59 protein-coding genes, 1 tRNA gene, 1 pseudogene and 1 other annotated feature are annotated in these 55,709 nt (G+C 42.1%); of the genes and pseudogenes, 46 read left to right on the top strand and 15 right to left on the bottom strand.

The window, feature by feature from the left end:
* Positions 1–91 precede the first annotated feature (91 nt).
* The 8 genes from CES82_RS10715 (at position 92) to CES82_RS10680 (ending at position 4,609) form a co-directional block, all read left to right on the top strand.
* Positions 92–577: an ECF transporter S component gene (locus CES82_RS10715; protein ID WP_225364899.1), complete on the top strand. Its 486-nt coding sequence runs from the start codon at positions 92–94 to the stop codon at positions 575–577.
* Between the two features lie 85 nt (positions 578–662).
* Positions 663–1,013, top strand: a complete 351-nt coding sequence (locus tag CES82_RS10710) for a hypothetical protein (protein WP_098826177.1) — start codon at positions 663–665, stop codon at positions 1,011–1,013.
* A gap of 165 nt (positions 1,014–1,178) precedes the next feature.
* Positions 1,179–2,156: a polyprenyl synthetase family protein gene (locus CES82_RS10705; RefSeq protein ID WP_098826175.1), complete on the top strand. Its 978-nt coding sequence runs from the start codon at positions 1,179–1,181 to the stop codon at positions 2,154–2,156.
* A gap of 226 nt (positions 2,157–2,382) precedes the next feature.
* Positions 2,383–2,715, top strand: coding sequence for a metal-sulfur cluster assembly factor (locus CES82_RS10700; RefSeq protein ID WP_098826173.1), 333 nt, complete (start codon positions 2,383–2,385; stop codon positions 2,713–2,715).
* A gap of 24 nt (positions 2,716–2,739) precedes the next feature.
* Positions 2,740–3,648 carry a helix-turn-helix domain-containing protein gene (locus CES82_RS10695; protein WP_098826171.1) on the top strand — a complete coding sequence of 303 codons (909 nt, stop codon included), beginning with the start codon at positions 2,740–2,742 and terminating at the stop codon, positions 3,646–3,648.
* Positions 3,649–3,760: 112 nt separating this feature from the next.
* Positions 3,761–3,976, top strand: coding sequence for a hypothetical protein (locus tag CES82_RS10690; RefSeq protein WP_098826170.1), 216 nt, complete (start codon positions 3,761–3,763; stop codon positions 3,974–3,976).
* Positions 3,957–4,352 carry a hypothetical protein gene (locus CES82_RS10685; protein WP_098826168.1) on the top strand — a complete coding sequence of 132 codons (396 nt, stop codon included), beginning with the start codon at positions 3,957–3,959 and terminating at the stop codon, positions 4,350–4,352. Before CES82_RS10690 ends, CES82_RS10685 begins: the two co-directional genes overlap by 20 nt.
* Positions 4,349–4,609, top strand: a complete 261-nt coding sequence (locus tag CES82_RS10680) for a hypothetical protein (RefSeq protein ID WP_143466305.1) — start codon at positions 4,349–4,351, stop codon at positions 4,607–4,609. Before CES82_RS10685 ends, CES82_RS10680 begins: the two co-directional genes overlap by 4 nt.
* 487 nt (positions 4,610–5,096) lie before the next feature.
* Here CES82_RS10680 and CES82_RS10675 read toward each other — a convergent pair whose 3' ends face one another.
* On the bottom strand, positions 5,097–5,333 hold the full coding sequence (locus CES82_RS10675) for a hypothetical protein (RefSeq protein WP_098826164.1): 237 nt from the start codon (positions 5,331–5,333) through the stop codon (positions 5,097–5,099).
* A gap of 238 nt (positions 5,334–5,571) precedes the next feature.
* On the opposite strand from CES82_RS10675, the gene asnB reads away from it, so the two are divergent.
* The 4 genes from asnB (at position 5,572) to CES82_RS10655 (ending at position 11,084) form a co-directional block, all read left to right on the top strand.
* Positions 5,572–7,476 carry an asparagine synthase (glutamine-hydrolyzing) gene (asnB, locus tag CES82_RS10670; protein WP_098826162.1) on the top strand — a complete coding sequence of 635 codons (1,905 nt, stop codon included), beginning with the start codon at positions 5,572–5,574 and terminating at the stop codon, positions 7,474–7,476.
* 100 nt (positions 7,477–7,576) lie between these two features.
* Entirely contained in the window at positions 7,577–9,112 is a 1,536-nt protein-coding gene (locus tag CES82_RS10665; protein WP_098826160.1) for a UDP-N-acetylmuramoyl-L-alanyl-D-glutamate--2,6-diaminopimelate ligase, read from the top strand.
* Between the two features lie 3 nt (positions 9,113–9,115).
* A complete protein-coding gene (locus CES82_RS10660) occupies positions 9,116–10,369 on the top strand; it encodes a carboxylate--amine ligase (RefSeq protein WP_098826158.1) in 1,254 nt (417 codons plus the stop codon).
* Positions 10,370–10,373: 4 nt separating this feature from the next.
* Positions 10,374–11,084, top strand: a complete 711-nt coding sequence (locus CES82_RS10655; protein ID WP_098826156.1) for an aspartate/glutamate racemase family protein — start codon at positions 10,374–10,376, stop codon at positions 11,082–11,084.
* A gap of 53 nt (positions 11,085–11,137) precedes the next feature.
* On the opposite strand, the gene CES82_RS10650 is transcribed toward CES82_RS10655, so the two are convergent.
* The gene (locus CES82_RS10650; RefSeq protein ID WP_098826155.1) at positions 11,138–11,485 is read right to left on the bottom strand and encodes a DUF1516 family protein; all 348 of its coding nucleotides are present in this window, start codon (positions 11,483–11,485) and stop codon (positions 11,138–11,140) included.
* A gap of 226 nt (positions 11,486–11,711) precedes the next feature.
* On the opposite strand from CES82_RS10650, the gene CES82_RS10645 reads away from it, so the two are divergent.
* Both CES82_RS10645 and CES82_RS10640 read left to right on the top strand, forming a co-directional pair.
* On the top strand, positions 11,712–11,927 hold the full coding sequence (locus tag CES82_RS10645) for a DUF2187 domain-containing protein (protein WP_098826153.1): 216 nt from the start codon (positions 11,712–11,714) through the stop codon (positions 11,925–11,927).
* 93 nt (positions 11,928–12,020) lie between these two features.
* Positions 12,021–12,091, top strand: a tRNA-Gly gene (locus CES82_RS10640).
* A 486-nt stretch (positions 12,092–12,577) separates the two neighbouring features.
* On the opposite strand, the gene CES82_RS10635 is transcribed toward CES82_RS10640, so the two are convergent.
* Genes CES82_RS10635 through CES82_RS10620 form a run of 4 tightly spaced genes read right to left on the bottom strand, consistent with a single transcriptional unit; the run spans position 12,578 to position 14,160 of the window.
* Positions 12,578–13,021 carry a hypothetical protein gene (locus CES82_RS10635; RefSeq protein ID WP_098826151.1) on the bottom strand — a complete coding sequence of 148 codons (444 nt, stop codon included), beginning with the start codon at positions 13,019–13,021 and terminating at the stop codon, positions 12,578–12,580.
* Entirely contained in the window at positions 13,014–13,517 is a 504-nt protein-coding gene (locus CES82_RS10630; RefSeq protein WP_098826150.1) for a hypothetical protein, read from the bottom strand. Before CES82_RS10630 ends, CES82_RS10635 begins: the two co-directional genes overlap by 8 nt.
* Before the next feature lies 1 nt (position 13,518).
* Positions 13,519–13,788, bottom strand: a complete 270-nt coding sequence (locus CES82_RS10625; RefSeq protein ID WP_098826148.1) for a hypothetical protein — start codon at positions 13,786–13,788, stop codon at positions 13,519–13,521.
* A 15-nt stretch (positions 13,789–13,803) separates the two neighbouring features.
* Positions 13,804–14,160, bottom strand: a complete 357-nt coding sequence (locus CES82_RS10620) for a phage regulatory CII family protein (protein ID WP_098826146.1) — start codon at positions 14,158–14,160, stop codon at positions 13,804–13,806.
* A 293-nt stretch (positions 14,161–14,453) separates the two neighbouring features.
* Between CES82_RS10620 and CES82_RS10615 the strand changes: the two genes are divergently transcribed.
* The 5 genes from CES82_RS10615 (at position 14,454) to CES82_RS10595 (ending at position 19,678) form a co-directional block, all read left to right on the top strand.
* The gene (locus tag CES82_RS10615; protein WP_098826144.1) at positions 14,454–15,584 is read left to right on the top strand and encodes a toxic anion resistance protein; all 1,131 of its coding nucleotides are present in this window, start codon (positions 14,454–14,456) and stop codon (positions 15,582–15,584) included.
* Between the two features lie 2 nt (positions 15,585–15,586).
* Positions 15,587–16,744, top strand: coding sequence for a hypothetical protein (locus CES82_RS10610; protein WP_098826142.1), 1,158 nt, complete (start codon positions 15,587–15,589; stop codon positions 16,742–16,744).
* Positions 16,741–17,283 (top strand): hypothetical protein, encoded by a 543-nt coding sequence (locus tag CES82_RS10605; protein WP_098826140.1) that lies wholly within the window; start codon positions 16,741–16,743, stop codon positions 17,281–17,283. Before CES82_RS10610 ends, CES82_RS10605 begins: the two co-directional genes overlap by 4 nt.
* 11 nt (positions 17,284–17,294) lie before the next feature.
* The gene (locus CES82_RS10600) at positions 17,295–18,107 is read left to right on the top strand and encodes a 5-bromo-4-chloroindolyl phosphate hydrolysis family protein (protein WP_098826138.1); all 813 of its coding nucleotides are present in this window, start codon (positions 17,295–17,297) and stop codon (positions 18,105–18,107) included.
* 359 nt (positions 18,108–18,466) lie between these two features.
* Positions 18,467–19,678: an MBG domain-containing protein gene (locus CES82_RS10595; RefSeq protein ID WP_098826136.1), complete on the top strand. Its 1,212-nt coding sequence runs from the start codon at positions 18,467–18,469 to the stop codon at positions 19,676–19,678.
* Positions 19,679–20,143: 465 nt separating this feature from the next.
* On the opposite strand, the gene CES82_RS10590 is transcribed toward CES82_RS10595, so the two are convergent.
* Positions 20,144–21,103 (bottom strand): hypothetical protein, encoded by a 960-nt coding sequence (locus tag CES82_RS10590; RefSeq protein ID WP_098826135.1) that lies wholly within the window; start codon positions 21,101–21,103, stop codon positions 20,144–20,146.
* 397 nt (positions 21,104–21,500) lie between these two features.
* Between CES82_RS10590 and CES82_RS10585 the strand changes: the two genes are divergently transcribed.
* Both CES82_RS10585 and CES82_RS10580 read left to right on the top strand, forming a co-directional pair.
* Entirely contained in the window at positions 21,501–21,908 is a 408-nt protein-coding gene (locus CES82_RS10585) for a hypothetical protein (protein WP_098826133.1), read from the top strand.
* A 153-nt stretch (positions 21,909–22,061) separates the two neighbouring features.
* Entirely contained in the window at positions 22,062–22,580 is a 519-nt protein-coding gene (locus CES82_RS10580) for a hypothetical protein (RefSeq protein WP_098826131.1), read from the top strand.
* 237 nt (positions 22,581–22,817) lie between these two features.
* Here CES82_RS10580 and CES82_RS10575 read toward each other — a convergent pair whose 3' ends face one another.
* Complete coding sequence (locus tag CES82_RS10575; protein ID WP_098826129.1) at positions 22,818–23,369, bottom strand: zinc metalloprotease; 552 nt, start codon at positions 23,367–23,369, stop codon at positions 22,818–22,820.
* Between the two features lie 115 nt (positions 23,370–23,484).
* Between CES82_RS10575 and CES82_RS10570 the strand changes: the two genes are divergently transcribed.
* The 4 genes from CES82_RS10570 to CES82_RS10555 all read left to right on the top strand — a co-directional run bounded on the left by CES82_RS10570 (position 23,485) and on the right by CES82_RS10555 (position 26,220).
* Positions 23,485–23,946, top strand: coding sequence for a hypothetical protein (locus CES82_RS10570; RefSeq protein ID WP_098826127.1), 462 nt, complete (start codon positions 23,485–23,487; stop codon positions 23,944–23,946).
* Positions 23,947–24,316: 370 nt separating this feature from the next.
* Positions 24,317–24,892, top strand: a complete 576-nt coding sequence (locus CES82_RS10565) for a hypothetical protein (RefSeq protein ID WP_098826125.1) — start codon at positions 24,317–24,319, stop codon at positions 24,890–24,892.
* 264 nt (positions 24,893–25,156) lie between these two features.
* The gene (locus CES82_RS10560; protein WP_098826123.1) at positions 25,157–25,450 is read left to right on the top strand and encodes a hypothetical protein; all 294 of its coding nucleotides are present in this window, start codon (positions 25,157–25,159) and stop codon (positions 25,448–25,450) included.
* Between the two features lie 557 nt (positions 25,451–26,007).
* Positions 26,008–26,220, top strand: a complete 213-nt coding sequence (locus tag CES82_RS10555) for an ASCH domain-containing protein (protein ID WP_098826122.1) — start codon at positions 26,008–26,010, stop codon at positions 26,218–26,220.
* 397 nt (positions 26,221–26,617) lie between these two features.
* On the opposite strand, the pseudogene CES82_RS10550 reads toward CES82_RS10555, so the two are convergent.
* The 4 genes and pseudogenes from CES82_RS10550 to CES82_RS10535 all read right to left on the bottom strand — a co-directional run.
* Positions 26,618–27,100 (bottom strand): annotated as a pseudogene (locus CES82_RS10550) (ROK family protein); the annotation flags it as partial.
* Positions 27,101–27,275: 175 nt separating this feature from the next.
* A complete protein-coding gene (locus tag CES82_RS10545; protein ID WP_098826118.1) occupies positions 27,276–28,127 on the bottom strand; it encodes an aldo/keto reductase in 852 nt (283 codons plus the stop codon).
* A 147-nt stretch (positions 28,128–28,274) separates the two neighbouring features.
* On the bottom strand, positions 28,275–29,243 hold the full coding sequence (locus tag CES82_RS10540) for a zinc-binding dehydrogenase (protein WP_098826117.1): 969 nt from the start codon (positions 29,241–29,243) through the stop codon (positions 28,275–28,277).
* A 107-nt stretch (positions 29,244–29,350) separates the two neighbouring features.
* Entirely contained in the window at positions 29,351–30,490 is a 1,140-nt protein-coding gene (locus CES82_RS10535) for an oxidoreductase (protein ID WP_098826115.1), read from the bottom strand.
* Positions 30,491–30,608: 118 nt separating this feature from the next.
* Between CES82_RS10535 and CES82_RS10530 the strand changes: the two genes are divergently transcribed.
* Both CES82_RS10530 and CES82_RS10525 read left to right on the top strand, forming a co-directional pair.
* Positions 30,609–31,190: a TetR/AcrR family transcriptional regulator gene (locus tag CES82_RS10530; protein WP_180245731.1), complete on the top strand. Its 582-nt coding sequence runs from the start codon at positions 30,609–30,611 to the stop codon at positions 31,188–31,190.
* A gap of 70 nt (positions 31,191–31,260) precedes the next feature.
* Complete coding sequence (locus CES82_RS10525; RefSeq protein ID WP_098826111.1) at positions 31,261–31,878, top strand: hypothetical protein; 618 nt, start codon at positions 31,261–31,263, stop codon at positions 31,876–31,878.
* A 274-nt stretch (positions 31,879–32,152) separates the two neighbouring features.
* Here the strand turns inward: CES82_RS10525 and CES82_RS10520 are convergent, their stop codons facing one another.
* Positions 32,153–32,350, bottom strand: a complete 198-nt coding sequence (locus CES82_RS10520; protein ID WP_098826109.1) for a hypothetical protein — start codon at positions 32,348–32,350, stop codon at positions 32,153–32,155.
* Positions 32,351–32,406: 56 nt separating this feature from the next.
* Positions 32,407–33,405: a LacI family DNA-binding transcriptional regulator gene (locus CES82_RS10515; protein WP_098826108.1), complete on the bottom strand. Its 999-nt coding sequence runs from the start codon at positions 33,403–33,405 to the stop codon at positions 32,407–32,409.
* A 182-nt stretch (positions 33,406–33,587) separates the two neighbouring features.
* On the opposite strand from CES82_RS10515, the gene CES82_RS10510 reads away from it, so the two are divergent.
* The 15 genes from CES82_RS10510 (at position 33,588) to CES82_RS12795 (ending at position 49,883) form a co-directional block, all read left to right on the top strand.
* A complete protein-coding gene (locus tag CES82_RS10510; RefSeq protein ID WP_098826106.1) occupies positions 33,588–34,679 on the top strand; it encodes a Gfo/Idh/MocA family protein in 1,092 nt (363 codons plus the stop codon).
* A gap of 6 nt (positions 34,680–34,685) precedes the next feature.
* Positions 34,686–35,669: an ABC transporter substrate-binding protein gene (locus tag CES82_RS10505; protein WP_098826105.1), complete on the top strand. Its 984-nt coding sequence runs from the start codon at positions 34,686–34,688 to the stop codon at positions 35,667–35,669.
* A gap of 15 nt (positions 35,670–35,684) precedes the next feature.
* Complete coding sequence (locus CES82_RS10500; RefSeq protein ID WP_098826103.1) at positions 35,685–37,163, top strand: sugar ABC transporter ATP-binding protein; 1,479 nt, start codon at positions 35,685–35,687, stop codon at positions 37,161–37,163.
* A gap of 12 nt (positions 37,164–37,175) precedes the next feature.
* On the top strand, positions 37,176–38,171 hold the full coding sequence (locus CES82_RS10495) for an ABC transporter permease (protein ID WP_098826101.1): 996 nt from the start codon (positions 37,176–37,178) through the stop codon (positions 38,169–38,171).
* Positions 38,172–38,182: 11 nt separating this feature from the next.
* Positions 38,183–39,094, top strand: a complete 912-nt coding sequence (locus CES82_RS10490) for a sugar phosphate isomerase/epimerase family protein (RefSeq protein ID WP_098826100.1) — start codon at positions 38,183–38,185, stop codon at positions 39,092–39,094.
* Positions 39,095–39,494: 400 nt separating this feature from the next.
* Positions 39,495–39,751 (top strand) — a binding site (T-box leader).
* 71 nt (positions 39,752–39,822) lie between these two features.
* Entirely contained in the window at positions 39,823–40,278 is a 456-nt protein-coding gene (gene msrC, locus CES82_RS10485) for a free L-methionine (R)-S-oxide reductase MsrC (protein WP_098826098.1), read from the top strand.
* Between the two features lie 32 nt (positions 40,279–40,310).
* The gene (locus CES82_RS10480) at positions 40,311–41,471 is read left to right on the top strand and encodes an aminotransferase class I/II-fold pyridoxal phosphate-dependent enzyme (protein WP_098826096.1); all 1,161 of its coding nucleotides are present in this window, start codon (positions 40,311–40,313) and stop codon (positions 41,469–41,471) included.
* Positions 41,472–41,489: 18 nt separating this feature from the next.
* Positions 41,490–42,539 carry a methionine ABC transporter ATP-binding protein gene (locus CES82_RS10475; protein ID WP_225364898.1) on the top strand — a complete coding sequence of 350 codons (1,050 nt, stop codon included), beginning with the start codon at positions 41,490–41,492 and terminating at the stop codon, positions 42,537–42,539.
* Complete coding sequence (locus CES82_RS10470; RefSeq protein ID WP_225364897.1) at positions 42,532–43,203, top strand: methionine ABC transporter permease; 672 nt, start codon at positions 42,532–42,534, stop codon at positions 43,201–43,203. The genes CES82_RS10475 and CES82_RS10470 overlap by 8 nt, the downstream gene beginning before the upstream one ends.
* A gap of 26 nt (positions 43,204–43,229) precedes the next feature.
* Complete coding sequence (locus CES82_RS10465) at positions 43,230–44,090, top strand: MetQ/NlpA family ABC transporter substrate-binding protein (protein WP_098826093.1); 861 nt, start codon at positions 43,230–43,232, stop codon at positions 44,088–44,090.
* Positions 44,091–44,114: 24 nt separating this feature from the next.
* Entirely contained in the window at positions 44,115–45,206 is a 1,092-nt protein-coding gene (locus CES82_RS10460) for an iron-containing alcohol dehydrogenase family protein (RefSeq protein ID WP_098826091.1), read from the top strand.
* A gap of 203 nt (positions 45,207–45,409) precedes the next feature.
* Positions 45,410–46,240: an NAD(+) diphosphatase gene (nudC, locus tag CES82_RS10455; RefSeq protein WP_098826090.1), complete on the top strand. Its 831-nt coding sequence runs from the start codon at positions 45,410–45,412 to the stop codon at positions 46,238–46,240.
* Positions 46,241–46,690: 450 nt separating this feature from the next.
* Positions 46,691–48,343 carry a peptide ABC transporter substrate-binding protein gene (locus CES82_RS10450; RefSeq protein WP_098826088.1) on the top strand — a complete coding sequence of 551 codons (1,653 nt, stop codon included), beginning with the start codon at positions 46,691–46,693 and terminating at the stop codon, positions 48,341–48,343.
* 19 nt (positions 48,344–48,362) lie between these two features.
* The gene (locus CES82_RS10445) at positions 48,363–49,538 is read left to right on the top strand and encodes a mandelate racemase/muconate lactonizing enzyme family protein (protein WP_098826086.1); all 1,176 of its coding nucleotides are present in this window, start codon (positions 48,363–48,365) and stop codon (positions 49,536–49,538) included.
* Positions 49,539–49,751: 213 nt separating this feature from the next.
* Positions 49,752–49,883: a hypothetical protein gene (locus CES82_RS12795; protein ID WP_263850133.1), complete on the top strand. Its 132-nt coding sequence runs from the start codon at positions 49,752–49,754 to the stop codon at positions 49,881–49,883.
* 81 nt (positions 49,884–49,964) lie between these two features.
* Here the strand turns inward: CES82_RS12795 and CES82_RS10440 are convergent, their stop codons facing one another.
* Positions 49,965–51,308, bottom strand: coding sequence for an MFS transporter (locus CES82_RS10440; RefSeq protein ID WP_098826084.1), 1,344 nt, complete (start codon positions 51,306–51,308; stop codon positions 49,965–49,967).
* Between the two features lie 202 nt (positions 51,309–51,510).
* On the opposite strand from CES82_RS10440, the gene CES82_RS10435 reads away from it, so the two are divergent.
* From CES82_RS10435 to CES82_RS10420, 4 genes are all read left to right on the top strand, one after another.
* Entirely contained in the window at positions 51,511–52,905 is a 1,395-nt protein-coding gene (locus CES82_RS10435) for an AcpB/EbpR/MafR family transcriptional regulator (protein ID WP_098826082.1), read from the top strand.
* Between the two features lie 196 nt (positions 52,906–53,101).
* A complete protein-coding gene (locus CES82_RS10430; protein ID WP_098826080.1) occupies positions 53,102–53,857 on the top strand; it encodes an isocitrate lyase/phosphoenolpyruvate mutase family protein in 756 nt (251 codons plus the stop codon).
* Positions 53,858–53,862: 5 nt separating this feature from the next.
* Complete coding sequence (locus CES82_RS10425; protein WP_098826078.1) at positions 53,863–54,756, top strand: isocitrate lyase/PEP mutase family protein; 894 nt, start codon at positions 53,863–53,865, stop codon at positions 54,754–54,756.
* A gap of 169 nt (positions 54,757–54,925) precedes the next feature.
* A complete protein-coding gene (locus CES82_RS10420; protein ID WP_098826076.1) occupies positions 54,926–55,579 on the top strand; it encodes an ArsR/SmtB family transcription factor in 654 nt (217 codons plus the stop codon).
* Positions 55,580–55,709: the final 130 nt, after the last annotated feature.

Below are 55,709 nucleotides of genomic sequence, written 5' to 3'. Positions count from 1 at the left end.
CCGCGGCCTTAGTTCCACTATCACTTTATCAAAAAAGTGATGTAATCATCTCCGTCGAGATTGATTACATCACTAATGTTAGTAAGTTTTTGTGGGGACAGATTACTTGTACAACGTGCTTTCCATGGCTGTTGGGCCGTTTGCTAACGAAATTTTATTTGGCCTTTGGATCATGGCAGGACCACTAGCTATTTATTTAACCCGAATTCCTGGGGCGGCGGTTGTCGGTGAAGTGTTGGGCGCTGCGGCTGAAGTTATTTTTGGTGGTACTTTTGGCATTGCAGCGTTGCTTTCCGGAATCGTTCAAGGTGTGGGTTCTGAGATTGGCTTTGCCGCTTGGCGCTACAAAAACTGGAGTTGGGCAAGCTTATTGACCTCTTCCGTGACCACCACTATCGTTGCCTTCACGTATGAAGTCTTTAAATTGGGGTATATTCACTACTCAATCTGGATGATTATTGCACTGTTTACCGTTCGGCTGATTTCGGTGATCTTTTTTGGAACGGTATTAGTTCACAGTGTGTTTACGCTGCTGAATCGCGCTCATGCACTGCGCCACCTAGGGTCAGAAAAATAACAGGTGCAATGACTTGCTTCAAACCTTCAAATTGAGTATTTTGTTGGCGTAGTCGTGTCGAAGTCACAAACTTTGGAGGTTTAAAATGCTTAAAATCGAGGATTCTATTGATCGTTTGGCTTGGAATACGGAACATCATTTTCTGCACATTCAGGCTCAGCATGAGTTTATGCGCGCTTGGGCAATTCAGTTTGAGTTAGGATATACGGATTTACGTGTGATTCAGATTGCTCTGCAGCTGTCAAAACCAGCGCAATCTGAATTATTATCGCAATTAACGGCAGCTTATCAGCAAGTGTATCAATACGAGTACGCCTTTGTTGCAGGTGGCCTTGACGGGTTTAATCAGCAGCTCGGTAATCAAATTGCGGATTACGAACAAGCCACAAAACAATTGCTCAATATTTTAGACCAGATCAAGTCGCTTTCAGATTAAGCGTCTACCTAAAAGTCCGTTTAGTTTTTACTGAGCGGTCTTTTTTTAGCTGCCTAATGATGCATGAGTTCACAATCATGTGGTAACATGGTTAAAACACCATGATGGCACATCGAGGGGACCATCAGGTGGATGGGTAATTTTAAGTAGGGGGAGTGGCAGCACATGGTTCACAAACTTTGGCATCAGTTTCCGAGGATAGAAAAACGGTTAGAGAAGCTTCAACCATACTTATTGGAAGCAGTACAACTGCCAAATCAACCGATTCATCACCAAATATTAGCGTTACTGCAGTCGGGTGGCAAACTATTAAGGCCGGGTTTCTTTTACCTCTTTAGTGAGTTTGGCCAGCAAAACGATGACGACGTGTTGCGTGCTGGTGCCGCTGCATTAGAGTTACTGCACGTGGCGACATTGATTCATGATGATGTCATCGACCAATCACCATTGCGTCGTGGTGTCACAACAATACATACGCTTTACGGTTCTCGAAACGCCATTTACGCTGGGGACTACCTGTTTACGGTTTACTTTAAAGAAGTTTTGAAAACGACCCATGATATGGCCGAACTGCAGTTAAACATCACAAGTATGCGCAATATTCTTATCGGTGAACTTGAACAGATGAAACTCAATTATAAGCGCAACGTCACGGAAGCGGATTATTTTCGCGAAATTACCGGTAAAACGGCTCAATTGTTCTGGTTAAGCTGTCGGCAAGGCGCGGTACTGAGTCATAGCGATGATCGAGTGGTTGATTTAGCGGGTGAAATCGGCATGACGATTGGCAAAGCCTACCAAATTTTAGATGACATCTTAGATTATGATGGTCAATCGCAGAAGACGAAAAAACCGGTGCTAGAGGATCTAAAAGCGGGCGTTTATTCCCTGCCGTTAATTTTAGCTATGGCGGATGCTAAGAGTGCTTTCAAGCCATATTTGGCTAAAAAAGAGCGGATGACCTCAGCTGATTTGCAGACCGTTCAGCAGCTGGTAGCCGAGAATCAGGGTGTTGAAAAAGCGCAGAAGGAAGCTACTGAACTGACTCAGCAAGCACTAGCCTTAATTGATCAGTTGCCTGAGTATCAAGTCAAGTCTGATTTAAAAACGCTTACTGCCATGTTGTTAAAACGGGATGAATAGTTTGCTGGTAACTGTTTGAATGATGATGACGTTCAGTGCTGTTTTTAGTCAGCTTGTTAAGCAGGTGAGCACTACGGATATCACGATTTTTCACGCGAAATGCGTCTTATTTGGTCATAATTATGGTATGATTTAAGACAGAAGAGTGAATGATCAAGGTGTCGATATTCTAGGAATCACAAGCAAGACAGGGCACTTTGCATGATCACGAGGAGGTAGTGCACGTATGTCTGAAGAAGTTGAAAAACAATTTTCGCCAGTTGAAAACAAAGTTATGGCAGCGTTGGAAGATGTTATTGACCCAGAATTAGGGATCGATATGGTTAACTTGGGTCTGATTTATGACATTAAAGTGGATGATAAAGGCAACTGTGTGATTACGATGACCTTGACTACCATGGGTTGCCCACTGGGTAATTTATTAGCAGATTCGATTACTGAAGCGGTTACCTCAGTTGATGGTGTTGAAACCTGTGATATAAATCTTGTTTGGGAACCAGCATGGAGTATTGATCGGATGAGCCGGTTTGCAAAGGTTGCGTTAGGAATTCACGGTTAGTCAATAAGAATAGGGTTGATTTCAATGGATATCGCAAAATTTGTTCAGCGACGCAAATCGCTGCATATTTCTCAGGTCAGGATGTGCGAGGGCATCTGTACGCAATCAACGCTGAGTAAGTTTGAATGTGGCGGTCATGTACCTTCACTGAAAATCTTATCGAAACTTTGCGCCAGAATCGGCCTCACCATTGATGACTTGAACGAATCGAATAAAGTTAGTGCTAACCAGCTCAAGGAGGATTTAGATTCGCTTGAGCGGGAATTGGTGATGGAAAATTACCAGAAGGTTTTAAAGGGTCTTTCAGCAATTGATGAAAAACAGCTAGATTCCATGCTGTTAAAAATGCAGTTCTACTATTTACGGGGGCTGATGGGGGCGTTGATCAATCAACCGCCTGAAGAAGTTTTGTATGATTTTTCGCAAATTTTAAACGATTTGGATGAGTCACATGAAACCATTTTTACACAGTTAGTTTATGTGGGATCTGGCGTGATGTATAACCGGCTGCAACAAGCAGACCGTGCTAATTTCTACTTTAAAAAGGTCCATTCGTTTATTCGCAACGTCTTAAAGGATGAACAGCTTTACTTCAATCGAGTTGGCGATAATTACTTACGATTGCTGACCATGATTTTCTTCACGGCTAGCTACTACAATTCTGTTGGTCAGTTAAAGGCGAGTCAAAAGTTGGTTGATAAGGGCGTGGAGATGTGTTCAGAACATCATGTCACTTATTTTCTGCCTAGATTGAAGTTTTTAGCAGCTAAGAATGCGATTGAAGAAAAAGAAGATCAAGCAGTCGTTGACCGTTTGATTAACGAGGTGTTGGCTTTTGCCCGAATCAACGACAATCAAGTCATTGAGGTTAAAGCAGCTGCCTTGAATACCCGGTATGAAAAGGGTGAATCGTTGGCGGATTTAACACCATAAATAAAACGCATGTTACAGCAACTATGCTGCAGCATGCGTTTTAGTATAATCACTTGCGATTCAACAAGAACAAGACTATTCTCAATTTAAATCGAATTTGGAGGAAAAGAAAATGGAATTAACGCCTACTGATTATAATATTTTAGATGCAATTGCCTCAGGTAAAGTTGAACCTGGTACTAGTCCGAGACACTTTGTGGACTATTGCGATAACGTGATTGGTGGTAATCCGCAGCCACTTATTGATGCAGGTTACATTGACGCAGATCCCTATATCAGTGGTTTAACGGAGAAGGGAAAACAGGCACTTGCCGATCGACAAAAGTAAGATTGATTTTAGCAATTACGCAGATGCTAAGCGAGCTATCTTAATCCAGCTTCAGCAGTGGCGTTGGCGAATTAGCAACGTTGAAGAAGCAGTTCGAAAGCGGAGTGACTTTGACGCAGTGATTGAAGTTAACCATCAGTTACGGCTTGCCATTCGGGATAGCTATCAGGCCAATCAAAGACTTTCCAGGCGTGAACCGATGGCTGCTCAACGGTTGCACCGGCGGTATTTACAAGTGCTTTTAGATTTATCGAGTCAAATTGTTTCAATTCCGTCAAAATCCATGGCATATGATGATTTAATTGGGTTCAAAGACCATCTATTGCAGGCGATTGACTATATTGACGATACATTACCGAAAAAGGAGAATGATTGAAGATGCAGTTGCTGATTGGCGATGTTGCAGAATTACGTATCCGAGCACGAAAAGCGGAAATTAAACTGTTTTTTGACAGTATTGGTTATCAGCTTTCGGCCAGTGGCGAGGAATTACTCTCACTATCAAGTGAGTATGCGCAACTCAGCGTTAAGCCACCGGTGACGTTTGTGCGTTATGATCAGGATCATTTTCTAAGTGTTCGGTCAGATGGCAGAGATATGTCGTTGCCGTATGCGAAGAAACCTGGGAAGTAGTTGGTGTAGAGCTGGATTGAGGGTCCGGTGAGTAGGGAGCTGCATGTAACTATAAAAAACGGTAGAATCCCCAAGACCGGGGGCACCTTTTCTAGGCACCTATGCCTTATCGGGCTCCAGTGAGCAGAGAGCTGCATGTAACAACAAAATGGCAGACCCCCCAAACCCCGGGGCTTCCGCCATTTTATCGTTACACTCCGCTCTCTAGGCGCTCACTTCCACACTTAGACATTATCGGGCTCCAGTGAGCAGAGAGCTGCATGTAACGATAAAATGGCAGACCCCCCAAACCCCGGGGCTTCCGCCATTTTATCGTTACACTCCGCTCTCTAGGCGCTCACTTCCACACTTAGACATTATCGGGCTCCAGTGAGCAGAGAGCTGCATGTAACTATAAAACGGCAGAACCCCCCAAGACCAGGGGGCTTCCACCGTTTCACAGTTACACTCCGCTCTCTAAGCGCTCACTTCCACACCTAGATTGCACCTAGAACTTTTTCGACACCTTATACGGTTTTGAATTCCCCAACTCATTATCATGGGAAATTTCGTTATCTGACAGGAAAATGTCAAACTGCTTTTCGCTTTCCATACCCTTAACAACCAGGACGTGACCAGCCTGAACGTGATTCTGGCGATAGATCTGGGCACTCCTTACTGCTTCATCGTAGTCGTGGAAGTTGGCAATTGAATCACCAGGGTTAAAAAATATAAGATTATCCATTAAAATCACTCCATTCCTGATTCACTTATATTATACCGCAAACGCTTTCAGGAGACGAGTTTAAAGAAAACGTTATAAGCCACGATGTTTCCTAGTATTACAGCGGTTTTTTTGATAAAATGAACATTGTTTTGAATTACGTCTTGTGACATCTTTTAGTGATCGTTCAAGTCGTGAGGCCGGCGTACGTGATGCGTCGCATGAAACGGTAAATAAATGCTAAAAAGGGGATTACAACATGTGTGGATTTGTTGGTTATGTTAACCAAACAGATGTGCCTAGCGATACGATCGTGAAGATGGCCAATCGTATTCGTCATCGTGGACCTGATGATGAAGCTTACTTTAATGATGATAAGGTCTCGATGGGCTTCCGTCGTTTATCAATTATTGATCTTGCGCATGGTAAACAACCCATGTATAACCAGGATCAAACTAAAGTTTTGACTTTTAACGGTGAAATTTATAACTACCAAGATATTCGTAAAGATTTACAGAAGTTAGGTTACGAATTTCGAACAGACGTTGACTCAGAAGTTTTGATTCACGGCTACGATGCCTGGGGTCCGGATTTGCTTCAGCATTTGCGCGGAATGTTTGCTTTCGTTATTTACGATTCTAAAACCGGTGAAGTCTTTGGTGCCCGTGATCACTTTGGTATCAAGCCATTGTACTATTACGATGATGGCAAGACTTTCCTCTGGGCTTCAGAAATCAAAGCATTCTTGGAACACCCAAACTTCAAAAAAGAACTTAATGAAGATCTATTAGCCATTCATTTGAGCTTTGAATTTATTCCTTCAAAGGATACGATGTTTAAGAACGTCTTCAAATTAATGCCTGGCCACTACTTCATTCATAAAGCAGATGGTCACACTGAAACTCACGAATACTATAAGTTCAGTTATGACAATATCGATGAGAATCAAACCATCGAAGAAGACGCTAAGAAGATCCGTAAGATCGTTGATGATTCCGTTGATGCCCACATGATCGCTGACGTTGAAGTCGGTAGTTTCTTATCAAGCGGGATCGATTCCAGCTACGTACTTAACGAAGCCGCAAAACTCAAGCCAATTCAATCCTTCTCCTTAGGGTTTAATAACTCTAAGTACAGTGAGTTGAGCTGGTCAACTGAATTTGCTAAGGAAATTCATCAGGACAACACACCATTAACCATGACGGGTGATGACTACTTCGATATTTTACCAACCATTATGTACTACATGGATGAACCGTTATCTAACCCTTCAGCTATGCAGCTGTATTATCTGTCAAAGGGAACTCGCGAACACGTGAAAGTGGCCTTGTCTGGTGAAGGTGCCGATGAATTCTTCGGCGGTTACAACACCTATTTGGAAGCAAAGCCGTTTGAACGTTATCAAAAAGCTGTACCACGCTTTGTTCGTAAGGGCTTGGCCAAAGCCGTTGTTAACTTGCCAAGATTCCATGGCCGTCGGTTCTTAGTTCGTGGTGCACAGCCATTGAGTGAACGTTATTACCGGGTGAACTACGTCTTCGATTATCATGATCGTGAAAAGATTTTGAAGAACCCTGATTTGAATCGTGATGCTGGTGAATACACTAAGCATATCTTTGATGATGTTAAAGACAAAGATGAAATGACTCAAATGCAGTATTTTGACATCAACACTTGGCTACCATACGATATTTTGCACAAAGCTGATCGGATGAGTATGTGCAATTCACTGGAAGTTCGGACACCGCTAGTTGACAAGGAAGTTGCTAAGTTTGCGGCTACCATGCCAATCAAGACACGGATTCGCGGTACTGAAACCAAGGTTTCTCTGCGGACGGCTGCGTTAGCTGAATTACCAGAACGGGTTGCTAAGAAGGAAAAGATGGGCTTCCCATCTCCAATCGCCACCTGGATCAAGCAAGATAAGTACCGTAAGCGGATTGAAGAAGCCTTTACTTCAGACGTTGCTAAGAAGTTCTTCAACACGGATGCATTACTTGAGATTCTCCAAGAACACATTAACGGTAAGTCATCAATGCAAAAGATCTTTACGATCTACACCTTTATTCTTTGGTATGAAGTCTACTTCCCAGAGAATACTTCAGCAGATACGATTAGCAAGGTTCGTCGTACGGATATCGATAAGATTCCAGTGGCTAACTAAACTGCATTTTTCCATATGAAACCGGCTGAAATGTCGGTTTCTTTTTGGATAGAACGGTGAAATAATAGAATTAGGACTCAATTAATTGGAGATGAAACGCGTGTCACTTGATATAACCCAAGTGGTGACTTTATTAGATGAACATGATTTATTAAAAACGGTCACAATGACTGATTCACAGCAGCAGTTTCAACACGTGAACTATAATTCACAAACGGTTAAGCCCGATACGTTGTTCTTCTGTAAGGGGAATTTTAAACCCGCTTATTTACTAGGTGCTAAAGAAGCAGGGGCCACGGCTTACGTTTCTGAGACTCGCTACGATGAGGGGCAAGGATTGACTAGCATTATCGTGACTGATATTCAAAAAGCCATGTCATTACTAGGTGCTGCGTTTTACGGCTATCCTCAAAATGACCTCTTTATCATTGCTTTCACAGGGACCAAAGGGAAGACCACTTCAGCTTACTTTACTTACGGTATCGAACGGACGCATACCCATGATCGAGTAGCACTGTTTTCAACCATTGATCGTATCGTAGGCAATGCACCTGAAGACCGGTTCAAGTCGGACTTAACGACGCCTGAATCATTGGATTTATTCCACGATATGCGGCATGCCGTGGATAATGGCATGACACACTTAGTCATGGAAGTGTCCTCACAAGCGTACAAGAAGAACCGGGTGTACGGATTAAAATACAACGTTGGTATTTTTCTCAACATTTCACCGGATCACATTGGTGAAAATGAACATCCAACCTTTGCGGACTATTTGCACTGCAAGGAACAGCTGCTAGTTAATGCCGAAACCTGCATTATTAATGCGGAAACGGCGCATTTAGCGGATGTGTACTACGCTGCTAAAACTACGACGCAACCGGAAAATATTTACTTGTACGCAAGAGAGGGTGCCAAGCTGGAAATGCCATTGGACCTTGATGTGACGTTCAAGAACACCAGTGAAACGTTGCATCAGAGTAAATTTCAAGTGACTGCGGTATCCGAAAAAGCGAAACAGTTCGCTATTGACGGTAGTTATGAACTACACGTACCGGGTGACTTCAACGAGAGTAACGCCGCCAGTTCAATCATTGCCAGTGCGTTGTCTGGCGCAAGTTATGACGATGCTAAGACCGCATTGACGGATGTCCACGTTCCTGGACGAATGGAAATGGTGACCAGCAAGGATCACGGCACCATTTATATTGACTATGCACATAATTACGGTAGTTTAAAGGCGTTGTTGAGCTTCTTGAAGGTTCAAACTGGTGCCGGTCGAGTCATCGTTGTCATTGGGAGCACTGGAAATAAGGGCGTTTCCCGTCGCGAAGGCTTTGGTAAAGCACTGAGTGAAGAAGCCGATGTGGCGATTTTGACGACGGATGATCCCGCTTATGAAGATCCGAAGAAAATTGCTGAGGAAATCGATGCTCATATCGATCATCAGCAAGTCAAAGTGCAGTACGTCATGGATCGCAAAACTGCGATTGAAACGGCTATCAAAATGAGTACGAAAGATGATATCGTGGTGCTTGCTGGTAAGGGTGAAGATGCCTTCCAGAAAGTGAATGGTGTCAACACGCCATACCCAACCGATGTCACGATTGCTAAAAACGCTGTGGAGGAACTTTAGATTATGCAAGAAACACCAGAATTTACCCCAGTTTTATTGGGAAGCGACTTTAATGTATACGGCATGGCACGTTCGTTTTATGAACTCTACCATCAACCAGTGAAGGCTATCGCGTCCATCCAATTAGCCCCCACTCGATTCACCAAAATTGTTGATTTGGAACTGATCCCAGGCTTCTCTGAGGATCCAGTCTGGATCGACTCAATGCGTAAGATCAAGGAACGCTATCGTGACCATAAAGAACCAGTGATCCTGATTGGCTGTGGTGACGGTTATGCTGAGCTAATTGCTAAACATAAGGACGAGTTATCCGACGTGTTTGTTTGCCCGTATATCGACTATGATTTATTGAAGCAATTAAATAATAAGGAACGTTTCTACAAAATTTGTGACAAATACAATTTGCCATATCCTAAGACGCGGACGATTTCTAAGGAAGAACATGATAGCCAGACGGTTGTTGAACAGCCCTTTGACTACCCGGTTGCCTTGAAGCCAACTAATAGTGTGGAATGGCTGGACGTGCATTTTGAAGGTCGGAAGAAAGCCTTCCGGATCCAGTCTCGCGAAGAGTTTGACAAGGTATTGGACGCTGCATATGCTAACGGGTATAAGTCAGATTTTATTCTCCAAGACTTCATTCCTGGCGATGACAGTAACATGCGGGTACTGAATGCTTACGTGGATCAGAATCACCACGTTAAGATGATGTGTCTGGGTCATCCGTTGTTGGAAGATCCAGCACCTTCCGCAATTGGTAACTACGTGGCAATTTTGCCGGAGTATAACGAGGCCATTTACAAAACAATCAAAGATTTCTTGGAAAAAATCGACTTTACCGGTTATGCCAACTTTGATATGAAGTATGATGTACGTGATGATACGTTCAAATTATTCGAAATTAACCTCCGACAGGGACGCAGTAGCTTCTTTGTGACGCTCAATGGCTATAATTTAGCTGACTGGGTGGTTAAAGATTACGTTAAGCAGGATTTGGTTGATCAACCAACTGTTTATGGTAATCAGGACGAAAGTAAGCACGCGCTTTGGTTGGGAGTACCAGCTAAAGTCTTCAAAAAATACGCCCGTGAGAATGCCGATAAGGACCGGGCACTGGAATTGATCCGAGCCGGCCGTTATGGGACCACTTATCAGTATTCACACGATATGAACCTGAAACGCTGGACATTGATTCAATGGATGAATCATAATTACTCGAAGAATTTTGACCGTTATTTTGCTGAAAACAAAGGGTGATTTTATGGAACACTTCTTTACAATCATTGGTGGCATGGGAACAGAAGCCACTGAAACTTACATTCATCAGTTAAACGAGCGGACGCCAGCTAATAAGGATCAGGATTATCTCAACTATATTCTGGTCAATCATGCAACAGTGCCAGACCGTACAAGCTATATTAAAGATCATAGCCAGCCGAATCCAGCGATACCACTGGTGAACGATATTAAGATTCAAAGCCAGTTAAAGCCCGATTTCTTTGCCTTACCATGTAATACGGCACACTATTTCTATGATGAGATGCAGGCCGCTACCGATATTCCAATTCTGCATATGCCTCGCGAAGCAGTGAAGGAGATCGGTAAGAAGTATCCTGAAGCGCGGCGAATCGGTTTAATTGCTACTGAAGGTACCATATACGACCATATTTATGATCATGAAATTATGGATGCAGGCTATGAGTTTTTAGCTCCTAGCCAGTCTGTTCAAGACCAGACCAACAAGCTGATTTATGACTGTATTAAAGACAATAACGTTGTGGATCGTCAGCTGTATCATGGTTTAGTCCAACAAATGTTTGATGAAACTAACTGTGACGCATTGGTTCTGGGCTGTACTGAACTTTCTTTGGCGCAGGACCGTGAACCAGTGACGGATAAGCCGATGATCGATAGTCAGTCAATCTTGGTTGATCGGTCGTTGGAGTTGGCGTTGAAAGCACAAAAGGGATAGTAAATAAAAAGATTAGCTAGCGTCCATTTGGAGGCTGGCTAATCTTTTTGATTTTAAATGGAATGTAGTGTTGTCATAATGCCCACTGCAGCCGTGAGTAAAATTAGCAAGGTAATGACAATACTCCAAGCAATGGAGAGACTGTGTTCTTGTTTGCGACCAAAAGCAATTTCAATAATTAAAACGACGATGATTGCCAGTGCGCCCTTTAGCGAAACCAAGAGAGGTGCGTGGTGGAAAGTTCGAATCATGAGTACAACGGTTGCACACGCCATGATGAGATAAACTAAGCGGTCGATGATGAGCCACTGAGCAATCTTTTTCTCAGATGTTCGGTTTAAACCGATGATGGTTACTGGGATAAGTAATATTAAACTGATGAAGTAGATGGTCAGCCACATACAAGTCACATCCTAGAATAAAATATATTACATATTAGTAGTAGTTATCGTTAGTTACTGTTATCTTAAGTCTACCACGAAGGCGTTATGAAACTCATTTTCAATTTGAAAATCTTAAGGAAGATTAAGTTTACGGAAAGTTTCAGTATTATGAAAATAAGCCTTGTATTCACTGGCTAAATTTGTTATCATCTTTTTCATCATGCGAAGTGGAGGGGATAACCCAATGGCAGAACATCAAGTTGGCGACTATGTAAAGGGTAAGAAATTTGGCTCTTTTGAACATGACTTTGAAGGGGAAATCGAGAAAATTTATGAAAACTCGGTATTAATTCACATTTTAAGTTATAACAAGAGTGATCGTATTTTGGTTGGTGAACTTAACAACCGCGCTATTGTGCGTAAAGAAGACGCTGAACCGGCAAAAGCAAAAGCCGAATAATGAAAATAACGGTAAACTATTTCAGAAAAGCTGATTTTTATGCAATTTCATGCTGACAGATTAAGCTGAATATGATAATATAGTTACTGTTATGCGGGTGTAGTTTAGTGGTAAAATCCAAGCTTCCCAAGCTTGAGTCGCGGGTCCGATTCCCGTCACCCGCTTAAGAGAACAACGCGGTGCAGAGCTGATCCGAAAGGGTTGGCTCTTTTTTTATCAGTTGGGTTATTTGAGCGAATTAGAATGGATTTAAAACGATACGGACAACATTACGGGCAGCATCGACCAAGATAAACAAAGTTGGTGAGTAAATACTACGAAAAAATTTTATAAATTAGTAAATTGGAGTTATGTGCTGTTCACATGATAAATCGTTTTAAAAAGTCGAATTCCAAGTATTTAACGGATTTTAATCAGCAAGTTACAAAAATACCACGGCTCATGTTATAACTGAGTCGTGGTAACAGTCGAATGATACCTATAGATTATCGTTAAACAACTAAAGAACCGTCGTTAACTGTCCAAGGCTATTCTGGGCGGTTTTTTAGTATCGTTAGAAATTTCCAAATAGTGCAGCACTAAATTTTGTATGGGAAAATAAACAATAATCATTGAATCTGATACGTTCTGAATTAATATATCACTTTCGTCTACATGAAAATGATAGGCATTACGAATATGAAGGTAACGATTGTAACGAAGCCTTCTAGGGCTTGCTGAAATTTTGTTGTAGCTGGATGCAATGCAGCTTTTCGGATGGCCTGATATTGCCGTTGATACTGATCATCTTGATTAATCGGTAGAAAAGTATGAATAATTCTCACTATACGTCGGTGATTTATCCATTTAAGAACAAAAATCAAGATTATACCGGTGAGTATAAGTGGACCTGTGAGTGCAAAATCATTGCGGATGACTTGGTTTAGATGAATTATCCATCCTTGAGTTACGGCTACGGCAGTGATGGTGTAAAGATACAGCAAGTATTCTACGATTCTTAAATGCTGATACTTTGAGTAAGGTTTAATCAAAGCACGAGTTAAATTGAATAAGCTAGAAAATTGTGTTTTCATTGGGAATTTGATTTTATTCATCCTCATCATCCTCAGAGTCCATTTCGACATTTTGCCCCCAGTCAACTTCGGGAGTGTCAACTGACCCATACTTTTTAGCTTGATCATCAATGGTATTCCAAAACTCTGATGAATCATCATGTTGATTTTCAGCATCGACTTCAGCAATCATTTCGTCTAAATCAACTGCTTTATCATTCTTTCGTGAGTCTAACAAGCGCCACATTGCAACTGAATCGTTACTGGCATTGAGTTTTTCTTTACCAATAGATTTCATAGTATCCCATTCGCGGTCCTCGTCGGTGATACTGTCACGAAAACCGGACCAATTGGATTCATCCCAAAAATGATTGTCGGCCTTTAATGAGTTTGCAGAATCTTCCTCATCATCCCCAAACAACCATGCGTTGATTTCTTCTTGAGTGTCCAACGTTTTAGGGGACATTGCCTCTGACAAGCGAGCAATTTCCTTCATATTCTTTTTATACTGCTTTTTACGCTGTCGTTTATTTGCCATTTCAGTCATCGCTTTCTAAGTCAGCCATCAATTCATCAACCGAATCATATGTTTTTAATGTTGAATGTGGCGATTTCACATCATGAATCGCTTCGTTTACAGCTTGTTGTGTACGCCAATTGAGAATACCTTCATTTTCAACCTGCTCAGCAAGCCATCGGTCAGCTTCTTCCTGTGTCTTAAGATCTTTAGGGCGTCGATCCCAGATCTGACGAACCATTTTATCAGCCCACTTGTTATAATTCTTTTTCCGCTGTCGTTTATTTGGCATCTTATACACCTCACATCACAATTTATCCCAATCAAGATCATCAATATTTTCAAAATCAGCATCGGTGGAATTTTGCTCAAGCTTTTCAATTTTAGCCAGTTCCGCTGGCGTCAAATGGTGTTCAAGAAAATTAGAATCTAGTTTTCTTAACAACTGTGCTGACACACCGATTAAGGACTGAACTTGTTTTAACTGATCCATGGTCAAATAGTTTTCACGTCTCAACACCTTATTCATTTCCTCGTGATCCATTTGCAGCATGTCCGCCAACCAGTCAGCACTCAGATGCCGATAAGCTAGCGTTTCTTTAATGGTGTCGGCGGCAGAAGTCATGGAATAATTTCGGATTTTGTTTTTCCGGTTTAATGCCATGGTAGCAGTTCCTTTCGGGAAATTTAATAGTATTGGCAATCTTAACTAGAATATGTGAATGCTGGTGTTGCCAATACCTCTTTCAAGGATATTATAGCAAGCTTACGGATAAATATGTTAAGGCAGCGTTGCAATTATTGATTTGCTTGCGATTTACTTCACAGCACACCTACATATTTCTATTTCTCCAAGGAATTTTGCGCCCAATTACAAATTACGTTATACTATCAAAAACACAAGTTAAGTCATTTTTGGGGTATTAACTTTTGCTAACATACTTTGGAGGAATCAAAATGAAAGATGTCACAAGTATTGATAAAAGCGTTGTGCCAGTTAGTCAAACCAATGAGACGACACCAGTTGCACTAGCGACTTCGATTAAGGAAAAACTGAGTCCTGAGGAACTGACGGAAGCCGCTAATATGGCGGCTACGATTAGCGAAGACAAACAATCGTCCATCTTGGATTACGGTAAAACTCAGCAAGAGGGCCTGTCGAGTTTTTCGAACACGGTACTGGTGAAGGTTCAAAATAATGAGTTAGGCGAAATTGGGGATAGTCTGCGGAAATTAGTAACGAGTTTAAATGAAACCAATCCTGACAAACTCAGTCAGTCGGACGCTTCGCTATTTGCGAAACTATTTTCAAAGGTGAAGGCCTCCATTTTTGAAATGACCGCTAAGTATCAAGAAGTCAGCGTTCAGATTGATCGATCAGCCCAGCAGTTGAGTAAGCAAGAGGCTAAGTTGCTACAGGATAATGATTTACTGGACGACATGTATCAGCAGAATCTTAAATTTTATCAATCACTCAACCTACTTATCGTGGGCGCGTCGATGAAACATGATGAAATTAATAAACAAATTCAGCAGCTTCAAAGTACTGCTACTGACCAAATGGCGGCCCAGCAAGTTCAAGACTTAGCCGCCACCCAAGATCGGTTGGAAAAACGGATGATGGATCTCATGTTGACCCGTGAAATCACAATCCAACAAGCGCCGCAAATCCGGTTGATCCAAAACAGCAATACGGTGCTGGCTGAAAAGATTCAGTCGTCGATTACTACGGCCATTCCACTATGGAAAAATCAAGTGGTGATTGCGTTAGCGTTGCTCAATCAAAAAGACGCCTTGGCTGCTCAAAACGCGGTGGCTGAAACTACTAATGATTTATTGAAAAAGAACAGCAAACTGTTATCGCAATCCGCAGTTGAGGTGGCCAAGGCCAGTCAACGTGGGGTTGTAGATATTGATACGCTAAAACAGACCCAGGATGATTTGATCAATACGATCACCGAAACCCTGAAGATTCAACAAGAGGGCAGCGTTAAGCGGAAAGAAGTTGAAAGCCAGCTTCAAACCATGGAGTCGGATTTAAAAACCAAGTTAGTTGAAACCGTCAAGCAGCAGCCAAAGGCGGAATAACTATGCAAAACACATTAAAATTCAGAGCACAATCGATTCTCAGCGCGTTAATTCGGGCTTGCTGGGTGATTGTCGGGATCATGATTATCGGCACTGTGATTATCAAACTTGCTGCTAAGCATAGTTACAGTTCTGCTCAGCCGCTGATCATGGTGGGTGTTTTTTGGTTTGCCACTTGTATTCTTCTGGCCGCCATCGCGTTCAGTTATCATAGTTTGCGAAGCCAGGATTATCAACTGATCGAGATTAATCAGAATCAAACCGGCATCTGGTTGACCCGCTACTATTTTCGGACGGAACAAGTCTACGTGCCATTTGACTGGCTTAAAATCGTTAAGAATGGCAGCAACGTTCACTTAGACTGGCAACGGGCCCTGCGATTTGACCGGAAAAAGCGGCCTCATTTACAATCGCGCAGCGGGATTACTTTAAACAGAGAGTGGTTTGATGCCACCCAACTGAATAATTTTCTAGTTACGGTTGATTACCTGAAAAATGGTGCCGTGGGCGCTCAACCGCAAATGGCAATCGCTAAACAGCCAAGAAAAAAGGTCCGGAAACAGCAATTGCGAATGCAACTGTTCATGATGGGTGCCGTACTGCTGGTTGGTAATGCGGTGGCGTTTGGGTCTACGAATGTGAAACCCCGCCACATCTCGGGAAATGATTCACATCAAAAGGTGACGTTAAAGAATAATACGACTTATCGCAGCCGGAACCTGGAGTTTAAGGTTCATCATGCTTATGTTGCGGAGACTGACGAGGGCGATCCGGTACTCATCGTCAATCTGAGTGTACAACCCAGACATTCGGATACTAGCTTAAGTGCCGATGCCTTTGAGGTGTACCGCAAGTGGAGCGATAAAACCGAAGCGGATAGTGATGATTACTCAGAAGCACGCGATTTTATCGGTACCAAGATCAAAGTCGGCGGGGTGAATAAACCGGTGATGAATATCCTTGATACCAACGGCTGGTACGGTGATGAGTATTCAGAGGGGGTTCGTAAACCGTTCAATATTGTGGTGAAGCGACCCAAGTCCGCCAGCTTTGATTTTCTCTATCAGGGTTTCTATTATCAATACAACGTACCGGCTAAAGACGACGATACGTCGATTGTTTTCCACGTCAAAACGAAGGACTTGGAGGTATTGAAATGAAACAATTAGTGATTATCCTCAGTCTAATCGTGACTTTTATGTTCACTTCAGTTACGGCTCAAGCTCAGCGTTCATACCAGTTCACTGGGCAGCCACTGACATTAAAATCTTCGGGGACGCACTTAACCATTACTGGCTATGAACTGTTGAAAAGCCCACAGCCGGCTTATGATTCGGCCGACACGAACGAACTGGAACAATATCTCATAATCCACGCCACCGTTTCGCTGACGTCTTCCATCGACGGCGGCCATGACATTAGCACCGACGAATATGAGCTGTTCAGCGGACCTAACAGTGAGGATATCTTGAGCAAAAGTGATCATATCGGCAAATTGTTGAAGGCGGATCACCATCTGCTCACCATGGACAGTAATAACGTTAACGTTAAAAACGGCCATTCCAGAAAAGTGGATCTTGGCTTTACCGTCTACCCAGATAACGTGTATATCTTAGATGCTGATATTGGGTATAGCGGCCACGACAAGTATGTTCAACTCAATCAAATCAAGTCAAGCAACGGTGTGACAGCCGAATAGGAGGGCGTAAAATGGAGTTATTACTTCAGTATCGAACACGATGGCTCGGCGCCTTGATTACGCTGGCGACCTTTGCCATGCTCTTGGTCTTTCATCAGAGTGCCAATAGCGTGATTGGGTTGTATCTGTTATTAGCCGTACCGCTGCAATTTTGTTTCAGCACCCGCTGGTTATGGGGCGTTGTCATACCAGCAATGATTTTAGCCCTGATGACCTTGGTGATGATGTTTCAAACGGAAACGGGTTTTACCGACTTATACACCGTGGCCTATGGGCTAATGCCTTTATTGATACTCATCACTGTTCTGGTGAACGTGGGGATGAACGTCTGGCATCGCGTCAAGCTTCGTCAATATGCTAAACAAGTCAACGAGAGCGGCATGACCGAGTCCTTGTTCATTAGCGATCAGGAACTAACCAAAAGCGGTTTGGATAGTTCTGAGCGGACCTTTTTCAAACGGGAAGTCCGTAACGCCTACCACCAGTTGGAATATCTTCGCCAGATTAGGCGTGAAGTTGTCAAATATATTCCCAGTTATGACAACGACTTACGGCTCATCGAACAGACTTTTCAGGAATTACTCAGTGCACCGCGGCAGTTACTGAATATTTCAGATTTTATGTACAATGACTTGCCGGATTATGTTGCTTTGGCGCAGGGACTGGTTCGCATCAATAATAATATCGTCACGGGTGAAGACACGCAGGAAGTTATCGAAAAAGCGCAGGCCAAGCTGAGCAAGCTGTCAGCCAAGTTGCAGCAAGATTACGTTATCGTCACCACCCACGAAGTTGACGAATTAAACAACCGTGCGGAGGAATAGGATCAAAAAGTGCTGACATCATATTCATACATGATAGGTATGCTCCGAAGTGAAGTATTCAAACATCATTCGTCAATTAGCAAACGAACAATTAATGACTAAACTAAGCTTTTAATCGTTTGTAGATACAAAATCCCGTAGATTCGACTGTATTCCAGTGGATCTACGGGATTTTTGTGTATCGACGTTCGTCACGATATGTATCCTTAGTTTCATTTTTTTGCGAAATCGATAAAATAACAGAATTATTTCGATGTCTGAATATAGATATACATTTATGACTTTCTTAAGATTATGAGTAGAAGTAGATATAGTGATTAAATATTGAAACAGAGAAAAATTACAGGGGGGAGTACATTTTGCAAAGATATCGTTATGAACAACTTAAATCCGATCCGATTACCAAAACACGTTTGTTCAGTGCCAAAATTCGGTGGACGATTCGGGGGCTTTCGACGGTTGCCGTGTTATTTGGTATCCACGAAGCTGAAATGGCGAATGGTGTTGATTTCTTTGATGATACGCCAACGGTAGCTAGGGCTGCCACGGTAGATAACGGGGCAACGGCTACTAACGTTAATGTGACGACTAGCAGTAGTACAACAACTACCGGTGATCAATCACAAGCACCGGATAGTGCATCAACCACTGCCGCGTCAACCAAAACACCCAGCGCTACCACGACCACACCAACGGATAGCAGCTTAAAGACTGAGGACAACAACCAGTCTGGTGCTGCACCTGCATCGTCTGATCCAAGTACAGGTACGCCAGCAACTCAGCAAGCCGCTGCCACAACACCAGCCACTGATCCAACAAATAGTGATAGCACTAACACCGCAGCCACTCCAACTGAGTCGGTTGTGATTAAGGCAGCTGTGCAGAGCACTGAGAAGACTTATGATGGTACAACCAACTTTAATGGTGGTTATCCAGGGGTGAAATTTTCAGTATCGGGCACCGACAAGTTTGGCCGACCCACATTGACTGCGGATGACTTCGACTGGTCGAACGTTAAACCGGATGCCAGTACAACACCGTATTCAGTAACGCTGAATCAAGAGGGTATTTCGGCCGTGCTGGCAGCCAATCCAGGTGCCATCTTTACAAAAGATGATGTTACGGCTGGTACTGCAACCATTAACAAGGCTGACGTGGTCTTAACCGCAGACAACAAAACCAAGACAGTGGGTGCACCAGATCCAACCTTAACTGCCAGCCCAGACAAGCTTTTTCCGAATGGGGATAAATTAAATTACACGCTGAAGCGCGAACCTGGTGAAACGGCTGGTAATTACGCCATTACGCTTTCGCTTGGCGACAATCCAAATTACAATATTACCACTAAAGACGGCACGCTCACCATTCAAGCTGACGGCACCAATTCTGGCGACACTAAAGCCACCATTAGCGCTGTGGTTGGAACGACTTCGAAGACCTATGATGGCACGAGTAATTTTAATGGTGGCTATCCAGTCCTCAGTTTCAAGATCGACGGTGCCTCTACTATGAATCAGGCCAACTTCTCAAGCTTTTTCCTAAATTCTTTTGAACACACGAAAAATTTATAGCATACCCCATATACAAGGTTACAGGGCATATTGTGAAAAAATACCATGTGATTTGAAGATTATTCCCGTCTTTTTTTGAATTTAGGAAAAACTAAGAACGTTTTAATAAATAATAATTTTCAAAAATGTTAAGCGAGGTTGTGAAAGGAATATTCAGTTAAAAATTATCATGACTATTCTTCTGATATGTGAGGTTAAAGCTTAATATTTGTGGCTTTTTCCGTTTATAGACTGATTTAAATGAGATTGTTGCGAGAGACTAGCCAATGTAGTTTTACTATGCCATATTTTACATGATAGCTTTTAAAATAGGGTTGTGATTAAAAACACTAATAATAGCAATTAAAACGACTTATCGAGGAAATCAAAGTGATTTCACGATAAGTCGTTTTCCAATTTTCGAAAAATATTGGATCGATGAAACTTCAATACCTTATTTGGAATTAAAGCAGTTATTTAACTTAACTAATACTCTGTCAATGATGTATTAGTTTTCTTTATCCCAGATGTTTTTGCCTCATCCAATTGTGCTTTTGCTTTTGAATTTTGAGTTTTTGTAATTAAGAAGGTATCTTCTTGTGAATCGTCATTTTCGCTATATAAATAGTAACCAATGTACTTATCACCTAAAATTGAGATTGGAGCGCCCATAATACCGTTTAAATCCATTTTGTTAATACGACCTGTTGTATCAGCTTTGTGTGTTAATTTAGTGAGGTCCTTTTGATCATTGTTATCTGCCACCGGGAACGTGAATGTGTAACCTTGCCAACCGAGTAGTTCAGCCGTTACTGATTTATCATTGTCATCAGTATTAACGTAGGCAACAATAGGTGAAGTTTTTGGTGCGATATAAGGATATTTTTTTTGTGAAATTTGATTAACAAATGTTGTATATTGATTAACTTGCTTCTGGGCGTCTCGGATGCTCTCAGGAGAGCCTGCATCAGATAATGATCCAAATTTAGCTGCGTCTTTTTCTGCGTCAGATAGTTTATCCCAATCCTTTTTTGAAGATTGCTGTTCTTTTAAATTTTTCTTTGCAGTAATTAGTTGTTCTTTAAGTAGTGATTTTTGACTGGCAATCACAGGTTTAAGTCCTTTTTTATCAAGTGTTTTGGCTAATTTAATAAGTTGATCATTATTTTTACCCTTGATTTGTTGAAAAGTGATATTTGTCATACTGTAATCAGTCACTTTACCGTTTTTGGTGACTAAAACATCGTTAATTGCAGAGTCTTTATGAATTTCACCATCATCTAGTTCACCCTTAAACCATACTTGTGGTTGCTTATTCTTAGAAGTTTTCATAAAAGCAACCGAATTCGCTTTCTCAGCATCTTCCGGATCGTGTCCACAACCAGCAAGTCCAGTCAAGCCAATGCCCAAAACGAAAATAGCTAATAGCGTTTCTTTTTTCCTCATAGTTTTCACTCCTCGTTATTGCCTAGAACATTAACCTCCGTTAAATTCCCCCTGTAAGAATTATTATAGCTAACATTAACGGCAAAAATACTGAACAATTTAAGCGATACTGTCAATTGTGGCATTATAATTCGTATTTTTTGGTTTCAATAAATATCAAAGATGGTCAGAGTATTTAAGTCTGGACAATCTTATTACTTCACTCAATACATAGATTGTTTTCTTTGCCCAAAATCATCTGTTATTGTATTTTAAAAAACTCCAAGTGAAATTATATGAATTTCATTGGGAAGCTTGAGTTTAAGAAGTCCATAATATCGTCACCGGTTCTTCTAGTAAGACCGATGCGCAAAACAATGATATAATTTTCTTATCAAATACTAAGGAGGTAATTATATTGCTTAATAGAGTGGTTAAGGGAACGGTGAGTCTTGTTACTGGGTTAACTATCTTAGGGGGAAGCGGTGCTATTTCCGCAAATGCTGCTAGTTGGCACAAGGGCACACCTACGTCACTTCAAGGTAAATGGCGAACTAACTGGCAACATGTGGGTCACGGGAAAAAACGAGTATTAACTAAAATCACAAAAAAGAATGTTACGTCAATTGAGCAGGCATACCACGGTCCTAGTGATATGACCAGGCCTACAGCTACGAGCGCTAAATATAAGTATTTAGGTCACCATACTTATCAAATTACAGGAAAATTGCTTTCTACAACTTATACGTTTAAGGCTAAATGGTATAGTCACAATAAAATTAAAATTTCCGATCGTTATGAAACACATTATTGGTACCGATACTAAGTTGCCTTTTTCTAGAAGGTGTTCCTAATTTACCTTTGTTACGGGATGGAAATCTTTGATTGGTTCAATTAGGAATTTATTTTGCGTTTAATAAGCGTATAAACGGGTATAATCAGAATTGAATGTTCAATAATTTGTTTGGGAGATGTTGAAATGAGTCTTTTGGGGAAAAGAATATTAGCATATGGCACTGTAATAGTTGCCTCGGTTGCCTTATTTTTGGGCTTTAGTCAGACTAAAGCAGACGCTGCTAGTACGGTCAGTTCTGTACCCACTGCGTTCAGAGGTACTTGGTACGAGAATGATGGTTATAGTAAGCAAAAATATAAGATTAGCGCTAAACACATGACTTTTTATTGGTACAGTCATGGAAAATATAAGAGTGAAGGTACGTACAGCCTCGTTAAGAAATTAGGTAATGCTAAGCATAAGTTTATTTTTCAGAAACATAAGAATGGGTGGTATACCTATTCGCTTAGCTTGGCTAATGGTGCAGCGCCTATGAAGAAAACGACGGTTAAGATTGGTGGGAAGAAGTATACTGCTATTTTAACTAATGGTGGTGGACAAGTCGGCTATATGCCAAAACATCAAAAGTATGATTTGATGCTACATCATGCTACAAACCATCATTATCAGCAGATGGCGTCGACAAGTGGATCGAGAAGTTAATTAAATGATAGTGAAAGGGATTGAGTAAAAACGCAATCTCTTTTTCTTTAGCGGTAACAGGGGTAGGACTTTTAGGTATCTATTTTTCTGGATAATTGAATTATGGGTACCTTTTTGATTGTGGTTAGATTGATGACTAACATAATAGTATTAGCAGGTATCCATTTCTAACAAATAGATACCCGATTCAGAATATAAAAAAGCCCAATACCGAAGTATTGAGCCGATTGTTAATCATTATTTATAGAGATTTACGAGGTTGTTTAAATCAGATTTAGTAACGCCACTCATTCCCATATCACCTGCATATTCATACATTACGCTATGCTTGTTGCTTGTGTAATCTAAGCCTAATGCGTTTCCCATCCCACTTTCAGCAACTTTAGTTCTATCAGATAATCCAAGTCCCAAAAATTTCATGGCATTTCTATTTAGAGCGACATATGCTGCATTTATTTCGTGATTTGCATTTATCGTTCTGGGTTGAACAAAGATGGTGCCATATTTATCGTTATCAAGAGAACGAGTAGTTAGGGTTAATTCTGGTTTGTCAGAAGCGGCAACTGATTTGAATTTGACAACACCGTTTTTGCTCCAAGCCTTAACGGCGTTCTTCCACATACCGTTATAGTATTTTGACGTGCTGTTAATATGGTATGTAACCGTTGTTCCTGCGAATTTCCAAGAAGAAGCATTTGCAGTAGTTGGATTAGCAACGAATGCACCGGCACCTAGAGTACCAGCAACAGCGAGTGACATAAATAAGTTGCGCAATAAGTGTTTTTTCATGATAAAGATTCCCCTCTATAGTTAAATTGTGTGTCTAATTAATTATGAATTAACTATATCACAAATATTTAACTGTGATATAATCAAATTATTATTATATAAAGAGGCGAATCTGATGAAGAAAATCAGAATGTATGCGTTAGCTCTCATTATTGCTTTAATGGCTTTTGGTGCATTTAATACGAATGCTCAAGCTAAGACTAAGTGGACCAAGTACACCCCAACAGCCTTACGTGGAGACTGGATTGCAAAAAAGAATTCTACCGGGAAGTTTTCCGATGGTTCTAAATCTACCTATCAGCAAGATGCTTTTATTGACAAGAAGGATTTTGCTACAGGAGTTGTCCTAGATTACAATCCCAAAGTTTTAACCAAAGCGTACTATCATCATGCCAAAGGTTCAAAGTATTACTACGTTAAAGGATCAGGCTATGGCGTAACCGTTTATAATAAAGTTGAGTTAAGTGGCAAGAAGTTGCGTTTTTGCACGTATTTAACGCTTAACAAAAAAGGACACACAACCAAAGCACCATTTGGTTTCATTAAGAACTATTCAAATTGGTTGTATAAACAATAACATCAATAATCAAGATCACCTTAGTACACAATGAACCCAACTACGATAAAGTTGATAAGGCGACTTCGGGGTATCATCCCGAAGCAGTAGGCCCCTCTTAAGGAGGGACCTTTTTTTGTCTCACAAAAGTCCGTTGTTCCACATATACCTTAGAAGACAGTATTCTCCCTTAAATTGCGTTTCGATTTGCGGGTATTCATTTTATACAAATAGCTACCTGAGAGAAGATTACTTAAAGATATACTTTCGCTAAACGAAAGGGTGAAATGGTATATATACTTTAGAAAATATCACATTATTTATAGAATTTATAGCCTTATAAGTATATAATTAATTCGATTAAAAATTTTACATATAGGTGGGGGATTCTATGAAACTCAAACATTTAATTGCTATGATGATACTGTCCACAGGTATTACCGTTGGTGGAGTTGCTGTATCACAGACATCTGCAGTTACAGCTTCTGCAAAGACTACTTGGACAAAAGGATTTCCAAAGGTACTTCATAATACTAAATGGAAGAGCCATGCAATTCGAGGAATCCATAACGCTAAAAAAGGCGAAAAATGGTATGAAGCAATGTCTTTCTGGAACAGTGAAATGAGTGGTTACCAGTTCCTTAAAAACAACGCAAAATACGATAAAGAAAACTATTTCCATCATGGCTATTATCATCATACGTCTGGTAGTGCGTATTATTATTTAAAGGGTGACTATCATCTTGATGGTTTCTTCACAAGTACAGGTAATGGTAACCCGCTAAATGTGCTTACAGTAGAATATTATCGAGTTACGGTTGGAAAAAATAAGATTAAAGTAACACCTCAATACTCTTATGGTTATCCCAGTGATCCTAAGTCGCCAAGTGATCACTATAAAACACAGAAATATTCTAGTGACCAGATGGAAATGCAAAAAACTGGATGGCTCTATAAGGTTAAATAAAAATTGAATATCATAATTTACCCGTGAATCCGTTATGATAACAAATCGGATTGTAGGCATCGTCTTGAAGTGGTAGATTCTTTTCTTTAGAGGGGGCCTTTTTTGTCTATAAAAAGTTCTGTTATTTCTAACACTGTCCCGTGCTTAACCAAAATCTAATATAAGTGACGTTTATGCACGGTCCAGACAGCTACCCTAATTTGTTATTGGTAGTAGCCGATGCTGTTGTCACTAACCCCATAAACAGAGAACGGAGCCCGTAAAATGAACGAGATTGATTACAACGCTACCAGCTGGCAAGAAGACGACAAGATGATCAAGTACCTGCTTGATCATAACTACGACTATGAGGACTTAACCATACATGAGTTACGTGAGCTGGGGGAAGGCCCCTGGGGGTCTTGGAAAGTAGAAGATGTACTATACGGTGTACTTGAAACGGCAAAGGAATTAAAGCGAATTAAGCCGGCCAATCCGCTCGACTATGGCGCTATTTATCCCTGGGTAGCATCTCGCCAAGCTCCACTGATGAGTAATGGTCGAAGAATGCTACTATGACGTGTACCCCCAAAGTTGGAAACAACTTTGGGGGTACACGTCACAACCTCGTTTGTATGCTCTGATATAAATGATGTTACTGATTAAATAATAGCCTATAAAACCCGCTATTTGTGGCAACCGTAATTTTAAATTAATTGACTAAAGGTTGAATTTGTACAGTAAAGCCCCGGCGTGCCGGGGCTTTACTGTACAAAAATAGACATGAATCACTCCATATTTGTATACTATAAGCGACCAAGCTAAATATACGAAAGAATTTTATGCCCGTGTCTACTATAACAATATAGTTCCACTAATATTCACTGTTCTTTTCGTCACTTTTCTAAATTAGCCCATTTCTATCAGACTTCGAACCGATGCCCAATAATCGTTGTGATGACTTCTTGAACCGTCCAATTTATAAGCGCTTTTGGTTAAATTAAAAAGTGATAGAAAATATACTAACATTAGGGACGTAAGTTTTTTCAAACAAATAATCACGCGAAAACATTGATATACCGCAGACTTTATGGCATGATGACGATATAAATTTTGTGATGAAATGAGGTGAGAATATGAAAGCGCTATCACTGAGGCCAGACTATGCTTGGAACGTACTTGCAGGTGACAAAACCATCGAGTATCGCAGTTGGCTGACGAAGTATCGCGGTGACTTGTTAATCTGTGCCACGGCCCATAAGATACCTGAAACCATACCTGGCCACGCCATTGTGGTGGTACGACTTAAGGACGTTAACAAGTTGGATGATCATCAGTATGCTTGGTAGCTTGATCGGCTACGTACTATTGAACCGTTTCCAGTAAAAGGACAGCAGCGACTTTTCAATGTGGATGATTCATTAATTAAATATCATCCCGAAGTTGATGATGAAAACAATCCCAGTGATGAGGCAGTTGACGCGTTCGTTGACCAGTATCTTGTGCCACTGATGTATGATTAGACAATCATAATTACGACTACAGGAAAAAGGCCATCAGGCAAGAAATCAAATTTGATTTCTCGATAAGTCTTTTTTTAAAGCTGTGATTAATGACTGAAGTCACAGCCTTAATAGATAGAAATAATGATTCATTTTAATTAACGATTAACAGCAGTAAATAAATTACGCGTTGGAATCATTATTCATATTCAGTTATTTTGTAATTTAAAGCCATGATAAAACTTTAGCTTTGTAATCTTTTAATAGCCAGAGCAAAGTTGCCAATGGTTGCAGAACCATTATTCTTGATGGAAGGTAGTGTAATGTATTTTTCTAGTGGTGGAACTTGAACATAATCATTAAGTAATCTTGTAAATTCAATTCGAATCTTATCTAAAAAATCAGTGTTCAACACACTACCACCAAGTACAATTTTTCCTGGGCGGATGGTTAAGGTAGTTTGAACAAGAGCCTGTGCAACATAGTAGGCCATGATGTTCCATACTGGATTAGAATGTGGAACTCTCTCGCCACGCTGATTCAGCCTAGCCTCAAATGTCGGACCAGAAACAAGACCTTCTAGACAATCTGAATGATATGGGCATATTCCAGAAAACGATTTGTCATCGGGGTGTCGTTTAACAGAAACGTGGCCCATTTCCGGATGACCGATATCTCCGATAAACTGTCCATTGTATATAATACCAGCACCAACACCAGTACCAACGATCTTTTCTCAGTTAGACGATTGCCGAGTTACTAGGTGAGATGCGGCAGTGCTTTAAACATGCTCTACCGCAATTGGCCGGGTTTCGGTCAATCGCTTTTTTTGGATGATTTGCGTCGCGCGGCAAATGGACACAAGAACTCGCAATTACAAACGCTAATTGCGAGTTAGTGGCTTATTGTTGATGACGGCCTAATTGATCTAAGGTTTTAAAGTCTGCTTGGCTCAATTCGATGTTTTGTGCTGCAATGTTGTCAACGACGTGCTTGGTTGAGCTGGTACCTGGAATCGGTAAGATCACATCAGAGCGCTTAAGCAACCAAGCCAAAGCAATCTGGGCAGGACTGGCCTCGTAGCGCTTAGCGATGGCTTGTAATTGCTCGCCTTGGGCCAGTTTCCCGGTGTCCAACGGAGTCCAAGGAATGAAAGCTAAGTGGTTGGCCTCGGCATAGTTCAACACGGCCTCGTCTTTGCGGTCGACCAGGTTATAGCGATTTTGAACCGAAACAATCGGGGCAATTTTCTGGGCTTCTTGAATTTGGGCAACCGATACTTGGCTCAGCCCAATATGGCGGATCTTGCCTTCTTGTTGCATTTTAGCCAGTTCACCGATTTGATCTGCCAGCGGGTAGTTGGGGTCGATGCGGTGCAGCTGCAACAAGTCAATGTGATCCAAGCCTAATGTCATCAAGTTTAATTCAACTTGTTGGCGCAAGTAGGCTGGGGCACCGAGCGGGATCCATTGGTTAGGGCCTTGGCGAGTGAAGCCGACTTTGGTAGCGACCATCACTTGGCTGTTGGGGCGCTGCTTGAGCGCTTCACGGAGATAAAGGTTGGCATACAGTGGCCCATAAGCATCGGCGGTGTCGATGAAATTCACGCCATGGTCAATGGCGGTTTCAATGACAGCAGCGGCGTTGTCCGGGTCTGCAGAAGGACCCCAGACGTCTTTGCCTGGCAATTGCATCGTGCCATAGCCGAGCCGGTTGACAATTAATGTTTGATCGAAACTGAATGTTTTTTGCATCGTGTAGATTCCTTTCTTTGGTGATGATATTATGCGCGTTCACAAACAAAAATACTAATGTGTGACAGCTGTGGCTTTATCCAATGCATTTTTAACGGCACTCTTCAGTGTCCGACTAGAAGCAGAGGCACGTGTAATGGTAGCACATCATAAGTGTTTTTCGTAATTAACGACCAATCGGCCTTCAACTTTTCCTGCCTTTAACAGTTCAAGACCTTCCCCAATTTGATCAAAGGAAATCTCTTGCAACTTTGGTTTAACTTTTCCTTGCCCCAGATATTTTAATACATTTTCATTATCTTCTTTGGTGCTACCCATAGAACCTACGTATTCGGCCCCTGAAAGCATCAGAAGCATTGGATTAAATGTAAACGGAACTTTACCCAGGCCAACTTGTACAACTCGTCCCCCCGGTGCCACTGCTTGAAGAGCACTACTTGTTGTGGTGCCAAAACCAGCATAGTCCACGATAACTTGAGGCTTAAACTGTGCCAACTCTTTAGCATCACTCACTGCGGCTTTAACTCCTAACTCAGAAACTGCATTATTTCTTACATCATCTTTAGGCTCCGCTGCGTAAACGTCAGCACCTGATAGTACAGCAAAGCGAGCACCTTGAGATCCTAAACCTCCGAGACCGATAATGCCGACTTTCATCCCAGCTTTAACTTTTCCTCGATCGATAACCGCATGATAGGCTGTGGAACCGGCATCGGTTGAGACAGCGGCTTGTTCGAAAGAAACCCCTTGTGGCATTTTAATAAAACCGGAATCGTCGGCAAAACCAATACAATAAGGAGCATATCCACCATCAATAGCAAAGCCTGGTGTGTCAATTAGGCCATTTAAGTTGAGAACCACGTGGTCTCCGACTTTAATATCGGCTTTGGGAGATTTCCCAACCTTATCGACAATTCCAGCAATTTCGTGACCTAAAGTGACGGGAACCTGCTTTACAATATCATCGAATCCATGATTAACTGTGGTTACATCACTACCACACATACCAGCAGCCATCACCTTTAATCTAAATTCTCCAGGACCTGGTTCAGGTACTGGTACATTATCTTTGAGTCCAAATTCACCAGTTTCTTTATTATATCTCCATGCTTTCATAGTATTACCTCCTACGAATCTAGAATTTGATATTTAAATCATAAAGTAAGTACGGTCTAGTCAAATAGATTATTAAAACTCCTATTATCAGCAAATCTAAGCTTAACTCAATCAGTCAAACCCGGAAGCGGAATTGATTCCCGTAAACCACCAGGTGTCGTATAATCTTTCACCAAGGCTTTTGGTAAATGAACCTGTTTTATCCGCTCTTCAGACATGGTGGTAATGATTTCGTTAGCATGCCCGGACTTCAGTTTATCTGTAAATTCAGGGTCAATTAACGCTTCACGCGCCATATAAACGCCATCGGCAACAGTCAATGCATCTTCAACGTCTGCAGGTGTCTGGATCTGTGAGCCGATATATAGCGGTACACTATCCGGCATGATAGCGTGGAATAACTGTGCGTAAGTCTGGTCATAACCGTTCGCCTTGGATTTATAACTATATGTTGACCCAGTGAGTGAAATATTCAAGTAGTCGATTCCTTCGTTTAGCACTAACTTAGTCTGTTTCAGCATGTCATCGACAGTGAAGCCAACGTTTTCACCGTGAATTTCATCTGGTGAAATACGCCATCCGATGATAAAGTCTGGTTTATCTGAGGCAGCGATAACGCGATGAGTTTCCTTCAGTATGGCAAGTGGCAGTGCGCACCGCTTTTCAAAACTGCCGCCCCATTGATCAGTACGGTGGTTGGAAAAGGCAGAGAAGAACTGCTGTACCAGATCATGATTGCAGTTGTGAATTTCAACACCGTCAAAGCCGGCGTCAATTGCGCGCTGTGTAGCTTTACCCCAATCGGTAATTAATTGGTTCACATCGTCGTTCGTCATTTCTTCAATTGGATAGTTGATCCAAGGAAAGTCCATCTTTGTCGGTACAAGCACGGGGATTCCCTGTTGTGCTGGTATAGCAGCTTCACGACCAGCGTGGCCAATCTGTAGGATGGCTTTGGCACCGCGTGATTTCATCGCTGCTGCTAACTTGCTTAAGCCTTTAATGTCTGAATCTCTTGCTGCGCTATATTGGCCAGGCAGTCCCAAACCATTGGCCTGCGGATAAGCGCCAGCAGTGACAATCATGCCACCGAAACCGGCTCGAGTCTTCATGAAATCAACTTCCTCTTGGGTCACTTGACCATCAGCGGTAGCCCCTAAATCACACATTGCAGACATCATTAAACGATTGGCGACTTGTACGCCATTACCTAATTTTAAAGGTGAAAGTGCTTTTGATGTATTCATAACTATTGCTCCTTTTTATAGGTATAAATTCACAATATCAGAAAAATGTAAGCGTTATAATAAAATGCCACAAATTCAACAATCTTGTGGCATAATTAAGGTGAGAGGAAGCGATAAGATGACCACCGAAGAAAAGGTTCAAAAGGCTTTTTTAAGTTTAATGCGACAGACATCTTATACAGATATCACGGTGACCGCGTTGGCTGAAAAAGCTGGGATTAACCGAAGGACGTTTTACCGGCACTACTCGTCCATTGCTTCAGTGCTGACGGAATTCGAATGTAATACAGTCAAAACTTACTGCGAGATGCTAACGGGACGGCCGTTTTCGACTAGGAGATTTATTGAAGCAATTAACCAGAACATCAGAAATTATTATGACTTTTTTGATGACTTGGCGACTAACCAAAAACATAATTTTTTCATTGAACACTTCATTGATATTATCGCGTATGTCTTCGATGCAGCCCTGAAACGTCCAGTTGAAATGTCACCGGGAGTGTTCAACATGCACATCCGTTTTGTGGCTGGCGGGATTATGCGTGTGTACTTGGACTGGTTGCATGATAGTCAACCAGTGTCGATGGAAGTACTAACCGCCCAGCTCGATAAAATGGTTACTGCAGAATTCGCTGGAATGAAGTTGAAAAAGTCAGCTGAAAAAGGGGAAACGAGCGAGCAATACGTAGCAATGGGATAAAAGTACGCAAATATTGCGTAGTAAGTACAGCCTAGGCTTATTAAGGGTTAAGAAGGGGAGAGTATAGGGTATGAAAAAATATAGTGGGGTTTTAATGTTAGTTGCTACTGCTTTGTTATTGGTTTTAAGCGGGTGTACAGGGTCAGGTTCAAGTGCAGCTAAGCCAGGACCAAATTCGACCAGTTCATCAGTAATCGAAAAGTCTCAGGAAAAACTAAGAGTATCTTCCAGTGCTAATACACCAATGAAACTTTTTAAACAGGCGGATGAGGATGAGATTGAATGGGCAGGGAAGACAAAGCCTGGAAAAGAGATTTATCCTAAATCTATTGTTAAAAATCCCAGAAAATATAATGGGACAGCCTGGAGTTGGCAAGGTACTGTGATGCAGGCTGACTCAATGGATAACACCAATAAATGGACGTACATTTGGTTGCAGGGTGGCATCGGCAAACAGCCTCAAAATGTCGTTTTACTAAAGGTCGATGCGCCTAGTAGTGTTAAGTTACATGCTGACTTAAACGTGAATCCAAATGACTATTTAAGTGCCTCAGGTATCATAGACGGCCAAAAAAAATTCAGCTATTCTTCAGTTCAGTACAAACCGGATGATAAAAAAATTTACGATAAAGTGTATTCCGTTCCTGTCTTACTGGTAAAAACGTATAAATGGGAGTCAGGGGAATAGAATTAAGATATCAAAATTGTGTGCGAAGTTTTGGCACGTAATTAGGCTATTTTTACGTATAGAGCCAAAGTACAGTGATAACTTTTTATGGCTCAAAATTAATTGAAATACTTGCCAATGTAGACTTATGGCACAGCCCTGTTTTTGTGTGTCCAAATTGCCAATATCACAAATTCATGCCGTGTCTGTGACATCTCATAGTTAATCAACATGTAAAAAAGCTCACCTCAATGAACTGACTCAATTGAGGTGAGCTAACTAGTTTCATGACATCTTATTCATCTTCCATATCCTCTAACCACGGATTCTCCCGATCTGGTTTCCAGTAATAGCTGGTGACTTCAGCATCGTATTCAGCGGCCACTTGATTAGCAATCTTACGGCTCTTAATAATGCGGGCCTGTTCAATATCTTCGGTGAATTGGCCGTCACGATTCAGGTATTGGTCATTTTTGAAAATTAAATTAATCATGCTGTCGAACTCCTTTATTAGCAAAAAACTTTAGTTCATTTTACCACCCAAACGCCCTACGTACTCTCTCTAACCAGCAGCGACGCCTCCAACACCTCGTGCCGTTCCGGTGCGTTCTTACGGGCAATCTTTTCCTGCAGAATCTCACAAGCTTCATGACCAATTTCGTAGGCGGGTTGCTTAATGGTGGTGAGTTTGGGGGAGACTACCGTTGCTAAGAAGGTGTTATCAAAGCCCATAACTGAAAGGTCATCGGGCACCTGACGGCCTAGGTGTCGGGCAGCTTCTAAGGCTGCTATGGCGAAAATGTCCGAGGCAGCAAAAATAGCGTCAACTTCGGTTCGAGTGCGGAGCAGGTCGGTGACTTTAGAGAGTGCCAAGTTGTAGCGGATGCTGTTGATGTGCAGGATCAAGTCCGTATCAGTGGGTAATTGCGCTCGACGTAACGCTTGTTTGTAGCCGGCTTCTCGTTGGCGAGCGTATTTGTGATTCGTGGTGGCGTTGATCAACGCAATGTGACGGCGCCCAATTCTTGTGAGGTAGTCGGTGGCCTTTTGTGCCGCAATGTTGTCATCAATGCCAACGTAGGACATCTCGGTACCTTCCAGATATTCAGAGCACATCACTAGTGGAATCTCATGGTTGAGTTGGTAGGCGGTTTGATTATCAGGGAGAGCGGCTAGAGCGATGACGCCGCAGTAGTTCGCGTCCTTCAGCATATTCAAATAGTAATCAATATCAGTGTCAGTTTCCTTGACCATTAGTAAAGCCACGTTGAGATCATGGGTGGTGGCAGCGTTTCGAATTCCCTCTAACACCGATGAATTGAAGGGGTTGGATAAATTGGGAATTAGAATCGCAATGGTCGTACTCTTAGGAGGCGGACAGGCGTTAGTAGTGTGATAGCCCAATTCCGCTACCAACGCATCGATTGTTCGTTGTGCCACTGGGCTGACGTTACCACGATGGTTGATTGCCCGCGAGACCGTGGCAATTGAATAACCGGAGGCTGTAGCGATGTCTGATAATGAGGCTGGTTTTCGTTTACGACTCATGGCGATCCCTTCTTTCTCATTTGTCACTCATTATAGCACGCATTTTCTTAAAAATGAGTGATATATAACGTCATACTGTAAATATTACAGTATATTTTGCAAAAATTACGTTGACTATCACGTGTAATAATCGTATTCTTTGCTTGTAAGCGATTACACATTGTTTTGGAAGGAGGAACGGCATGGATGTTGCGGTCATTGGGACTGGCTTCATTGGTAAGCAACACATCGAGGCGATTCGGCGAGTTCCGGGGGCGCACTTGGTTGCGGTGTGTGAGCCTAATGAAGCAGTTGCCAAACAACTCAGTCAAGCAATGGAGATTCCCCGGTACTACACAACAGTTGAGGACATGTTAGCACAGGAGCCGAACTTGCAAGTTGTTCACAACTGTACACCAAGTAGTTTCCACTTTGCTATCAATCAGCAACTAATTTCGGCTGGTGTGAACGTCTACTGTGAAAAGCCGTTTACCAGCAACGCTGAACAGTCAGCGATTTTAGTGCAACAACTGGCAGAAAGCGGACTCAAAGGAGGCGTTAACTTCAATTACCGGCATAATCTGATGGTGGAAGAGATGCGCGAACGGGTTGCTGATGGTTCGATTGGGCGGCCTTGGTTCGTCAATACTGAATACCTGCAAGACTGGTTATTGAAACAAACTGACTACGACTGGCGGGTGGACGCCGAGATTGGCGGCCCAACCCGTGCAATTGCCGACATTGGTTCTCACTGTTTTGATACGTTGCAGTACATTCTGGGCCAGCACATCGTCAGTGTAGAGGTTAAGCGACTCCAGGAATATGCCACTCGGTTTCGGAATGGTCAGGAAGTGCCGGTGTCAAATGAAGATGCCGCTATCATCTTCGTGACCTTTGAAGACGGACTTTCCGGCTTGATTCGGGTGTCGCAGGTGAGTGCTGGCAAGAAAAATGACCTTCACGTGCTGGTTGAAGGTCAAAAACAGGCGCTGGAATGGTATCAGGAACGACCAGATCGGTTATGGATCGGTCATCGAGATCAGGGTAATGAAGGACTATACGCTGCCAGTCAGTATTTACATGGTCAGGCCGCAGCAGATGCGGAACTCCCAAACGGCCACGCGGTGGGGTGGAAGGATGCCTTTACTGCTGGTATTCAGGCCTTTTATGATGACGTGAACGGCAGGCCTAGTGCCGGGTACGTTGATTTTGCAGAAGCAGATTACTTAATGCGGCTGGTTGACGCTTGTGTCGTCAGCGATGCCCAACAAAAACCAATTCAACTTCAGGGGTGAACAGAAATGAAAAAAGGATTACTCGTTAAGATTCTTGGTATTACCGCACTTGCAGCCACGATGATCGGTCTGGCCGGGTGTAGCAGTTCGTCATCGGAGAAAAAATCCAGTGACTCATCAACCACCACTAGCAGCAAGACCCTCGCCGTGGTGATTCCTAGTTCCGACCACGGTTGGGAAGCCGGCGTGAACTACTACGCGCAACAAGAAGTTAAGAAATTAGGACTGAAAAAATATAAAATTGTTACTTCATCTTCCGTTAATGAGCAGGCTTCACAAATCGACGATATGATCTCGCAAAAAGTGGGTGCTATCGTCCTCCAGCCACAAACTGACGAAGTGTCCGTTGCGGCGAAGAAGATTGTTAATGCCAAGATTCCACTAGTCGTCTTTGACCGGAAAGTGGATGCCAAGTACACCGGCTACGTTGCGGGTTCCAACCCCCAAATTGGGCAATTATCAGCTAAAAAAATTGGTGATGAGCTGAATGGAAAGGGTACCGTTGCAGTATTAAACGTGCCTAGTTCTGGTTCTGTGAGTGCTGAACGGACTGCTGGCTTTAAGAAAGTTATGAAAGCCAGCTACCCAGACATTAAGTTGGTTAATATGACAGCTGACGACTTTACGCAGGAAAAAGGCTTGAAAGCAGCAACCGATATGCTGCAATCCAACAAGCAAGTTGACGGCATCTTCTCAATCGATGATGAATCGTCAATCGGAATCTTACAAGCCGTGAATGATGCTAAGCGGACTGACATTAAGATCATCTCTGGTGCCGGTGGGGACCAAGCCTACTTCAAACAAATCAAAGCGGGCGGCGACATTACTAAGTTTACGGCAACTTACTCACCAGCTATGATTGGCGATGCCATCAAGCTGGCAAACCAGGCGATGAACGGCAAAGACATCAAGAAGGATACCATCATTGCCCCAACCATCGTTACGAAGGATAACGTTTCTAAATTCTTGGATGCTAAATCGCCATACTAAAGGTCGGTGATACGGATGACTGATGTCGTTAAGATGCGTCAAATTGAAAAAGCCTTCGGGGCCAATGTCGTGTTAAAGAAAGTCGATTTTACCTTGGCGACTGGGTCGATTCATGCCCTGCTAGGTGAGAACGGAACGGGTAAAACGACTCTGATGAACATTCTCACCGGCGTGTATACCAAGGATCATGGTGACATTGAGATTAATGGCGCACCCGCGACACCGGCCAGCCAGCAGCAAATTGCCTTTATCCATCAGGAACTCTCGTTGGTCAATGATTTGAGTGTGTATGAGAACTTGTATTTAGGCCACGAACTCAAGCATTATGGGTTATTGCGTCGACGGGAAATGATTGAGACGGCTCAAGCGTTTGTAGATCAGATTGGCATCAAGCTAGACGTGACCACTATGGTAGGTGACCTGAATCCATCATATAAGCAGATTACCGAAATCGTACGGGCACTGATGCGTGACGCCAAGGTGATCATTATGGACGAGCCCACCACCTCGTTAACGGATGTCGAGATCAATGATGTGTTTAAAATGATGCGCACGTTGCGGGATCAGGGGGTCAGCCTGATTTTCATCTCGCATAAGCTCAATGAAGTCCTGGAAATTTGTGACACCTATACGATTATGAGAGATGGGGTCGTTGTGAGCTCGGGTCCAGTGACGCCAGAACTCACAGAGGTCCAGTTAAGTAATCAAATGGTAGGCAAGGAACTGGCTAATAGTGAGATTTATCAGCCCCGACCGCTGGGAAAGCCAGTTTTGACGTTGAAAGGGCTAACGAAGACGCGTGAATTTCAAAACGTTGATCTTGTGGTTCATGCCGGTGAGATTATTGGTGTGACCGGTTTACTGGGTGATGGTCGAAGTGAGCTTTTCAGTGCTGTTGTGGGTGCAACCGCTTTTGATGCGGGACAGGTATTGGTCAATGAGCGACCAGTTCGCATCAGAACCACCGCGGATATCAAACGGTACGGTATCGCTTATTTGCCGAAGAACCGCAAAGAAAACGGCATCGTGCCGGATCTTAATATTGAAGAAAACATGGCGTTACCGATACTGGGGCGGCTATCTCGCGGTGGGCTGATCCAGCGTGGCCAGCTCACGGCTACCGTGCAGCGTTACGTGAAGCAGATCAACATTAAAGTGGCGGACGTTAAGGATGTGATTGGTTCGTTATCTGGTGGCAATCAGCAAAAGGTTCTGTTGGCAAAGGCCCTCTGTACGAACCCCAAAGTGGTGATTTTAGACAATCCCACCCAGGGGGTTGACGTGGGCGCCAAAGCCGAGATTTACCATCAAATTATGGATCTTGCTAAAACGGGAATCAGTTTCGTGATCCTCACCAGTGAGATCGGTGAGATTCAACAACTTTGTGACCGCGTTTACGTCATGACTCATGGCGAGATTCGGGCGGAACTTCCCCACGACGCCATTAACGAACGCGACATTATGCTGGTAGCAACTGGCGGACAATTAGATTAGGAAGGTGAGTTTATGACAAATACGCAGGAAACTTCAGCATCTGAACACAAGCATCGCAGTCTGAAGGGATTGATCGCGGACTATAGCGCCATTTTCGCCTTCCTGATCCTGTTCATCGTGGCCGTGCTCCTGAAAGGGTCGATCTTCTTAAGTGTCAGCAACATCATGAACATCTTAATGAATAACTCGATCATCGGGATCATCGCTTTGGGTATGACCTTAGTCATCATTACGGCAGGTATCGACTTGGCCGTTGGTTCTCAGATGGCCGCCACTGGCCTAATTGCCATGACGATTTTAAATGCTACTCAGAGCATCTTTTTAGCCATCGTCGCTGCTGTTTTCGCTGGACTAGTGTTCGGTGCCATCACTGGCGGTCTGATTTCAAAGTTTGGGGTGCCAGCCTTCATCGTAACGTTGGGGACCATGCAGATCTACCGGTCAGTTTCTGAATACTACTTTGATGGTGGTGGCATATTGGCAACCGGTCGATCGGCTAGTGCCTTTACGGCGATTGCCAACACCAAGCTATTCGGTATCATTCCAATGCCGATGATTTACTGGTTTGCGCTTTGCATTCTCATTAGTGTGATTGCGCGACGGACAGCGTTTGGACGTCACGTTTACGCCATTGGTAGTAACGAGCGTGCTAGCTTTCTGTCCACAATTAACGTGAACCGGGTCTTGTTAGCGGTGTACGCGTTATCAGGTGTACTGGTAGCGCTGGCGTCGATTATTGAGGCATCGCGGTTAGGTAGCATGAATTCGGCGTCTTCTGGGAGTGGTTACGAAATGGATGCCATTGCTGCCGTTGTGATTGGCGGTACCTCCATGGCGGGCGGCCGCGGAACGATTTTAGGAACGGTATTTGGTACTCTGACCCTTGGTATCATTAATAATTTAATGAACCTACTGGGAGTGCCATCGTTTTTGGTGGGTGCTATCAAGGGGATTATCATCATTGGTGCATTGCTGATCCAGCGGTCCGTATCTAAGGAAGAAAGTTAGGTGGGGTCATGATGAAATTAGGTTTGTTAAGTGCCATCTTGGCAGATATGTCTTATGAAGAAGTCATCGATTACGTGGCTGTACGCGGGTTAGGCTGTGTGGAATTGGCAGCTTGGCCCAAAGGTGACGGTGCTCGTCGCTATGCGGGGGTTTCCCACGTTGACGCAGAACGATTAACACCGGCGCGGGCAGAAGAAATGCGGGCGTATGCAGCTGATCGGCACGTTGAGATTTCAGCGTTGGGATATTACCCCAACCCGCTATCAGCAAATAGTGAGGTTGCGAAAACGGCGATTGCTCACCTTTACCGAGTGATCGACGCTGCTCAGATGATGGGTGTGCCACTAGTCACCACTTTTCTGGGACGTGACCAGTATCGAACCGTGGCGCAGAATCTCCAATCAGTAGCTGAAGTTTGGCCACCAATTATCGAGTACGCCGGAGACCGTGGCATTCGAATTGGCATTGAAAACTGTCCGATGTTGTTTACTGATGATGAGTGGCCAGGTGGTCAAAACATCATGACTTCGCCAGCAATTTGGCGACAGGTATTTGATATTTTGGACTACGATAACTTTGGCGTGAATTATGACCCGTCGCACTTCGTTTGGCAGATGTTGGATTATCTGAAACCCATCTATGAGTTTCGGGATAAGTTATTCTTGGTACACTTTAAGGACATTAAGTTGTTACCCGAACGATTAGCTGAGGTTGGCACCATGGCGACACCGCTGTCGTACATGGTACCCAAGTTGCCTGGTTACGGCGATATTGACTGGGGCCGGTTTGTGTCAGCCTTGAGTGATGTTGGCTACGCGGGTAATACCAGTATTGAAATCGAAGATAAGGCGTTTGAGGCGGATGCCACGCAGGTGGATGCAGCGATTCGACATTCGGTGACGTATATGCGAAATTTTGTGTGATAACGACAGGGATACATCAAAAAGCGCTCTGGCTATAAAGCTAGGGCGCTTTTTGAGGACTTACCGAGGATTCCAAATTGGATTTCATCGATAAGTTTTTTAGAGGAGTGCTACCGTTGATGTTAGGTGGCACTCCTTTTCTTTTGAGAATCCTAAAATTTAGCGATTGTATAAGATATATCAGAAAGGCTGCATGCCAACGCCATTACCCAACGCTCATTTATTTTTAATGTTGCCGAATCCTGTTAAATTCAATCAAAAAAAAACTAGATTATATACTGCTAGTAAAGGAACGACACACACTTTATGAATTAACAGTTAATTAAATGCAACTCATCAAATTTTCATCTTACTGTTGACTTCCGCTTAGATTTGTATAATAATCAATACCAATTTAACAAATCAAGTAGACGTAAGATGAGTAGAACTGAAAGCTATTTCTAGAGAGCCACCGTTTGATGGAAGGTGGTAGTAGTCTAAGTTCGAATATGGTCTTAATAACAGTCTTCATTGTCGAGCGTACGTTAGATAATGCCGGGTACTCCCGTTACAGAGTTAGGGTATAAGAAGATTTTCTTTTTGTATCTGAAGCGTATGTAATTCAAGAGAATTATGTAAATTTAGGTGGTACCGCGGAAAAGCACTTTCGCCCTTTATCAGAGATTAAATCTGGTGAAGGGCGAAAGTGCTTTTTTGCTTTTCTGTTTACTTGTAAGGAGGAATGAGATATGGGAAAAAAACAAGAAAACTATGAGTTGTTGGTGAAACAGGCTGAGAGTCTGCTGGAAGGTGAAACGGATGTTGTGGCCAACATGAGTAATTTAGTCTCTTTACTTTTTCATGAGATACCAAGCTTGAATGGCACGACCTATTATCGGTTTAAAAATAATGAATTGATTCTTGGACCGTTTCAAGGCAAGCCAGCTTGTATGCATATTGCGGTTGGTAAAGGTGTTTGCGGTACAGTCGCCAAAACCAAGCAGACAGAAATCGTTGAGAACGTTCACAATTTTCCAGGTCACATTGCTTGCGATAGTGCTTCGAAATCAGAGATCGTTGTCCCAGTTTTCAAGGATGGTCATTTCTGGGGTGTTTTGGATCTAGATAGTCCAGAATACAGTACCTTTGATGAGACGGATGGCGAGTATTTAAGCCAAATCGCACCGCTGATCTTTAACGAATAATTTCAAGTAAACGAATGGAGAGATGAGAAACAATGGAATTTACACCTTCACAAAAGGTTAGACAAATACCTAAAAGCTTTTTCGCCGATCTTGATAAAAAAATCGATGCTGTCGAAGATCAATCAACTTTGATCGATCTGGCGAAGGGGAATCCTGACCAGCCAACCCCAGAGTTTATCATTGACGAACTAAAAATAGCATCGGAGAAATTGGAAAACCACCGGTACACGCCTTTTGAAGGAAAGACTAATTTTTTAAAGGCCATTTCCAACTACTACCAAAAAAATTATGGGGTTACTACAGATCCTTTCAAAGCGATTTTGACGTTCAACGGTTCAGCCATTGGTATTTCAGCAATTCCCCAAGTTTTTCTGGATCCTGGTGACTATGTGGTGACGACTGATCCGTGTTATCCAGAATACGATGCTTCGGTTGCTTTAGCTGGCGGTAAGTTGTACCAGCTACCAATCACTGAAGCCAACGATTATTTGCCAGATTTAGAATCAATTCCAGATGAGGTATTACAAAAAACAAAGATATTGTTGCTGAACTATCCTAATAACCCAACTGGAGCTGAAGCCACTAGCCAATTTTTTGAAAAGGTGATTCAGTTCTGTAAATTACATCACATCCTAGCTGTTAATGATTTTGCATACGCAGCTCTCAGCTATGACGAAAAGCCCGTGAGCATTTTGGAAGCACCTGAAGCTTTGGATTACGCCATCGAGTTGAACACCTTTTCGAAAACGCACAACATGGCTGGTTGGCGCGCTGGTTACGTGCTCGGCAATGAATCAGCGATTGCGGCCATTAAGAAGTATCACGACCACGTTTACAGTACGATTTTTGGGGCAGTTCAAGATGCAGCAACTGTTGGTCTTGAATCTGATCAGTCTTCCGTTCAACAACTTAGAACGTTGTATCGACAACGACGCGATACTTTAGTGGGTGGGTTGAAGCAACTCGGCTGGAACGTGGTTGAACCTAAAGGGACCTTTTTCGTTTGGGTAAAAGCCCCTGAAGGATTAGATGGCGAACAGTTTACCGTGCAAATTTTAGAGCAGACTAACATCGTGGTTGCCCCAGGAATCGGGTTTGGCAGTAACGGTCGTGATTACATTCGACTGAGTTTGACCCACGATGAGTCAGTTTTAAAAGAAGTCGTCGAACGTTTAAGCAAAATTAACTATTAATGAATCAAGGTGGAATGAATGACTGAGGAAAACATCATTACGTTCGATCACGTTAGTAAAGAGTTTACGCGGGCGGACAGTAAAGAAAAGCTTCAAGTATTAAAGAACATTAATCTGAAAATCCATAAGGGCAGTATTTTCGGCATTATTGGTTATAGCGGTGCCGGAAAATCGACTTTAATTCGTTGCATCAACGGGATTGAATTACCAGATACTGGCAAGGTCGATTTTGAAGATATTGAGATCAACCATATGCCCAAAAAACAGCTTCGAGAAACTCGCAAGGAAATGGGTATGATCTTTCAGCAGTTTAATTTGATGCCTTCACGGACGGTTTTTGAAAATGTTGCCTTGCCAATTAAGTATAGCAAGCAGAGTCAACAGCAGATTAAAGACAAAGTATTGGAACTATTGAAAATCGTTGGCCTGCCTGATAAAGCAGACGCCTTTCCATCGACTCTTTCCGGCGGGCAAAAGCAAAGGGTGGCCATTGCACGAGCGTTAGTCAATGATCCTAAGGTGTTGCTTTGCGATGAAGCCACCAGTGCCCTTGATCCGCAGACCACTGAAGATATCATCCAGCTGTTGAGGCGACTTAATCACGAGCTGGATATTACCATCGTGGTGGTGACCCATGAGATGCAAGTGATTGAGGAACTTTGTGATGATGTGGCGGTGCTGGATAAGGGTAAAATCGTGGAACAAGGCGACGTCTATTCCGTCTTTGTTGATCCTAAGACACCGTTAACTAAAAAGTTTATTGCCACAACTTCCAAGTTGAACTTGCCCGATGAGGTCCTCAACAGTAATTTGTTGAAGTTGCATGATAATGATTTGCTGGTAAAAGTGACTTACATCAGCAGTAAGGCCATTGAACCATTGATTTCAGCCATTTCCCGTAAGTTTAACGTTGATGCCAATATTATTGTTGGTGACATCAAGATTTTACGAGGAAAACCGTTGGGAGGATTAGTCATCATTTTAAGTGGCAAGCAATCTGATGTCAGCGGTGCGCTGTCATACATTAAAGAAAAACAGGTTAGAACCGAGGTGCTCGCTAGTGCTTAGTAAATTATTTCCAAATGTGGCCTTGAACTACAACATTTTTCAAAATTCAATTGTTCAAACGGTTGAAATGCTGATTATTACCGGTATCATTTCCTTTTTAATCAGTTTAATCATTGGCGTATTGCTGGTTGTGACGAAGAAGGATGGCATCGCCAGTAATCCGGTTGTCTGGAACATTTTAGATAAAATCATTAACTTGTTTCGGTCAATTCCATTTATTATCTTGATTGCAGCTTTGATTCCACTGACCCGGGTGCTTTCAGGAACGGCCATTGGCGTAAAAGGGACCATTTTTCCGTTGATTGTTGGTATCGTGCCGTTTTTCTCCAGACAAATTGAATCGGCATTGAATGATTTAGATCAAGGATTGATTGAGTCAGGACAGGTCATGGGTTTATCAACGTTCCAAATTATCAAATCCATCTATTTAAAGGAAAGCATTTCTAACATTTCGCGAGTGACCACGATTACGTTTATTTCTTTGATCGGCTTAACTGCCATCGTTGGTGTTGTCGGTGGTGGTGGCATTGGTGATTTCGCAATTCAGTATGGGTTCCAACAAAATGAACAGGATGCAACGTTTGCTTGCATCATCGTTTTACTGGTTATCGTGACCATTGTTCAAATTATCGGTACGTTAGTCAGTCGCAAGACGACACATTAAACTGACTTTTAAAAGGGGAAAATGACATGAAGAGATTGATTAGTAAGAAGATTATTTTAATTTTTAGTTTGTTGTTAGCGTTTGTTTCAGTCGCTGGGGTACTAAGTGGCTGTGGCAAGAGCAGTAATGCGGCGGCCACCAAGACGGTGAAGGTCGGTGTAGTTGGTACGACTGATAATTCAATTTGGGCTCAGGTAAACAAGAATCTAAAATCAGAACACATTCACGTTAAATTAGTACCATTTACTGATGGCATCCTAGCCAACCAAGCCATGAATAACAAGGAACTCGATATGGTTGCTTTTCAAAACCGAGCCTTCCTCGAAAATGAAGAGAAAACTAAGCATTACAAGTTTTCTGTAATTGCACAGACGTATTTGACACCAATGAACATTTTCTCCGATAAGATCAAATCCATTAAAGATTTGAAACAGGGGGATAAGATTTCAATTCCTAATAATGTGACTAATGCCGGCCGTGCACTTAAAGTTTTGGAACAGGCTGGTCTGATCAAGCTTGATCCTAAGGCTGGAGATACGCCATCTACTAGTGATATTACAGAAAATAAGTTAAAGTTGAAAATTGTTCAACAGGATCCTGCTAAAATCATGAATCTATTACCTGACGTTGCAGCCGGAATCACTAATAGTAACTTCGTTAAAGTTGCTAAAAAAGATCCCATCAACGATGCCATCTACAAGGAATCCTTTAGTTATTCCAATCCTGCTAATAAGCCATGGATCAACGTCATCGCCGTTCGGTCAAGTGATAAGAATAATGCCACATACAAGAAGATTGTTAAGGCTTATCAGACTAAATCAGTGACTCAGATCTACAAGGCTAAGTTTAATCATATGTATACACCTGCATTCAAGACGAACAATTAATGCAGACGAGAGGAAGGATAGATTATGTTTTCACAAAGCGGTCCGCAAAGGTACATTTCAGATGTTGATGCGTACGACCAGCTACCATCATTTATTTCAGATTTAAAGGTTACTAAAGTGTTGTTTTTGCACGGTACTAAGTCACTAAGAGCAGCTAAACCTTATTTGCCAAACTTTGGTGATCACGTTGAGGTGACAGATGTGTTCTTTAATGGTGAGTGTTCTTACGAAGAAATTCATCGCGTAGCGGCCATTGCAAAAGAGCATCAGGTTCAAATGGTGATTGGACTTGGTGGGGGTAAGGTTTTGGACACGGCCAAGGCAGTTACTACTGGCACACATTTGTATTTGGTGTTGATTCCAACGTTAGCCAGTAACTGCGCACCATGGTCTTCGGTAAGTGTCCACTATAAAGCAAATGGGGAGCATCTCGACCATAAAATTTATAAGGAAACCGCTCATTTACTACTGATCAATCCAAAAGTCATTTTAAATTCACCAGTTAATTATTACGTGGCAGGAATCGCGGATACACTGGCTAAGTTCTATGAATCTGAGCTCATGTTTGAAGCATTAGACGACGATGAATACACGACTGCGCTGAGTATTTCACGACAAATGGCCATTAATTGCAAGAACATCTTACTCAATAATTCTGTTCAGGCGGTTAAGGACATGCAAGCGGGGCAGTTGACTCACACGTGGCGCACAGTCATGGAAACCATTATTGTGACGGCTGGTACTGTCGGTGGCTGGGGCGGTGATTATGCACGTTCCACGGGTGCTCACTCAGTCCATGATGCCTTAACGCTATTTCCTGAAACTGTTCACTTATTGCATGGTATCAAAGTAGGTTATGGAATTTTGGTCCAATTGGCCATTGAACACCACTATGATGATATTCGGAACTTGCTGCCGTTTTATCATGAACTCAATATTCCAACTAACCTCGAAGATTTAGGTCTAGGCGATATTGACGATGCGGGAATTACCAAGATCGCGGCTGTTTCCGCTGATCCTGAAACGACAATGCATCTGATACCGTTGGATATTGATACTGATGCCGTCAAGAGCGCGATTTATAAGTTGGAGGAAATCACGGCACCGGTCAAGTAAGGCGCAATTTGGTTTAAATGAGTCAGTGACATCAGTCTTTTAATTTAAAAAACAGATAGCAGAAGATTCTTGCTATCTGTTTTTTGCCTAATTTTTTTATTAGCTCAGTGATATAATTAGGACAACATATCATGTTTTAAAAATGATGATTAATCTCTTAGGAGTGCTAACGTTTAAACTTATTTGAAAGGACTGTATTCATAATGTTACAAGACATCGCGCCAAAGGTTATGGATAACCAATATCATCCTGGGCGAACGCCTAAAAAGGATGACTTTGTTGTCATCTATTCTGCCAAGAAAGTACTTTTATCCGAGTCGAAGCAATTACCAACGGTTGATTTTGCTGATAAAGAGTGGCACTTTGATCGCGATGATTACACTTATCTCCTATCCGTGGACGGGGTCTCGTTCTTTCTCATTAGGAAATCTACGAGGCCTGTGAATGAAAGTAACGACTATCATTTTGAATCCGTGCAGAAGTTAAGAGGATTGCAGCCGCAATGGCTAAGCTTTGCAATCGTAACCGCAGCACACCTCGGTTGGTGGTATAAATCGCATAGATTTTGTGGCGTTTGTGGGCAACCACTAGTTCAAGACAAAGTGGAACGGGCATTAGTGTGCGAGTCCTGTGGGCAAAAAATCTACCCTGAAATCTCGCCAGGCATTATCTTAGCAATTACTAATGGCGATAAAATCTTGTTGACTAAGTTTCGAACGGGACAGGAGAGATACGTGTTACTTTCTGGTTATGTCGAAATAGGAGAAACGCTTGAAGACACCATTAGGCGGGAAGTTTCAGAAGAAGTCGGGCTCTCTGTCCACAATATCAAGTATTATGCTAGTCAGCCTTGGGGCTTTTCTCATTCGTTGCTAATGGGCTTCACGGCGGAGCTGGATAAGGATTTACCGATTGAACTCGAAACGGATGAACTTTCTAAAGCGCAGTGGTTTGATCGTGATAAGCTTCCTCATGATGATGAACTTAGCTTAACGTGGCAAATGATTGAGGATTTCAGGCATCATAAATTTTAAAAATTAGAGAGTGTGAAAACAAGCGTTTAAAGAGTGGAGTATAAGGGCTCAAAACGGAAATTCCCTGAACCTTAGGGGGATTTTTGTTTTGAGCCCTTATATGCAACTCTTTGCTTGTTTGAGCACGTTTGTGAGAGTGTAACATAACTCGATAGATATCAGAGTTTAACGTGAATAATGCCTATTCCGTGATTTTTGCGCGGAATAGGCATTATTTTGCGTTAAATGGCTGGGATTTGGAGAAGACATTTTTTCTTAAATGACCAATCATTATATGAAAATATTATATAAACCATTTATTAATTATTATGATTTCACAAGCAAAATAGCTAGTTCAAACGATTGAAACGCTTACAAAAAAGTGGTAATAATTGATACTGGTTAGGCATATTTTTAGGATTTGTGAAAAATAAAGGTGTGCCATTATTAGATTATTTGGGAGGTTCTTTTATGTCAACTAAGTCATTTCGTTTGAAGGCTACCATTGGTTTATTGGGAATTGCCTCGTTGAGTGTGCTACTAGCAGCGTGTGGGTCGAATTCTGCCGCGTCGAAGCCGAAACTAGACCGGACGGCTGATTTATCAGCTAACTATGTCATCACAACGCTGGACATTTCTAAGACGCAAGGGTTTGATCAGGCTGGGAACATGTACGACAGTCTTTTCTACATGAATAAGGATCATAAAATTGTACCAGATTTGGCAACTAAGTCGACCGTCTCGAAAGATGGTAAAACGTATACCTTTAAGTTGCGTAAGGACGCTAAATTTAGTAATGGTGATCCGATTACGGCGCAGAGTTTCGTTTATTCGTGGCAACGGTCCTTAGCGCCAGCAACAAAATCCATGCATGTGTATCTCTTTAACGGAATTGTAAACGCTGCGGCGGTAAACGCGGGTAAGCTGCCAGCAAGCAAATTGGGTGTAACAGCGACTAACGATCACACCTTGACGGTAAAATTAACTCACCCAATTGCCTACTTCAATAAATTAATGACTTATCAGGCTTTTGCACCACAGGATGAAAAAATTGTTAAGAAGTATGGTTCATCTTATGGCATGTCACCAGAAAAAATGGTTTATTCCGGACCATATAAGATGGCAAACTGGAAGCCGCAAAGTAATACTTGGACTTTTGTTAAAAATACTAATTATTGGGATAAGAAAGTCGTTAAGATGCATAAAATTAATATGCATTATGAGGAAGACCCCCAAACTAGTCTGAATCTTTACCAGTCCAAGAAACTTGATTTTACCATTCTTACGGGTGATCAGGTATCAAACTTTAAGAATAGTAAGCAGTTATTTAAGGGTCCATACTCTTATATGAATTATTTATTCTTTAACCAAGAACCTACTAATCAGACGTTGCGTAAAGCCTTCAGAAACGAGAACATTCGCAAAGCGATTTCGTTAACGTTAGATCGAAAGCAAATTGTTAATGTCGTGATGAACGGTGCGGCCGTTAAACCAACCGGTGTGGTCACGAAGTACCTCGCTTATAACAATAAGGGGACTGATTTCGCGAAATTACAAGATGGTGGTCAAAGCGCTGCTTACAATCCGACATTAGCCAAGCAATACTGGCAAAAAGGGTTAAAGCAGATTGGTCAAAAGTCATTGAAATTTACCTTAATGTCATCAACAGAAGACAGTTCGAAAAAGTTGGCTGAATATATTCAGGCTAATGCTCAAAAGTACCTACCTGGACTGACAATTAATCTTCAAAGTGTTCCAGAACAGATTGTTTATCAGCGGAGTTTGAAGGGACAGTTCGACGCATACTTGGGTGGTCGTGGAGCTGATATCTCAGACCCAATTGAGTTCTTAGCACCGCTGCTGAGTAACAATCCGCAAAATTACGCTAAGTGGCAAAATGCAACTTACGATAAGCTAGTTAATGGGTCAACAACTGGCAATTTATCCACCACGGCGCGTTGGAATAAGCTGTTGCAGGCCGAGAAACTCCTTGCAGATCAACAAGCCGTAACACCGCTCTATCAAGATTATAATTACTATCTCAAGCGGTCAACGCTTCACGGGATCACCCATAATTCTACTGGTGCTCAGTGGAACTATAAGTACATGTATAAGACGAAGTAAGAGGAAAGTGTGAATAAACGTGAAAATAACATCAATCGATATTTTTCGTGTGAAGTGGAATCGGCAATATGGTGCCTGGCATCCAATTGTGGTGCGAATTAATACGGATGAGGGTATCAGTGGTTTTGGCGAAGCTGGAATTTTCTACGGTAGCGGTTTTGAAGCCACTATTGGGAGCTTGAAGGACCTCGGTAAACGATTGATTGGTCAGGATCCAACACGGATTGAAGCCATTTGGCAACAATTCTACCAAGGTACCTTTTGGGGGAAGAGTGGCGGTGCAACTTTTTACGCAGCCGTTAGTGCGTTAGATATTGCACTTTGGGATATTAAGGGCAAGTCACTAAACGTTCCGGTTTATGAACTGCTTGGTGGTGCAACTCGGACACGAATTCGGTCTTATGCGAGTCAACTACAGTTTGGCTGGGAAGACGAGACGCGGTATCTCATTCAACCAGAGGAGTATGCGGAAACAGCTAAAAAGGCGATTGATCAGGGCTACACAGCTGTGAAGGTTGATCCGTTTATGGTCGATCGTCAGGGGCACCTTGGTCGACGGTTGCTAGGTATGATGAGTCAGGCTGATTTACAACTCAACTATGATCGTATTAAGGCGATTCGAGATGCCGTTGGTCCAGACGTTGATATTATTTTGGAATGTCACGCTGGCTTGGACGTCAATACGGCGATTCAGTTTGTTCAAAAAGTGGCGCCGCTTAATATCTATTATATGGAGGAAGCTTTCTCGCCAATGAATCCGGGATTAGCAACGAAAATTAAAGAGAAGACTGCTATTCCACAAGCAAGTGGTGAGCGAATCGTCACCCGCTTCGGTTTCCAGCCTTACTTGGCTGCTCGCAGTTTGGATGTGATTCAGCCCGATGTTGCCATTTGCGGTGGTATTTCGGAGGCTAAGAAAATCTGTGACATGGCAGCAACATATGAAATTGCTTGTCAATTACACGTTTGCGGCACACCGATAGCAACAGCCGCTGCGTTACAAGTGGAAGCTGTTTTACCTAATGCGTTAATTCATGAACACCACGAAATTTCATTAAAAGCCGGAAACCGGTGGATCGGCAAGTACCCAGACGAAGTCGATAACGGTGATTTTGTAATTCCTGACCGTCCTGGTATTGGTCAGGAATTGAGCCAAGCAGCAATCGAGGCATCTGTTTGTGAGACGATTGAATAGTTTTAATAAATAATGGTACAGAAAGTTTAAGTAGCGTTGAGAGGGTGAGTGAAGACTTGTCCTCTTTTTTAATTATCTGAATAGTTAAATCATAGACAGTTGTTGGCGTATAATTCATAGAGTTATAATGATAAATATTCTTCTCACAAACTGTTCAAAAGAAAAACTGATATGTAAACCCATCTAAAAATACGTTTCTGAGAGGGGAAAATAATGCTCAAATTAAGTGAAGACGCTGAAGGTTGTGCGGGCTGTTTAAGTGGTTGTATTACTGGGACGGTTATGTTTATCATTGCGATTGCAGTCATCTATATTTGTCTCGCAACTATTATCGGACAGCTTTAGAATGGCATAAAAATACCCCAAAGTTGTAATTCACTTTGGGGTATTGATTACGATTACTGTTAAGTCTTAAATGAATAATAATTAGTTGATTCGCTTGCCCTTCGTTTCTGGGCCAAACACTGCGGCAATCACAGCAGCAACGGCTGCAACACCAGCGATAAGATAAATAACTGCGCTGGCATCAGCAACCTGCAGTAAAGTAACGACGACGTAGGGCATACCAAAGTTGGCGAGTTTAGCTAAACCGTTTGCGGTACCGGCACCTCTGAATCGGTATTTGGTAGAAAACAATTCAGTAATGTATACACCAATAATGGTAGCGTTCAAGATGTAAAAGCAGATGGTTAACAAGAAACCAGTGACGATCACAGCTGTTCCATTAGTTAAGTGTCCGTAAATAATACCCAAAACGACGACCATGCTGAAAGCGAGGATAATGTTGAGCCTGCGCCCGATTCGTTCAACAAGTACTGAGCCAATAAAAGCACCAATTGGAGCGCCAACCATCATGATGGTTGTGTAAACGAGAGAGTGGGTTGCCGTTACACCTTGACTAACCAACAAGGTAGGTACCCAGGAAGTGAAGGTGTACTGACAAACCATCGCAGCCATTGCCAGACTAATAGCAACGAAAGTATTGCGGGCCAAGTGTTGATCTGTGCTGTTATTGTTCTTTTTTGTACTGTGATATTCAAGCGGCTGCTTTTTTTCGGCTTTCATTTCTGAAAAAAGCATATTGATGGTTTCGGCTGCCTCATCGTATTTTTGATGCTGAATGTCCCAGCGAGGAGATTCAGGCAAATCGTGTCTGAAGTAACTGAAGACCATTGCCAAGGCACCACTGATGAAAAACATACCACGCCAAGAAAAGTGTGGAATAATGAATAGACATAGCAACATTGCGACTGGCGCGCCAATGTTTGCAAGGCAAGATGCTAACGTACACCATTTACCCCGCGATGCAATTGGTGCAAACTCGTTGATGATTGAAAAGCTGGTGACCATTTCGGCACCGAGACCAATTTCAGCAATAAAACGAGTAATAATCAAAAAGATCATATTAGGGGAGAACGCACCAATAAAAGTGGCGAGCCCAAAAAGAAGTAAGTTCCATTGAAAAGCTTTCATTCTACCTTTTGAATCACCAATAACACTAGCAAATATAGAGCCTAAAAATAGGCCAAGGAATCCAGCAGATAAGAAGATTGAATTCTGGACAGAAGTTGAAAAGCCACTGGATGTAAAACTATTCAAGGTACCACTGGCTAGATAAATGTCCATGGCATCTAGAAAAAGACCGATTGCTGATAAAGAGAAGATTCGGCGAAAGGTTTTTGTTGTTTGAATCGTATTCATACTATGTAGCAGTGTTGCAGCTGTATCATCTTGCGGTACAGCAATTGCAGAAGCTATGTTATCAGACATAATAATTCCTCCAAGTAGATATAGTTGGCGTGATTAGTTGAATGATTATGTCGTGAATATGATGCTGTTAATTCCGTATTTATAGCGAAATTGAGACCTATAATGAAACACAAGTTTTGTAATTGACAAGGTATAGTATATAATCTTATTTTAATAATTACAAGGATAATTTAATCGTTTTATCATATAAGGAGACTTAAAAATGCAACCATTCATGGTTCGGGATACGATCAATGTTAAATTGATTCGGTATCTGGATAATCATCCTGGCAGTAATCGGATTCTTAGTATCGCACATGATTTAGGTGTTGATCGTCACACCGTAACAACTCATCTAGACGAGTTAGAAGTATTGATCAAAAATAATTTTAAACCAACTGACTTATCGCTGCTTGTCAATGCTGACGGGGTTGAATTACAACGCAGTGCCAAAGTGAATCTGGACCGTATCCTGTCTTTTTTGACGAAGGAATCATTAATGACCAAACTAATACGCTCAACGTTTGAACGGACCGCAGATTCACTTGGAGACTTTTCAGAACGATATTTTAGTAGCTTTTCGACTGCTAAACGGCACGTGAAAAAGATGCAAACACACCTTGCTTTATACGGTTTGCGGTATTCACCTGCGACTAATATTTTGGTTGGACCAGAAGCAATGATCCGGCTATGTTACTACCGAGTTTACTGGGAAACTTACTCGCGATTTGAATGGCCGTTTGAGCATGTGGATCAACAAACGATTGTTCTACAAATTAATCGGTGGGCGGATAAAATTGGAATAAATCTGGATAATATTACGCAACAGCAACTGAGTTATTGGGTTGTGATTTGTCAGCAAAGACAACAAGTAAATGCCTTCGTAAAAATACCAACAGTCGTAACGCGAGCTACTTTCAATCATAAAAAAATAGCTGATTTACCGGGTATTTTTGATAATCAGTATCCAGATGAAAATACTTTTTTTGATTATTGTCTGCTCTTTTTTACACATTGCCTGAAACCAGAAGTATTGGGTACTACTGGCGTGGTTAATAAGGGGAGTGTTTTAGCTCTTGATGAACTCCAGAAGCAATTCGGATTCCTTAATAATGAGACTGAAAAGTTAAAATTAACGAGTTCATTGAATATTTTACATACCTATACAATGATATTTACGGTGGGTGGTCTGCTCTTAGATCGCGCTAGTATCGCAGATGAACTGGTTACTAAGCGGCCATGGGTCATTAAAGCAGTAACCCATTTATTATTGAATTTAAAAGCAACAGGGAATCCAGTGTTTAACAACTTAATCTATCTGTCAGCTCAGTATGTCACGGTGGTTTTGACGTACTTTGATACGACGGTTTTGAATCCATCGTTAAGGGTTCGATTAGTGATTGATGCTACGCCAAGCTATCGTGAATGGTTGTTTAAACAGGTACATGACCATCTTAAGGAGGAATATAACGTTGTTTTGGCTGGTGACGATGAACCATATGATCTCATAGTCACTAATTTTGCGATTAAAACGACTAAAATAGCGAAACCCATCATCGTTATCAATACCCCAATTACGAAGCAGGATTGGGTTCATCTCCAACAATTTTCACTTTAGGTCATTTTTTTACCCGATAAAGGTAAAAGAGTGACCTTTCTTGTTTATTAAATTTCGATTATCATTTTAATCAATTATTCATCAGGCGTGATGAGTTGAATGATTGTAATTGACATTGATTCTTCTGGTATCAGAATTAAACGGTTTTTTGAGACCGTGCAATACATATAAATTAATTTGGGAGGCACATTATTAAATGACATTAAAAGAGGTATTTGATCAGAAATCAGTAACCACCGTAATTGGAACGATGGATGCTCAATCAACCAATACAGTTGAGAAAAATGGTTTTAATGCGGCATATTTCAATGGTTACGACGTGGTACGGGCCCAACTTGGCGCAACGAACGAAGGATTAATTTCACCTTCAGAGTTATCGGCTGAGTTAAGACATGTGAAAGAACACGGCAATTTTCCAGTCATTGTTGACGCGCAATCTGGTTTTGGTAATCAGTTAACCACCTACTATGTAGTCCAAGATTTGGAACGTTCGGGTGCAGCAGGCATCGTTTTAAATGACCAAATTTTTCCAGCACATACTGCCCAAAATGAAGTCACGATGATTGAGTTTAGCGATTTTGTTGCTAAGTTAAAAGCTGGCAGAGCCGCTTTCGATGATGAGGAAACAATGTTGTTTGCCGAGTTAGATGGCGTCCAAGAATATGGAGCTGATGGTTTACGCAAACGAATTCAATACATACAGCAAAATCAGTTAGCTGATTTTGTGCTCGTGGGTCATGTCACTCCAGATCAATTTGCAGCGGTGGCTGATATGACAAAGAACGAATCATTTGGCCTAGTCGTCAATACTGTTCGAGATCAGTTCGCTTCTGCTGAAGATTTGGCCGACCAAGGATTTAGTGCATTATTTTACACTGGTGTACTGTCGGCTGCTAGGCAATCGGCCGAGGAACAAGCAGCACAGCAATTTTTGACAAAGGCGGAGGTATAAAATATATGAATAAAGCAGCGAGAATGCGTAAAGCTTTCAAAGATATGTGTTTTAGTGGTGATTTAGTTAACATGGTTGTTGCTCCCAATGCGTTGAGTGCGAAGATTGCTGAGAAAACTGGTTTTAAGGCCATTTTTCAGGCAGGCTATGCAACTTCAGCTGATCGCTTAGCACAGCCAGATCGTGGGATTGCGGATTTTGGTCTGATGAGTGATAGTGCGCGGGAAATTATTAATGCCGTAAATATTCCCGTTTTCATTGATGCTGATACGGGTTACGGTGATGAGCAAAATATCGAGCGCCTCGTTCACGTTTACGAAAACATGGGCGCTGCTGGGCTCTTTATTGAAGATCAAACTTGGCCAAAACGCTGCGGTCACATGGATGGGAAAACCATTATTTCAGAAGAGGCAATGGTTAGCAAGATTCAAGCGGCTGTTAATGCACGACAACATGATGATTTTCTCATTATGTCACGAACGGATGCTTATGCGGTAACAGGGTTACAGAGTGCAATTGACCGCTCACGTCATTATCATGAAGCTGGTGCGGACTTGGTCTTTGTTGAAGCACCGAAAACCAAAGATGATTTGCAAAAAGTAGCCGATAGTTTCCCTGACGTACCAGTGATGGCTAATATGATTGAGAATGGTAAAACACCACTGCTTTCTAATGAAGAAATTCATGAAATGGGCTTCACGATTGCTATCCATCCTAATGTACTGGTATATACGACAACGTATTCAACCGAAAAACTACTACGTGACATGGTTGAACTTGGTACAACGGAACGACAAATTGACAAGATGGTGACTTTCCCACAATTTAATCACTTTATTGGGCTAGATGATGTTAATGCATTGGAAGAGAAATTTGCGACGGCTCCGATAGAACTGTAATAAATACTTTAGCGACTAGTTTTCTGTATTGGAAAATTAGTCGCTTTTTGGGTTAATAGACCCTAGAAATAAACATTAACGGATGCGATATTTATTCCTTATCGAATTAAGTATGCTATTCTATTCTAGTAGTTCACGAGATTACTGCTAAAATAGGAGGGCACGTTCGTTGGAAAATCTATCAGTTAACTATAAAGACGAATTATACAATTCACTAGCGCAACTAAGTCGAGGCATTGCCAGTAATCGGCGTTTAGAAATTCTGGATTTGCTGACGCAGGCTTCGAAGTCGGTTGAAGAGATTTCTAAAGAAACCGGGATGAGTATTGCTAATACTTCGCGCCACCTTCAAGTTTTAAAAGACAGTCATTTGGTTAAAACAACCAGACTGGGTAACCGCATTATCTATCGGTTAGCTTCTTCACAGATAAGTGACTTGATTCGATTACTGATTAACGTTGGTGAAAATTCAATGTCTGAGATGCAACACATCGAGCAACAGGCCGACCATATTCCAGATGTTAAAACGGTGTCCTTAACAGAAGCTCAAAGGATGCAAAAGGAGACTTTTCTTTTAGACGTTCGTCCCCAGGATGAATTCGCTGAAAACCATGTTGATGGTGCAATTAATATTCCTTTAGATCAATTATCTGATTCCTTGAGCCGTCTGCCAAAAGATCAAAAAATCATCGTCTACTGTCGGGGGCGGTTGTGTGTGAATGCCAATTCAGCAGCTCAAATTTTGAATCGTGCGGGTTTTGATGCTTATAGCCTGAATAGAAGTGTTTTGGATTGGCAAGATATGAGTCAAATTGAAGATTAGTGGGTTCTGGGAGTGACGAGACGTCACAACCGGAACTTTTTTCTACCAAAAGTCAAGCGCTTCAAGCTTTTTCATTGCTTATTGAATGGTAGGTTGTTAAATATTGGATACACTTAAATAAGCCTATCCT

The sequence above is a fragment of the Secundilactobacillus silagincola genome, from assembly GCF_002583405.1.
Lineage (GTDB): Bacteria > Bacillota > Bacilli > Lactobacillales > Lactobacillaceae > Secundilactobacillus > Secundilactobacillus silagincola.
Note: the sequence above shows the minus strand (reverse complement) of the source record. Positions and strands in the feature narration are given on the sequence as shown.

Bases quoted from the DNA above. Each gene is read 5' to 3' on its own strand.
- CES82_RS10605 (WP_098826140.1), top strand. From the start codon at position 16,741: ATGAAACAATTAGTGATTATCCTCAGTCTAATCGTGACTTTTATGTTC.
- CES82_RS10580 (WP_098826131.1), top strand. From the start codon at position 22,062: ATGAGTCTTTTGGGGAAAAGAATATTAGCATATGGCACTGTAATAGTT.
- CES82_RS10570 (WP_098826127.1), top strand. From the start codon at position 23,485: ATGAAGAAAATCAGAATGTATGCGTTAGCTCTCATTATTGCTTTAATG.
- CES82_RS10540 (WP_098826117.1), bottom strand. From the start codon at position 29,243: ATGAAAGCATGGAGATATAATAAAGAAACTGGTGAATTTGGACTCAAA.
- CES82_RS10575 (WP_098826129.1), bottom strand. From the start codon at position 23,369: ATGAAAAAACACTTATTGCGCAACTTATTTATGTCACTCGCTGTTGCT.
- CES82_RS10610 (WP_098826142.1), top strand. From the start codon at position 15,587: ATGCAAAACACATTAAAATTCAGAGCACAATCGATTCTCAGCGCGTTA.
- CES82_RS10525 (WP_098826111.1), top strand. From the start codon at position 31,261: ATGAAAAAATATAGTGGGGTTTTAATGTTAGTTGCTACTGCTTTGTTA.
- CES82_RS10495 (WP_098826101.1), top strand. From the start codon at position 37,176: ATGACAAATACGCAGGAAACTTCAGCATCTGAACACAAGCATCGCAGT.
- CES82_RS10600 (WP_098826138.1), top strand. From the start codon at position 17,295: ATGGAGTTATTACTTCAGTATCGAACACGATGGCTCGGCGCCTTGATT.
- CES82_RS10560 (WP_098826123.1), top strand. From the start codon at position 25,157: ATGAACGAGATTGATTACAACGCTACCAGCTGGCAAGAAGACGACAAG.
- CES82_RS10535 (WP_098826115.1), bottom strand. From the start codon at position 30,490: ATGAATACATCAAAAGCACTTTCACCTTTAAAATTAGGTAATGGCGTA.
- CES82_RS10490 (WP_098826100.1), top strand. From the start codon at position 38,183: ATGAAATTAGGTTTGTTAAGTGCCATCTTGGCAGATATGTCTTATGAA.
- CES82_RS10515 (WP_098826108.1), bottom strand. From the start codon at position 33,405: ATGAGTCGTAAACGAAAACCAGCCTCATTATCAGACATCGCTACAGCC.
- CES82_RS10705 (WP_098826175.1), top strand. From the start codon at position 1,179: ATGGTTCACAAACTTTGGCATCAGTTTCCGAGGATAGAAAAACGGTTA.
- CES82_RS10655 (WP_098826156.1), top strand. From the start codon at position 10,374: ATGGAACACTTCTTTACAATCATTGGTGGCATGGGAACAGAAGCCACT.
- CES82_RS10465 (WP_098826093.1), top strand. From the start codon at position 43,230: ATGAAGAGATTGATTAGTAAGAAGATTATTTTAATTTTTAGTTTGTTG.
- CES82_RS10615 (WP_098826144.1), top strand. From the start codon at position 14,454: ATGAAAGATGTCACAAGTATTGATAAAAGCGTTGTGCCAGTTAGTCAA.
- CES82_RS10435 (WP_098826082.1), top strand. From the start codon at position 51,511: ATGCAACCATTCATGGTTCGGGATACGATCAATGTTAAATTGATTCGG.
- CES82_RS10430 (WP_098826080.1), top strand. From the start codon at position 53,102: ATGACATTAAAAGAGGTATTTGATCAGAAATCAGTAACCACCGTAATT.
- CES82_RS10695 (WP_098826171.1), top strand. From the start codon at position 2,740: ATGGATATCGCAAAATTTGTTCAGCGACGCAAATCGCTGCATATTTCT.
- CES82_RS10565 (WP_098826125.1), top strand. From the start codon at position 24,317: ATGAAACTCAAACATTTAATTGCTATGATGATACTGTCCACAGGTATT.
- CES82_RS10555 (WP_098826122.1), top strand. From the start codon at position 26,008: ATGAAAGCGCTATCACTGAGGCCAGACTATGCTTGGAACGTACTTGCA.
- CES82_RS12795 (WP_263850133.1), top strand. From the start codon at position 49,752: ATGCTCAAATTAAGTGAAGACGCTGAAGGTTGTGCGGGCTGTTTAAGT.
- CES82_RS10545 (WP_098826118.1), bottom strand. From the start codon at position 28,127: ATGCAAAAAACATTCAGTTTCGATCAAACATTAATTGTCAACCGGCTC.
- CES82_RS10450 (WP_098826088.1), top strand. From the start codon at position 46,691: ATGTCAACTAAGTCATTTCGTTTGAAGGCTACCATTGGTTTATTGGGA.
- CES82_RS10620 (WP_098826146.1), bottom strand. From the start codon at position 14,160: ATGGCATTAAACCGGAAAAACAAAATCCGAAATTATTCCATGACTTCT.
- CES82_RS10645 (WP_098826153.1), top strand. From the start codon at position 11,712: ATGGCAGAACATCAAGTTGGCGACTATGTAAAGGGTAAGAAATTTGGC.
- msrC (WP_098826098.1), top strand. From the start codon at position 39,823: ATGGGAAAAAAACAAGAAAACTATGAGTTGTTGGTGAAACAGGCTGAG.
- CES82_RS10440 (WP_098826084.1), bottom strand. From the start codon at position 51,308: ATGTCTGATAACATAGCTTCTGCAATTGCTGTACCGCAAGATGATACA.
- CES82_RS10520 (WP_098826109.1), bottom strand. From the start codon at position 32,350: ATGATTAATTTAATTTTCAAAAATGACCAATACCTGAATCGTGACGGC.
- CES82_RS10505 (WP_098826105.1), top strand. From the start codon at position 34,686: ATGAAAAAAGGATTACTCGTTAAGATTCTTGGTATTACCGCACTTGCA.
- CES82_RS10590 (WP_098826135.1), bottom strand. From the start codon at position 21,103: ATGAGGAAAAAAGAAACGCTATTAGCTATTTTCGTTTTGGGCATTGGC.
- CES82_RS10510 (WP_098826106.1), top strand. From the start codon at position 33,588: ATGGATGTTGCGGTCATTGGGACTGGCTTCATTGGTAAGCAACACATC.
- nudC (WP_098826090.1), top strand. From the start codon at position 45,410: ATGTTACAAGACATCGCGCCAAAGGTTATGGATAACCAATATCATCCT.
- CES82_RS10475 (WP_225364898.1), top strand. From the start codon at position 41,490: ATGACTGAGGAAAACATCATTACGTTCGATCACGTTAGTAAAGAGTTT.
- CES82_RS10700 (WP_098826173.1), top strand. From the start codon at position 2,383: ATGTCTGAAGAAGTTGAAAAACAATTTTCGCCAGTTGAAAACAAAGTT.
- CES82_RS10460 (WP_098826091.1), top strand. From the start codon at position 44,115: ATGTTTTCACAAAGCGGTCCGCAAAGGTACATTTCAGATGTTGATGCG.
- CES82_RS10675 (WP_098826164.1), bottom strand. From the start codon at position 5,333: ATGGATAATCTTATATTTTTTAACCCTGGTGATTCAATTGCCAACTTC.
- CES82_RS10650 (WP_098826155.1), bottom strand. From the start codon at position 11,485: ATGTGGCTGACCATCTACTTCATCAGTTTAATATTACTTATCCCAGTA.
- CES82_RS10635 (WP_098826151.1), bottom strand. From the start codon at position 13,021: ATGAATAAAATCAAATTCCCAATGAAAACACAATTTTCTAGCTTATTC.
- CES82_RS10710 (WP_098826177.1), top strand. From the start codon at position 663: ATGCTTAAAATCGAGGATTCTATTGATCGTTTGGCTTGGAATACGGAA.
- CES82_RS10625 (WP_098826148.1), bottom strand. From the start codon at position 13,788: ATGCCAAATAAACGACAGCGGAAAAAGAATTATAACAAGTGGGCTGAT.
- CES82_RS10425 (WP_098826078.1), top strand. From the start codon at position 53,863: ATGAATAAAGCAGCGAGAATGCGTAAAGCTTTCAAAGATATGTGTTTT.
- CES82_RS10480 (WP_098826096.1), top strand. From the start codon at position 40,311: ATGGAATTTACACCTTCACAAAAGGTTAGACAAATACCTAAAAGCTTT.
- CES82_RS10660 (WP_098826158.1), top strand. From the start codon at position 9,116: ATGCAAGAAACACCAGAATTTACCCCAGTTTTATTGGGAAGCGACTTT.
- CES82_RS10530 (WP_180245731.1), top strand. From the start codon at position 30,609: ATGACCACCGAAGAAAAGGTTCAAAAGGCTTTTTTAAGTTTAATGCGA.
- CES82_RS10690 (WP_098826170.1), top strand. From the start codon at position 3,761: ATGGAATTAACGCCTACTGATTATAATATTTTAGATGCAATTGCCTCA.
- CES82_RS10500 (WP_098826103.1), top strand. From the start codon at position 35,685: ATGACTGATGTCGTTAAGATGCGTCAAATTGAAAAAGCCTTCGGGGCC.
- asnB (WP_098826162.1), top strand. From the start codon at position 5,572: ATGTGTGGATTTGTTGGTTATGTTAACCAAACAGATGTGCCTAGCGAT.
- CES82_RS10630 (WP_098826150.1), bottom strand. From the start codon at position 13,517: ATGGCAAATAAACGACAGCGTAAAAAGCAGTATAAAAAGAATATGAAG.